Here is a 52,384-nt window from a genome sequence, read left to right on the forward strand (position 1 = left end):
GGCCGAGACCCCCGCCGCCGAGTGCGGTCGGCACGAGGAGCGCGAGGTACCCGGCATCCCGCAGCTCGTCGAGGTCGGCCTGCGGGAAGGTGTTGTCGCGATCGTGCACGGCCGCGCGCTCGCGGAAGCGGGCGAGGAGGTCGTCGGGAAGGATCGCGGCGGGGTCGAAGGGTGCGCTCACGCGGTCCATTCTTCCCCGCCGCGCAGCCTCAGGCGCGAGCGGACGTCGCGCGGTCTCTACACCGTGACGGTCGGCGACGCCTTCCAGGACTCGCTCGAGCCGAGATCGCGCGCTTCGTCGATGGCGCGCTGCAATTCGGTGACGCGTGCTTCGCCGGGGACGTCGAGCGCATGTGCATGCACGAACGTCACGTCGGTGATGCCGACGAAGCCGAAGATCGCGCGCAGATACGGCTCGTGGAAGTTGAAGCCGGCCGCCGGACTCGCCGCGGAGTAGTCGCTCCCCGACGACGACACGACGATCATCTTCTTGCCGCTGAGGAGCGGCACCGGGTAGCCGAGTTCGTTGAAGCGGAAGAGGTAGCCCGGCTGCACGATGCAGTCGATGTAGTACTTGAGCGCATAGGGGACGCTGAAGTTCCACATCGGAGCCGTGATGAGGTACGCGTCCGCTTCGCGGAAACGGTCGATCTCTCGTTCGATCTCGGTCCACGACTCGGCGTGGTCGCGATCGATGGGCTGACCGACGAGGATCTGGTACTTCGCCTCGATGTTGGCGCCCGCGACGGCGGGCAGGTCGGTGTTGAACAGGTCCACCGTGTCGACCGTGGTGGTCGGCGTGGACTCGTGGAGGGCATCGAGGAACGACTGCGAGATCTGCAGGGTGTTCGAACCTTCGAGGCGGGGGCTGGCGAGGACGTGGAGCAGCTTCATAGGAGCCTCTGTCTGTGGAGCGCGGGCATTCGGGCGAGGGTGGTGCGCACAGCGGCTCGAACAGAGTTCGGTCGAGTTGGCGCGATCTTAGCGAGCGCGACGGTCGACTCGGAAGAGCGCGGGCCGAGCATGTCGGCGAAAGTCGTGTCGATCGCGGGCGGGGCGCACCGCATCGCCGGCCTTCGCGCGCCAGGATGTGGAGCATGACAGCACGAGCGACCCCGCCGTGCGCATGCCGCGTCCTTCGGAGCTGACGATGTCGCGTCTCACCCGCACCCTTATTCCACCGGCGCAGCGCCAGCCGATCGAGGCGCTCAACGACGCCCTCGACCTCGGCTACGGCGACGCGCTCGCCAAGCGCACGGGGTTCCTCATCATGCTCGTGCTGTCGGCGATCATCGCGATCAGCGGCGTGCTCGCCGATTCGACCGCGACGGTCATCGGCGCCATGATCATCGCGCCGCTGGGCACCCCGATCCTCGGCATTGCGCTGGGCATCGTGTCGGGGCATCTCAGCCTCGTGCTCCGCTCGATGATGTGGGTCGCCATCGGGCTCGTGGTCGTGGTCGTCCTCGGGTGGCTGTTCACCTTCGTGATCGCCGACCCGGCGAGTCTCGAGACGAACTCGCAGATCCTCGGCCGCACTTCACCTCACCTGCTCGACCTGGTCGCCGCACTCGCGACCGGAACCGCGGGTGCCTTCGCGATGTGCCGCCGAGATCTGAGTGCCGTGCTTCCCGGCGTCGCGATCTCGATCTCGCTCGTGCCGCCCCTCGGCGTCGTGGGCGTCTGCATGGGGCAGGGGGCGTGGGACGCCGCCTTCGGAGCCCTGTTCCTGTTCCTCTCGAACGTCGTGGCGCTCGTGATCGCCGGCAGCATCGTCTTCACCGTGTCGGGATACGCGCGCGACCCGGGGTCGTCGCCGACGGCGAACCGCCGCCGCGCGTACGTCGTCGTGACGGTGCTCGCGCTGATCGTGGCACTGCCGCTCGCGGCCAACACCCTTGTCTCGGTCGTGCTCGCGGGATGGACGACCCAGATCAACGCCGCAGCCGAGGCGTGGCTCGCCGATGAGACGGGTGCCCGCGTCGACGATGTGACCTGGCGGGGCCTCGTGGCCACGATCGAGGTGACCGATCCGGACGGGGAGCTGCCGCCCACCGACGATCTCTCGGCGGCCCTGGCCGGACTGCCCGGCGCGGTCTCCGTCGTCGTCGATGTCGGTGTCGGGAGCGAGATCCCGGTGCGCTGAGGATGCCGGCGCTCGGGCTGTCTCAGTCGGCGAGCGCCGCGAGCAGCTGCGCGACCGTCGCCTCGGGCTCGTCGCGGTGGGGCGAGTGGCCCGCGCCGGTCACGACCGACATCGTGATGCGCGGGTTCTGCAGAACCTCGTCGACGAGACGCTTCTTGAAGATCGAGTACACCGTCGGGTCGGATGCGATGACGTGGGTGGGGACCGACAGGCGGGCCGCGGCATCCGTCACATCCCACGCGGGATTCTGCACGCTCGTCTGCTCGACGGCCCACCGACTCGCCTGCTGCGCCGACACGGCCTTGAGCTCGATATCGTGCTCGTGCCAGTTCGGGTGGCCTGCTCGCACGGCGGCAGCGGTCGGGTCGGCGAACGAATCCTCTTGGCTGGCTCGCACGATCTCGCGATCGCGCGGTGCGAGGCGGATGGCCGGGTCGACGAGGACGAGGCGCCGGGTCCACACGGGGTCGCCGGCGGCGGTGAGAACGGATGCCGCACCCCCGAGCGAATGGCCGATCACGAGGTCCCACGAACCGCCGTCGTCAGGCCGCGTGACGCGGAGGTCGGCGGCGTACGCCGGAATCGTGTAGTCGAGGGTGCGCGGCGCGGTGCCGTGGCCGCGGAGGTCGACGGCATCCGCGCGCCAGCCGGCATCGGCGAGGGCGACGCCGTAGCGCCACATCAGGGCGCCGTTGGATCCGAGGCCGTGGACGAGGAGTGCGCGCCGTGCGGCGGCGGGATCTCCCCACGAGAGGCGGGGGAGGGTGACAGATGCCGGCATGCGACCAGCCTAGAAGAGGGTCGGCGTCGGATCCGGATGTATCAGACGCCGCCGTTCACGCTCTGGCATGGGGTAGTCGGCCGCACGGGCCGATCGGAGAGGGAACAAGTCATGAGAGCATCACGACGCGCCGTGGGCGGCGCGACCTCGATCATCGCGGCCACCGCCGCGCTGGTCCTCGTCGGCGGATCGGCCGCCTCGGCGCACCACTGTTACAAGGACCAGTGGCAGGACGCGGCATACCAGCAGCACCTCGCCGGCGGCACCGCATGGCTGCCGCTGAGCGACATGGGCAAGATGTTCCTCATTCCGCCGGAGCTGCAGGAGTCGTGCGGGTACGTCGCCGATGACGCCGTCGCGGCGTTCATGGCGGAGGAGGGCATGACCCAGGAGCCGCTGATCCACGCGAAGGCGACGGTGGGCGGCGGTGCGGTGCACCACGCGGGCAAGGAGCCGAAGCCGTTCAGCTACCTCACCGAGGACCAGTTCGGCTGGCTGACGGTCGACCTGCTCGAGCGCCTCGAGGAGTGCGCCGCGGCCTGATCGGACCGGTCTCGAGCATTCGGGCGGCGGTGGATCTCGGATCCCCGCCGCCCGAACAGCAGTCATGATGGGGGAATGATCTCGACGGAATCGGCGATCGCGCTCCGCGACGCGGGCCTGATGTGGCACCCGCGCTCGGGCGACCGGTTCCAGCTCGACGAGCCCGAGTTCGATGCCGACGTCTTCACCGTGAGCGAGATGACGATCGAGCCCCGTGACCCGACCGGGCGGATCCTCGCCTTCAACGGCACGACCGAGTGGGCGCTCGACTCGGTCGCCCTCGAAGATGCGCTGTGGCTGCCGCACGAGAGCCAGCTGCGCGAGCTGCTGCGCGGCGCCTTCCGGGCGCTGCGGAGACTGCCCGACATCTACGAGGTCGAGATCGCGGTCGGTGACGAGACGTTCGCGTTCCAGCATCCCGCACCGGCCGACGCCTATGCGCTCGCTCTGCTGGAGCTGCTCCGGCGCATCGCCTGACGAGCGCCTGATCAGAGGACCGTCTGCACCGGCTCGGTGTCGGGGATCGGACTCGCATCGCGGTTGCGGAGGTCGGGGAAGCCGCGGACGAAGACGATCGCGACGATGAGTCCCACAGCCGCGAAGGCCGTCGCTGCGACGTAGGCGCCGGTCGGGCCGATGTCGTCGATGAGGAAGCCGGCGATCGCCGAGCCCGCTGCCGCGCCGATCAGCTGCCCGGTGCCCACCCAGCCGAAGGCCTCCGCGGTGTCGCTGAACTTCACGCTCGCTGACGTCATCGCGAAGAGGACTGCCAGCGCCGGTGCGATGCCGATGCCGGCGAGCACCAGCGTGCCGCCGAGCCACCACACGTTGAGCGACACGATCGTGAGGGCGAGTCCGACCGTCACGATCGCCAGGCGCCGCGCCATCGCCCACGGTCCGATCGGGATGTGGCCGAAGGCGAGTCCGCCGCCGAGGCTTCCGACCGAGAAGAGGGCGAGTACGAGGCCGGCTTCGAGTCCGCCGTGATCGAAGGTCGCCACGACCCCGGCTTCGACCGCGGCGCATGCGCCGATCAGGAGGAAGCCGACGATGGTCGCGAGGAGCACCGGGGGCTTGGTGAGGACCTTGCCGATCGCGCGACGACTGCGGGGGATGCGCACGCGGCCGACCTCGGGGGAGAGGATGAACCACGCCCCGCCGCCGACGAGGATGACGACGATCAGCATGAGTGCCGGGACTGTGCCCACCTGGGTGGCGACGAGCGTGATGACCACCGGGGCGAGAATCCAGATGATCTCCTGGAGCGACGCGTCGAGCGAGAAGAGGGGGGTGAGCTGCTTCGAGGTCACCATCTTCGGGTAGATCGTGCGCACGGCCGACTGCACAGGCGGAGTCGACAGGCCTGCGAAGAAGCCGAGGGCCATGTACGCCGGCAGCACCATCTCGACCAGCGCCAGCGTGGCGATCGCCATGGCGCAGATCGTGAGTGTGACGGTGAGGACCTTGCGCATGCCCCACAGGCCCATCCAGCGGCTCGTGACGGGGCCGGCGATGGCCTGGCCGATCGACATGGCGGCCAGCACGAGGCCGGCTGAGCCGTACGAGCCGGTGACGTACTCGATGTGCAGCAGCACCGCGAGGCTCGTCATGCCGTTCGGGAAGCGCGCCGTCAGCTGCGCCGCGATGATGCGCGCGACACCCGGAGTGCGAAGAAGATCCCGGTAGCCCGCCACCACTCAACGGTAGTGCCCGGTCGCGCGACACGCCGTCAGTGCTCTCCACAGGCGAATCCGATGTCGGAGGCCCTCGGTAGCGTCGTACCTGTGGATGGATCTCGCAGCACGATCCGAATCTCCGCGTGATTCAGGCCTTTTCCAGCTTGCGAATCAGGCCCGATCCTGTGGATGGATCGGTGGAGAACCTGTGTTGTACATGGGGAGAGCGGTGGAAAATCACACGGATGTAACTACTAGCCCTTGTGGTGCTATCGAATGTCGGTACCCATATGTAGTATTGGTCTCCCGGTGGGGGGCCTGCCGGAAGACAGCGGAAGTGAAGGGGAGAGGCGGATCGATATGACGATCACGGTCTACACGAAGCCTTCGTGCGTACAGTGCACGGCAACCTATCGGGCATTGGACTCGAAGGGGATCGAATACGAGGTGCTCGACCTCTCTGAGGACCCGTCGGCCCTCGAGCAGGTCAAGGCGCTGGGATACCTCCAGGCGCCGGTCGTCATCACCGATGAGGACCACTGGTCGGGCTTCCGTCCCGACAAGATCGACGAGCTCGCCTCTCGACTGGCCTGACCATGTCGGTCCTCACGGCGCAGCGCGTCGTGACGGACGCGCCACTGCTCGTCTTCTTCTCGAGCGTCTCGGGCAACACCGCGCGCTTCATCGAGAAGCTCGGCACACGGGCCGTGCGGATTCCGCTTCATGCGGGGGATCCGGCTCTCGTGGTGGACGAGCCGTTCATCCTCGTCACTCCGACGTATGGCGGAGGTCAAGGACGCGGCGAGGAGCGGGGCGCGGTTCCGCGACAGGTGATCCGGTTCCTCAACGACGAGCGCAACCGCAGCCTGATCCGCGGAGTGATCTCCGCGGGAAACACCAACTTCGGCGAGCACTTCTGCCTCGCCGGCGACATCATCAGCCGCAAGTGTCATGTGCCGCACTTGTACCGGCTCGAAGTATTCGGCACGCCTGAAGACGTGGAACGCGTGAGCGAGGGATTGGAACGATGGCAGACGCTGCAGTGACAGAGAAGGACTTCAAGGCCGAGGTGCGATTCGAGGGCATGGACTACCACGCCCTGAACGCGATGCTCAACCTCTACGACGCCGACGGGAAGATCCAGTTCGACGCCGACAAGCGCGCCGCGCGGGAGTACTTCCTGCAGCACGTGAACCAGAACACGGTGTTCTTCCACTCGCTCAAGGAGCGCCTGGACTACCTGGTGGAGAAGGAGTACTACGAGCCGACCGTGCTCGAGAAGTACTCGTTCGAGTTCATCCAGAAGCTCAACGACCTCGCGTACTCGAAGAAGTTCCGCTTCGAGACGTTCCTCGGCGCCTTCAAGTACTACACGAGCTACACGCTGAAGACCTTCGACGGCAAGCGCTACCTCGAGCGCTTCGAAGACCGCGTGGTGATGACGGCCCTCGGCCTCGCCGACGGCGACGAGAAGCTCGCCACCGACCTGGTCGAGGAGATCATCGCCGGCCGCTTCCAGCCGGCGACGCCGACCTTCCTCAACTCCGGCAAGGCCCAGCGCGGCGAGCTGGTCTCGTGCTTCCTGCTGCGCATCGAAGACAACATGGAGTCGATCTCGCGCGGCATCAACTCGTCGCTGCAGCTCAGCAAGCGCGGCGGCGGTGTCGCGCTCCTGCTGTCGAACATCCGCGAGTCGGGCGCCCCGATCAAGCAGATCGAGAACCAGTCCTCGGGGATCATCCCCGTCATGAAGCTCCTCGAAGACAGCTTCAGCTACGCCAACCAGCTCGGGGCCCGCCAGGGCGCCGGTGCCGTGTACCTCAACGCGCACCACCCCGACATCATGCGGTTCCTCGACACCAAGCGCGAGAACGCCGACGAGAAGATCCGCATCAAGACGCTCTCGCTCGGTGTGGTCGTCCCCGACATCACGTTCGAACTCGCCAAGAACGGCGAGGACATGTACCTCTTCTCGCCCTACGACGTCGAGCGCGTCTACGGTGTGCCGTTCGGCGACATCTCGGTTTCCGAGAAGTACCGCGAGATGGTCGATGACGCCCGCATCAAGAAGACGAAGATCAACGCGCGCGAGTTCTTCCAGACCCTCGCCGAGATCCAGTTCGAGTCGGGCTACCCGTACATCATGTTCGAAGACACGGTGAACCGGGCGAACCCGATCAAGGGCCGCATCAACATGTCGAACCTGTGCAGCGAGATCCTGCAGGTGAACACGCCGACGACGTACAACGAAGACCTCTCGTACGCCGAGATCGGCAAGGACATCTCGTGCAATCTCGGTTCGATGAACATCGCGCTGTCGATGGATGCCGATGACCTCGGCAAGACCGTCGAGACGGCCATCCGGGCTCTGAGCGCGGTGAGCGAGCAGAGTCACATCACCTCGGTGCGCTCGATCGAGGACGGCAACGACCGCTCGCACGCGATCGGCCTCGGGCAGATGAACCTGCACGGCTACCTCGCTCGCGAACACGTCCACTACGGCTCGGAAGAGGGCCTGGACTTCACGAACATCTACTTCTACACGGTGCTGTTCCACGCCCTCCGCGCCTCGAACAACCTCGCGATCGAGAAGGGTCGCGCGTTCGACGGGTTCGAGGACTCGACGTACGCGAGCGGCGCGTTCTTCGACAAGTACATCGACCGTGCATGGGTGCCCGAGACCGAGAAGGTCCAGGAGCTGTTCGCCGGCAAGCACATCCCGACGCAGGACGACTGGGTGGCCCTCAAGGCCAGCATCCAGCAGCACGGCATCTACAACCAGAACCTGCAGGCCGTGCCGCCGACGGGCTCGATCTCGTACATCAACAACTCGACGTCGTCGATCCACCCGATCGCGTCGAAGATCGAGATCCGCAAGGAGGGCAAGCTCGGTCGCGTGTACTACCCGGCGGCGTTCATGACGAACGACAACCTGGAGTACTACCAGGACGCGTACGAGATCGGCTACGAGAAGGTCATCGACACGTACGCCGCGGCCACGCAGCACGTCGACCAGGGCCTGTCGCTGACGCTGTTCTTCAAGGACACCGCCACCACCCGCGACATCAACAAGGCGCAGATCTATGCGTGGCGCAAGGGCATCAAGACGATCTACTACATCCGCCTGCGGCAGATGGCGCTCGAGGGCACCGACATGTCAGAGTGCGTCAGCTGCATGCTGTAATGCGCTCCGACCAGGCATTTTTTCGAGAATTGGAAGACAATGGCTGAGAAGCTGCAGCTCCTGGATCACGTCCAGGCGATCAACTGGAACCGCATCCAGGACGACAAGGACCTCGAGGTGTGGAACCGCCTTGTGAACAACTTCTGGCTGCCCGAGAAGGTGCCGCTGTCCAACGACATCCAGTCGTGGAACACGCTCACCCCCGACGAGCAGACGCTCACGATGCGCGTGTTCACCGGCCTCACGCTGCTCGACACGATCCAGGGCACGGTGGGTGCCGTCTCGCTCATCCCCGACGCGATCACGCCGCACGAAGAGGCGGTCTACACGAACATCGCGTTCATGGAGTCGGTGCACGCCAAGTCGTACTCGTCGATCTTCTCGACGCTGTGCTCGACGAAGGAGATCGACGAGGCCTTCCGCTGGTCGGTCGAGAACCCGAACCTGCAGCGCAAGGCGCAGATCGTCATGGAGTACTACCGCGGCGACGAGCCCCTCAAACGCAAGGTCGCCTCGACCCTGCTCGAGTCGTTCCTGTTCTACTCCGGCTTCTACCTGCCGATGCACTGGTCGTCGCGCGCGAAGCTCACGAACACCGCAGACCTCATCCGCCTCATCATCCGCGATGAGGCCGTGCACGGGTACTACATCGGGTACAAGTTCCAGAAGGGTCTCGAGCGGGTCGACGAGGCCAAGCGCGAAGAGATCAAGGACTACACGTTCTCGCTGCTGTACGAGCTCTACGACAACGAGGTGCAGTACACGCAGGACCTGTACGACGGCGTCGGCCTGACCGAAGACGTCAAGAAGTTCCTGCACTACAACGCCAACAAGGCCCTCATGAACCTGGGCTACGAGGCGATGTTCCCCTCGAGCGTCACGAACGTGAACCCGGCGATCCTGTCGGCCCTCTCGCCCAACGCCGACGAGAACCACGACTTCTTCTCGGGGTCGGGCTCGTCGTACGTCATCGGCAAGGCCGAGGCCACCGAAGACGAGGACTGGGACTTCTGAATCACGCGTAATTCCGCGGGTCACGTCCGATCCAGAACAGTGCAAGAGCCCCCGGCGGGTCACTCGATTGAGTGGCCGACCGGGGGCTCTGCCCATGTTTTGCCCACATTCGTCATGCGATCGCCTCCGCGCGGGCCGCAGTCATGGCCGCGGCGACGGCGTCCAGGTCGTCGTCGAAGAGGTCCGCGTAGACGTCGAGTGTCATAGCTGCGGACGCGTGGCCAAGCATGCGCTGTACGGCCTTGACGTTGGCGCCGGCGCTGATCGCGAGGCTCGCGGCCGTGTGGCGAAGGTCGTGGGGCGTGATCAGCGGGAACGTGGAGTCGTCTGCCTGGCTGGCGCGCACCGCCTTGGCGAACCAGCCGGATGTCGCGTGAGGGTACGGGGCGGGAACGATGCCGTCACCGAACACGAACGCGTTCGGTCCGCGGCCGATGCAGCGCGCCGAGAGGCGGTCGACCAGGAATGGGTGCATGGGCACGTCCCTCGGCTTGCCCGACTTCGGTGTGCCGATCTCGTAGACGCCGTGGACGATCACTGCGTTGTCTTCGACGCGGATCCTTCGTCGCAGGAAGTTGAGGTGCCGCACCCTCAGCGCGACGGACTCACCCCACCGTGTTCCGCCGTACGCCAGCTCGTAGACATGGTCGGCGTGTTCGTCGCTGGCGTGCCGCGCGAGCAGCTCGACCTGCCGGTAGGTCAGATAGCGGCGCGGCTTCGGTCTCTTCGCTGGAAGCGCGACGCCCTTGCATGGGTTCCGTGCGATGACGCCGTCTCGCTCGGCGATCGCGAGGATGCTCGAGAACACGAATACTGCCCGCCGTACGGTCTGTGCGCCCCGCTCCCGGCTCAGGGAGGCGATCCAGTCCTCCACCTCCGAGGGGCGGATGCTGGAGGCTGTACGCGCCGCCCAGCGGGGCGCGACGTGCACGCGCCAGGAGGTCTCCATCGCTGCTCGTGACGACGGCTTGAGTGACGCGAGCCGTCCTGTCTTCCACTGCTCGGCGAACACGGCGACCTGTTTGCGTCCCTCGGCGGGATCGAGATAACCGCCCGAGGCTTTCGCGACGGTGACGGAAGCGAGGAACAGCTCGGCCTCACGTTTCGTCTTGAACCCCCGCTTGTCCGTTTGGGTCTTGTCTGGCTTCCGGTATCGGACCCGGTACCGCTTGCCAGCCGCCGTGTTGTACGGGGTGATCGATCCAGCCATTAGACGGGGACCGCGCGGTAGGCCCACTGGGCAGCGCCCATGCGTGGGTGAACGTAGGTCACACCCCGGAGTCGCGTGAGGCAATTCGTCTCGAAGGTGTAGATGACGTCGATGGTCACACCGAGCTCATCAGCAATGTGGTGCTGGTCGGGGTTGATTCGCTCGAGGCGTGCGTACTCGGCGGGATCGATGAGCAGGCGTGCAGCGTAGATGTCGGCCTGCCGCTCCGCGAGAGGGCTGTCGGCGTGGTGTCCGTAGTGGACGTGGCCGAGCTCGTGCGCGAGGACGCTGCGACGTTGAGCGGGCGTGAGGCGCAGGTCGAGGTAGACCCGCTGCTCGTCAGGGACGAAGCATCCGAGATCCTCGTCCAGGTGCGCGAAGTGAACTGAAACGCCGTACTCCGCGGCTACCCGCAACAATTGCCGCATCGATCCTCCCCAGGGTGGTGCTGCTTAGTCAGACTCGTCGGGTCGCTTCTTCGCAACCTTGCGCAACGTCGGCGCCGGCGAGATGTCGATGTCATCTTCCGTGAGGGGTCCGACAGAGGTGAGGACTCCGAATCCCTGGGTGTGCTGGATTGGGTCCTCAGCGAGGGGGAGTGGACTCCCGACCTCGACGCTGTCGTGCTCCTCGATCCTCCGGACGAACTCCTGCGCGAGCTCAAGATCGCTGAACACCTTGAGGAGTTCACCGCGCACCACATCGGCCCGCAGCACGATCCGCTCTCCCTGAATGAACTCGACGACATTCGCTCGAGGGGGTTGATACGCCTCGACGATCTGCATCGCCTCGGCCAGCTGGATCGGGTAGTGCTTGGCCAGCTTCGTGAGGTTGTCCGAGCTGGGCTTGATCTCGCCGTTCGACCACCGGCTGATCGTCGACTGGGAGATGCCAGTCGTGCGCGCGATCTCCGCACCGGAAGCTCCGCCGGTCACTCGCCGCAGGTATTCAGGCCATGATTCAAGGTTCGGCACGGTGTAAACGCTAGCCCACGTCTTGCATGCGTGCAATGACTTTCACCGCGGAAGCCGCGAGATTCCGCGGCTCCTGTGAGTTTGTATCAGAACCGCGGCCACATACCTCTTGCGCGCACGCATGCAACGGGTATGGTGACTTGCATGCAACCCACTCCTGCAACTCCGACGGACGTTGCGCTTGTCCTGAACCGCGAGAAGCTCGACGACCTCCGCCGAGCACACGGCATCGCCACCGAGGCAGAACTGGCCCGCCGAATCGGTGTGAATCCCTCGACGTTGTGGCGCGTCTCGAACGGGGAAGTGCAGCCGTCGACGCCGTTCATCGCCCGCGTACTGCTCGCGTTTCCGAGTGCACGCATGGACGACCTGTTCCGCGCTGAGCGCGTCGAGCGGGTGGCGTCGTGAACAACGTCACCGCGCTGAAGCCGCGCCCTGTCGAGACTGTCTGGCTGTCGCCGGAACAGGTGTGCGAGCGGGTGCCTGGTCTTACGAAGGTTCGTCTCGCCGACATGCGCGATCGCGGTGTCGGCCCGGCGTACCAGAAGCCCACCGTCCGCACTGTGATCTATCGCGCGGATGACATCGACGCGTGGGTCGCGTCGACTCGCGTCGCCACTCGGGAGCAGTCATGAACCGCGTGCTCGACACCGTCGCGGTGTGGCTGATCGTCGTCGCCGCACTGGCCGTGCTGAACCTCGGTATCCCTGCGTTCGTCGGGCTCATCCTCGGGGGTGGGCGATGACTGTCGAGTTTGTAGACGCCACTGAGGTCGAGCTGCCCGAACTTCCCGCGACTGTGCTGGACGAGGACGCCGTCCGGCAGGTGCTGTGGTTCTTCGGCCGCCCTGGTGGCCGCGAGCCTGGCGGATTCCGGTCCGCGCTGTTCGAGGCGATGGCGGTAGCTGACCAGGAGAACTTCTCACGGCTCTACTCGGCGTTTCCCGTGCTCGGATTCTGGTTCGATGCGCTGAAGAGTCGGTCGGACGGGGTAACGCTCGCGGTGCGGGCGCTGGATCTACTCGGGGTGAAGGCGTGACCCGGGAGCTGCAGGTGCGGCCTGTCCGTGCCCGTGAGACGTCGATCAGCACGCTCCCCGTCGCGCTGCAGCAGGGTGCTGACGAGTGGCGTCGATGGCGGGTCTGGATCGTCGCTGGCCCGATCCTGTTCGGGCTCTGCTGCGGGCTCCTCGTGGTCGCGATCGAGGTGACCCGGTGAGCGTCGTCGTCGGCATCGACCCGTCACTGACGTGCACGGGCGTCGCGATGGTGTCGTGGCACAGCGGGACGGACATCCCCGGGCCGAACTGGCAGACGTGGCGGGCGCGGTCGCAGGCGCTGCCGCAGGACTTCCCGGACGCCGAGGTCCTCGCGGCGACCAGGCGGCGGCTGCGCATCGTGATTCGCGAGACGCTCGCGCTGATCCCGGCCCGTGTCGACCTGACCGTGATCGAGGGCCCATCCCTTGGCTCAAAGGGCGGCAAGAGCGACGAGCGTGCCGCGCTGCGGTGGATGCTCGTCGACCAGCTGCTCGCTCGCGGCCCGGTCGTGGTGATCGGTCCGAAGAAGCGTGCACTGCTCGGCGCCGATGACGGCAACGCGAGCAAGGCGAAGGTCCGGAGCGCGATCCGGGCGGCCTTCCCGGCCGTCCACGTCGCGGACGACAACGTGGCCGACGCGGTCGCGCTCGCGGCCGCCGGCGCGCACCGGCTCGGATGCTCGCTCGTCGAGTACACGCCGAAGCAACTCAGGGCTCACGCGACCGTCGCGTGGCCGCAGGAGACAGCGGCCGCGTAGGTCGCTGCGGATGAGAGGGATGAGAGAGATGGAAACGAAGCCGACGAGCTTCGCTCGCGGGGTGCCCCCGGAGGAGCGGAACGGGCTGTACGGGATCGAGGACGACCTGATGGAGGCGGGCGGTGGGGAGCCTGTCGTCGCGGTGGTCGTGTACGCGGTCGATGAGGTCGTGCACAAGGAGATCGCGGGGGAGCGGTACCCGGTCGTGAAGGTCGTCCACATTGAGCCGCTGCGGGATGAGAAGTCGGTCGCGGCCGCGCTGAGGCTGCGGGATGCGGCTTACAAGGCCCGCACGGGTGAGAACGCGCTCGACCTGCCGGAAGTCGACGACTGATGGCTACTGGAGCCCCGACTCTCGCCGGCGTGAGTGCTGGCCGGTTTCGTCGCCGCAACTACGGCCGCAACCACGGCTACACCCTCGACGGGCAGAAGATCATCTCGGTCACGAAGGCTCTCGGGCTCGGAATGCCGAAGCCGGCGCTGATCAACTGGGCGGCATCCGAGGCGGCGCAGGCCGCGTGGGAGATGCGCGGCGATCGCGAGGTCTCGTACTCCGAGTTCATCGCGCAGGTCGCGCGAGCGCACGAGCGGAAGCGCAACACGGCTGCCGTGAAGGGCACGGCCGTCCACGGGTACGGTCAGCGCCTCGTGCACGGCGAAAAGGTCGAGGGGATCCCTGACGAAGTCGCCGCGAAGGTCGACCAGTACGTCCGGTTCCTCAACGAGTGGCAGGTCGTCCCCGTCGTCGTCGAGCGGCCGATCTGCAACCTCAGCATCCCGTACGGCGGCACGTTCGACGTCGTCTTCACGACGCCGCTGTTCCCGGACCGGGTGTTCCTCGGCGACATCAAGACCGGGAAGGGCGTGTACGGCGACAATGCCCTGCAGCTCGAGGCGTACTCGCGTGCCGACTTCTACATCGACGAGCACGAGTCCGAGGTGCCCATGTCGGACCTCGGGATCACCGACCACGTCGTGATTCACCTCGAGGAGGGCTCGTACCACGTCGTCGAGATGGAGCACGGCGACGAGGTGTTCGCGTCGTTCGAGACGGCCGTGTCGATGGCGCGCCTGTTCGACGGTCCGCGCGGGGAGACGGAGCTCGACGCGCTGGTCATCGGCGAGATGTACAAGCCGGGGGAGGCGTGGCTGTGAGCATGACCGTGGAGGTGCTGCAGCCGACATCGATCATGCTGCCGACGACTGCTGACCCTGAGCAGTGGTCCGACGACCAGAAGGCGCTGCTCGACTTCGCCGGCCTGGTAGTCCGCAAGAAGAACCAGGCGCCGGTGCCGGCGCCGAAGTCGACCGTGATCGCGTTCCTGCAGCAGTGCGAACGCACAGGCCTGGACCCGATCGCCCGGCAGATCTACGCGATCGAGCGCGGCGGCAAGTGGACGATCCAGGTGTCGATCGACGGCATGCGTCTGGTCGCTCAACGGTCGCGGTTGTACCGCGGGCAGAGCAAGGCGCAGTGGACGGACGGCACCAGGGTGCGTACCCCGATGCGCGACCTCGATGGGTCGATCGTGCGCGAGGGCGACGGGTCGATCGTCTGGACCGAGGACTACCAGTGGTTCGACGTCTGGACCGGCCCGGGCCACCCGGTCGCTGCGCGCGTCTCGGTCTACCGCGCCGACTTCGACGAGCCGCTTCAGGCGGTCGCGCGGTGGGACACATACAAGGTCGAGAACGACGAGTGGCAGAACGGGTCGAAGACAGGCCGGAAGATCCTCGCCGCGCAGTGGGAGAAGGGCGGCGACAACCAGATCGCGAAGTGCGCTGAAGCGCTCGCCCTTCGCAAGGCGTTCCCCATGGACCTGTCGGGCTTGTATGCCACCGAGGAGATGGAGCACCTCGACCAGGAGCCGGCGCCGCGCGCGCCGCGGCCCGCGGCGTCGCTGACGCCGGGCACCCGGTCGGCGCAGCGCGAACCGCTACCGGTTGACGAGACCCTCGGGGGCGGTGAGCCGTCAGGAGTGGGACCACCCGCGAGCGAACAGGAGTCGCACGGTCGCGCCGCCCCCGAGATCGTCCTGTTCCCGTGCGCACGATGCGGTGTCGACGGCATCGCGCACGAGGAAGGGGCGATCTGCGAGCCCTGCGAAATCGAGGTCCAGGAAGAGTTCGCCGAGGCGAACGCATGACCACGACAGCAGCGCTCGTGCGCACCCCGGACGGGGCGATCCTCGGCATCGACTGGCGTCGCGAGCAGGGCCTCGTGCCCGGCCGCGTCGCCGCGCAGAACGTCATGCCAGGCGACACCCTCGTCGCGCAGGGCACACGTGTCGTGGTGCACCGGATCGGGAAGTACAACGGCAACGCGATCATCCAGGCGAAGTCGGCCGGCGGTGCGGACTTCGCGATCGCACGCCCGCTCGAGCAGCTCGTCCGCGTCGTCGAGGTGGGGGCGTTCGACCGTGACTGAGCTCGACAACGCCCGCGCTGCGCTCAACGACGCCGCTCAGGCGAAAGCCCTCCGCGTGATCCCGTCCCCTGACCGCCTGGTGTCCGCGCTCCAGGCCCTGGTCGCTGAGCACGAGCGCCTGACCACCGACTTGGCTCTCTTCCAGGAGCACGCGGGCCTCACGTTCCCCCGGCCTCTGAAGTTCGAGCCGATCACCGACGCACAGGTCGAAGCGGCGCTCTCGGCGTGGGTCGAGTCCGCAATCGGGGGAGCGTCATTCGACGCGATGGCCGACTACCTCAGGGTGCGAAACCGCCGGCGCATGCGCGCCGCTCTCGAAGCTGCGAGGGCCGTCTCATGACCGAGGAAGAGGAGCAGCTCGTGTTCCCTGGTGGCGTTCTGGTCACGGTCGAGTCGATCGAGGGATACGCCGAGGACGCACGCCGTGTCGCCGAGTCCCCGCTCGACGACGGCGAGATCCGGACGCCCGACTGGGTGATCGGGGAGCTCGCGCGCGTCTCGGATCATGCGGCGCGCATGGTGCTCGTGATCCTGAACGCGGAGACGTTGAAGCGGCGCGCAGCGACCCGCCTTGAGCGGGCACGTGCGACCGCACGACGCGCGAACGCTGGCCTGCCTGGTACTCAACAGTCCGCGGCCGTAGTGCTCGCGACGACGGAGGAGAAGGACGCATACGACGACGCGGTGACCGCGTTCGAGTACGCCCGCCGGGTGGGGAACCTGCTGAAGGACTACACGGGGCGAGTGCAGTCGATCGGCAAGCAGGTCGAGCTCACGTACAACCACGGATCGGGGCGGCGGTCGTGAACAGCAGCATGACGTTCAACGACGGCGAGCCGATCCCGTTCCCGTCGTACCGGTGCACCGCGACAGCACGGAAGGCGAAGTCGACGTACACGCACCGGTGCCGGCAGCACGTCGACCACGACGGCGACCACGTCTGCACATGCAAGATGCGCTGGGCGAAGAAGGCGGGTGTGTGATGGGCGCCGGCGACTTTACCCCGCAGACCGTGCGGACCGCGTTCTTCGATCGCGAGAAGGAACGCTGCTTCGTCTGCCGGACGCCGCTGCAGTGGGCGGATCGCGGCTTCGGCTGGTCCGCGCACCACCGCAAGCCCCGCGGCATGGGCGGCACCAGCGACACCCGCATCGCGTCGATCACGAACTGCCTCATCGTGTGCGGCTCCGGGACCACCGGGTGCCACGGGCGCATCGAACGAAACCGCGACGTCGCGCTCGCGGCGGGACTGCTGATCCCGAAGAACGCGACCACAGACGCTTTCGCGCCCGCTGCTGTGCGGGTGCGCCGGATGGACAAGACGTGGTGGCTGCTCACGGAGAGCGGCCGCGCGGTCGAGGTAGAGGAAGGGATGCCGCAGTGAGCGAGCAAGGAGTGCCCCGCGAGGAGGCGACCGCGAAAGACTTCATGCAGGTCCGTGCTGCTCTCGTCAGGAGGCTCGGCGGCGCGAACGAAGCGCTCGTCTGGACACGGATCGACTGGCGTGCTGAGTCGGCGCGCACCGCGCACCAGACGTCGGATGGAACGCACTGGTGGGCGGCCACCTACCCGGAGATCGCGGAGGAGACGGGGCTGACCGCCGAGCAGGCTCGCCGCGCGGTCGAGAAGCTGATCGAGGGCGGGTTCCTTCGGGCCGAGCAGCAGCACGGGTTCGCGCGGAAGCGGAGCTACGCCCCGGTGTACTCCCATCTGGCGGATTCGCCAGATGGCGAGGATGCCAGATCGAAGCGGCGAGTTCGCCAGATCGATCTGGCGGATTCGCCAGATGAGCCTCTCTATAGAGACAGAGAGACAGAGACACTCTTGGCTCCTCCGGAGCCGACCGCGACATTCGCCGAGTTCTACCTCGCCTACCCGCGGAAGGTCGGCAAGGAGGCTGCGCGTCGCGCGTTCGACAAGGCGGTGAAGTCCGTCGACCCGCGCATGATCGTCGACGCCGCGCACCGGTACGCGGCAGATCCGAACCTGCCGGACAAGCAGTTCATCCCGCACCCGTCCCGATGGCTGAATGCTGGCCGGTGGGATGACGAGCCCGAGGTGCCGAAGGCCCGTGTGATTCATGCCCCGTCGATGGATGACTTCGCTGAGGGTGACGAGTGGATGGCGTTCAACCGATGAGCGCGATCACAGCCATCTACGAGTCGCGGTGCGCCGAGTGCAGCGCGGTGATCCGCGTCGGTGACCCGATCGTCCCGAGTGACCTCGACGACGCGCGGCCGGCCGACTTCAAGCCGTGGTGGCAGCACGAGAGCTGCCCTCCCGGGAGGCTCGACATCGTCCGCGAGGTCTGTGCCGAGTGCTTCACCGAAAAGTCTGTCGACGGTTCCTGCCTGTGTGGGGCGATGTGATGCGGGTTCTCACTGTTCGGCAGCCGTGGGCGTGGGCCATCTTCCACGGGAAGGACGTGGAGAATCGCGTCCGCAACATCGCGGGGTCGTATCGCGGCCCTGTCGCGATCCAGGCTGGACTGACGTACGACCTCTCCTGGTCATCCCGCGCGATGGACGACGCGATGATCGCATCGGGCGCACGACTCCGCCAGGCGTCGCTGCCGTGGATGACCGGCTTCGGCGCGATCATCGGCGTCGTCGACCTCGTAGACGTGCACCACTGCTTCAACGCGCTGACGAACTTCGAGGGATGCTCGCCGTGGGCAGAGCTCGACGCCTGGCACTTGCGCCTCGAGAACCCGCGCTCGCTCGCTGACCCGATCCCGTACAAGGGTGCTCTCGGGCTTCGCACCCTCGACGAGGCGACCGCGATGCGGATCTGGGAGGCGATCGCGTGAGCGACCAGGAAGCTTCCGCGCGCCAGCTCGCCGAGCGTTACGTCGTCGGAGCACTGCTCACCGACGTCACGGTGCTTCGGGACGTGCAGATGGAGTGCACCCCGCGCGACTTCGGCGACGCCCGCCTCGGCGCGATCTACGGCGGCATCTGCCAGATGGTCGCGCAGCGCCAGGAGGTTGACTACCTCACCGTCGCCGACCAGCTCACAGCGTGGGACGTCCGCGGCGTGGATCTCACCGACCTCGCACGGTGGACCGGCGAGGTGCCGTCAGCCCGGAACGCGCCGTACTACGCCCGCATGGTTCGTGAGGACTCGGTGCGTCGTCAGCTCCGCACTATCGGCGGGCGCCTCCAGGAGACAGCCGACGAGCCGATCCGTGCCGTGGCCGAGGCGATCGACGCGCTCCGCCACGTCCGCGACCACGACTCCACCGGCAGCGGCCGCGTCGTGTCGCTCCGCGAGCTGCTCGACGTGCCTGAGCAGGAGGACGCGTACGACTGGGTCATCCCCGGCCTGCTCGAGCGGCGCGACCGGTTCATGCTCACCGGGTCAGAGGGTGGCGGGAAGTCGACCCTGCTCCGGCAGATCGCGATCCTCGCGGCCGCCGGCATCCACCCGTTCCGGTTCTCCCCGGTCGAACCAGTCCGGGTGCTCGTCGTCGACGTCGAGAACAGCGAACGGCAGTGGCGACGCGCGGTCCGACGCCTCACGGACGAGTCGGAGATGCGCGGCCAGCGGGATCCGCGCGACTTCGTCACCCTCCACTGCCCGGAGAAGCAGATCGACATCACACGCCCGAAGGACATCGGCGTCGTGCACAGGCTGCTCGACGAGCACACCCCTGACCTGGTGATGATCGGGCCCCTGTACCGGCTGGTGCCGAAGTCGATCAACAACGACGACGACGCGACCCCGGTGCTCGCCGCGCTCGAGGGCATCCGCGATCACGGTGTCGCGATGCTCATCGAAGCCCACGCCGGGCATGCCGCGTCCGCCGCGGGCGAGCGGGACCTTCGGCCTCGCGGGTCATCGGCGCTGCTCGGGTGGCCTGAGTTCGGCATGGGGTTGCGGCCTGGCAAGGAAGTGCAAGCGGGCGGCCGGAAGCCGTTCCAGTTGGTCCCGTGGCGTGGCGCCCGGGAGTGGGGACGTGGGTGGCCGACGAAGCTCACCCGCGGGCAGGTCTATCCGTGGGAACCCACGGTGTCGCTGGGTGGATGAGAGGACCCGACATGGCAAAGCCAGGACGACGGATCGTCGACGCGCTCGACGACCTGATCGCGGAGCTCCGGCTCGCGAACAGGCTCCGAGCGCTCGAGCTGGGGCCGGCCGCGCTCGAGCACGACGACGGCAAGCGGGCGACCACTGACACTGCGAAGCGCCGGGTGGCGCAGCGCAACCAGCTGCGCGCTGAGGTGCGCACAGCGCTCGGGATGGGGGAGTGATGAACAAGGCGACAGATCGCGTCGACCACGTCGCGACGGCGCGAGGCGCCCTGAACAACGCGGGCGGCCTCCTTCAGCAGCGCGACGACACCGCCGCCTGCGCGATGGCGACGATCGCGAGCGCCGAGGCAACCCTCGCGCTCGTTGAGCAGCAGCGCATCGCGAACCGTCTGATGCTCGCCGCGCTCGTCTCGGATGTCGAGCTGCGCGTCGGGCACCACGGCGCCCGCGCTGGGCTTCTCGGCCCGGAGGGCGTGTTCGGTAACCCCAGCACGCCCGACGGCCGCTGCCCGCTCGACACCGACATCCGTAGGGGGCTGGGACTGTGAGCATCGAAGCATCGATCACGGTCACGCTCGCGTCGGTGGAAGTCGACGACGAGTATCGCATCGCGCTGACCACGCACACGCCGAGGACGACGTACACGTGGGACGAGGCGACGCAGCTCGCGAACGAACTCATCTCGGCGATCGAGGACGCCCGACGCATGCTCGGCGAGGACTTCCCAATCGAGAACTTCGCGCGGCTCGCCGGGTTCGACGCAGCCCCGGTCTGCCGCGACTGTTCCGAGGGCAAGCACGGTGCGTGCATCGGGTCCGCGTTCATCGAGCGTGGGCCGGACATCGACGAGGTCGAGTGCGGGTGTTCCCGAGTCGGCCACCAGGTGCACGGGAAGGCTGTCTGATGCCGATCGCGAATTACACCACGCAGTCGTCGGTCGACAAGACCATGGGCGAGGTCATCGGAGCGCTCACCCGCCGTGGCGTGACACGCATCTCGACGGTGTTCGGCAGTCAGGGTGAGCCGACCGGTGTCGAGTTCACCATGCAGACCGAGTTCGGACCGCGGGACTTCGCACTCCCGATCCGCACGGATGGCGTCCTGGCGACCCTGAAGCGTGACAAGGTGCAGCCGCGCTACGCGACGCCCGAGCATGCGGCGCGCGTCGCGTGGGCGATCGCCCGTGACTGGTTGCGCGCGCAGACCGCGCTTATCGATGCGGGCCTCATGACGCTGGATGAGGTCATGTTCCCGTGGATGGTCGCTGGTGGCCGGAACCCGCAGACCGCTTTCGAGGCGTATCGCGGCCAGCAGAAGGCGATCGAGTCATGATCGCCCCGGTGCTGGCGCCGAGGGAACAGGACGAGGCCCGACGCTTCGGGATCCACGACGAGGATGTGCTCGACGAACTCGCCGAACACCGTGACGATGAGCCGGAGTGCTGCCTGCAGGGCCACCCGGCCGCGTCTCGCTTGGTCACGACGTGCTGCGGCAACGCGGTCCTCACCTGCCGGCTGCACCTGCAGGCGCATCTGATCTGGGCCGAGGCACAACTGCTCTTGTCGGCAGGGGTGCGGTGCGCAGGGTGCGGGCGTGAGTTCCGGTTCCCGACCTCGGTTGAGGACATCCTTCGGGAGGTGCCGCTGTGAGCGCCGGACCGATCAAGGCGGAGCGTGACGGGCACCTGATGCCGCTCGTGTCGACCCCGGACACGCACCGGGTGTGCGGCTCGGGGGCGCCGGGGCGGGCGTACTGCGGGCGGAAGGCTGACAAGGTCACCACGTCGGACTGGTCTGAGGTGGTCTGTTCCGACTGCACCGCGGCACGCCGAGCAGACGAGGCGGTGGCCTGATGCCCCTGTCCTTCCCGCCGATGCGACCGGTTGAGGTCGACGGCAAGACGAAGTGGCAGGCCACCTGCCGCACCTGCGGCCAGGACGTGTGCCGTGTGCCGCAGCTCGTGAAGGCCGCGGTTGACGAGGCGCGACGCGCGCACGGCCCCGAGAAGAGCTGCAGGAGGGCAGAGGTATGAGCCGAACAGGCGACCTGTATGCGATCGACTTCCCACACGGCACCGTCGACGGCTACCGTCAGGGCTGCCACGGGTCCGTCTGCGGCGGTCTGATCGCGTGCCGCGACGTGTACCGCCGATACCAGGGCGACTATTCCTTCCGGAAGAAGATCGACGCAGGCATGAGTCTGGCCGAGATCGACGCTGAGGATGTTGCGCTGCGCGCCGATGCCGTCGAGCGGGACCGGACCGCGGCGCGGGCTGAGCGTGCCAGGCAGCGCGTCGAGGAGCGCCCGACGAGGGTCCGCGCGCCGCGGGAGCCGCGGGTGCTTGCGATTGACAGGCTCGGCCCTGAGGTCGCCCGGCTCCACGCCACGCGGATGGTGGACCGGCAGATCGCTCACGAGCTGGGGATCTCTCAACCGTACGTCGCGTCGCTCCGCCGGAACCTCGGACTGCTGCCGAACGCTCTACCTCGAAAGGAGCGCACACCGCGCGCGCCGCGCATTCGCGTCGACCGGCACGACGACGTCGCCAGACTGCATGCCGAGGGGCTCAGCGACAAGGAGATCGCCGCCGAGGTGGGCCTTGCCCCGGCGTATGCGGGGCAGCTGCGCCGCGAACTCGGGTTGCCGGCGAACCGGAAGCGGCGGCCGAGGAAGGAGCGCCCGCCACGTCAGCCGCGACGTGACCACCGCCCGGGCGTTGCCGCGGCGCACGCCGAGGGATTGAACGATGTGGCGATCGCGGAACGCCTCGGAATCTCGAAGAACCACGTAGGCACGCTGCGCCGCGAACTCGGGTTGCCGGCTCACACCACTGCCCGGTCGAGGTGGGACTCCGAGCAGCTGCAACCGCACGGCACGAACGCCTGCTACGCCCGCGGATGTCGACTCCCGGAGTGTGCCGAGGCACACAGGCAGTACCACCGCGACTATGTGAAGCGGCGCCGCGCGGAGGGCGCACGCGAGTTCCACGGGACCGCGTACGGCTACCAGCTCGGATGCAGAAGCCGCACAGCCTGCCCGTCGAAGCCGTCGTGCGCTGACGCATCACTCGAAGCGGAGCGGGCCCGACGTCGCGCAGCCGGCATCCCGGCGAAGGTGCTCGTCGACGCCAGCCCCGTGCAGGCGCACATCCGCGACCTGGTGCACGCTGGCGTCTCGATCGATGCAATCGCGGAGAGGTCGGGGCTGACGTTCCCGATCGTCCGCAAGATGATCCACTCGCGGGGCCGTGGGCGGGGGATCGTCAACATGGTCCTCGCCGAGCGTGCACGCGCGATCCTCAGCGTCGATCTGCCGGAGGTCGAGGCGGCATGACGAACCTGGAGCAGCTGACCTTCAGTACCGAGCACGCTGCCCGTGAGTGGCATCGCGCGTTCGAGTGGCATCTTGACGTCGTCCCACCGCTGATCGAGGTGATCGTGTGGATGACGTTCCCGAGCATCCCGGTGTCACGGGGCGGGTCACGGTTCGACAAGATCCAGATCTCCGGCGGCGGGTACTTCGACAACATCCCGGACGAGATCCCCGGGGATGCGGCCGCGCAGGATGCGAAGGATCTGTGGTGGTGGCTCGTCGAGTACACGCGGGCGGTCGCCGAGTGGATAATCCCTGACCGGCCGGCGCCGGCGCTCGATGACAAGCCCAACCCGGATCCGCTGTCGGCGAGGTCGGTCGCGCTCACCACGATCGGGTGGCTGATCGACCACGCCGACCGGGTCCGCGACGTCGCCGAGCTCGACGAGCACATGAACGAGATGTTCACCGAGATCCGCCACCTCCGCGGCCGGTACGGGGTGTTCCCGCGGCCGCGACGGCAGCTTGATCTGTGCCGCACCTGCGGGGCGCGGCAGGTCGTCTTCGGGTGGGTGTCGAATCCGAATGGCTCGCCGAAGCCGATCAGGGTGGGCAAGTGCCGCACCTGTGGGGAGACGTACGAGGTGCAGCACGACCCGGCGCCGGCACCGACGCCGCAGGTGGTGCTGTCGTCGGTGTGCGCGGATGGTCGGCATGAGGCGTGCGAGTCGGTTCATTGTCAGTGCCCGTGTGGGCATCGGAGTGGTGTTGGACGAGAGGTAGGACAGTCATGAGTGATGCACTCACCGAAGCCAGGAAGCAACTGGCCGAGTTCCGCAAGCGCGGGTTCAGGGGCGGCTACCATCTGGTCGCCCCCATGAAGGCCCTGATCGACGCTCACAAAGCCCTCACCGCTGACCGTGACGAGTGGAAGCGCCTGTTCTCGGAGTGTCACCCGATCCACCTCGACGGGGTGAAGCGGGCCGAGAAAGCCGAGCGCGAGGTCGCGCGCCTGTCTGCTGGTGTGGCGTCCCCGACGCACGCTCCAAGTGAAAGCGTGTCTGGGTTGGAGTTTCATTCCGACGCTCCAAATGCAAGCGTGGAGTCCCCCACAGACGAAGACCGGGCGGCGCTGATTCACCTGCTGTTCGACCAGGTGCCTGAGGACTGGGACGAGAACGACATCGGCATCCTCACGGACGAGATCCTCGCTGCTGGGTTCCGTCGTCAGGCACCGATCACCGACGCGCAGGTTAGCGCGGCATGTGAAGCATTCTGGGCGCACCCCGACATCATGGGTGGCGCTCCGAGCACGCGGGCTGCTCTCGAAGCCGCCCGAGCCGCCCGTCGTCAGGTGTCCGAACCCCCCACAGTCGTCCCCACCGAAGACACCACCCCCACGAACGGGGTCGGAGCTTGATCGATGACGAGCGCGGACCAGAGTTCGACCGCCTCTACCGGCTCATGCACGCGGCGACCAAGCCTCCGACGAACGTGTCGCTCACGTCGATGGTGCGCTGGATGTTCGACGAAGGTGTGCGAGTCACCCCGCTATTGCCCGAGACCTTGCGTCCAACGATGTTCGATGTCGACCCGACACGGATCGTCCTCTCCCGGAAACGGGGATGGAAGCTGCCCGAAGGTGCTATCTCATGCGCCCGCCCCCACCGGTACGGGAATCCGTTCATCATCGGCACACCCGAGAACGGCGGCAACATCACACGCTCCCAGTCGGTCGCGATGTTCCGTCGGGCGCTGGACGAGGGACGGCTGCAGTTCACCGTCGCCGAGGTGAAGCGAGAACTGCGAGGCCTCTCACTCGGCTGCTGGTGCCATCTGGACCAGGAGTGCCACGTCGACGTCCTCCTGGAGGTCGCCAACGCATGACCAAGCTCACCTATCGGCAGGCCGCCGCCCTCGTCGGACGTTCACCCCGAACGATCCGCTACTGGCGACTCCGCGGCATGCCGATGGGCTGGGAGACCCGCGACGGCCAGAACGTCCGCGTCGTCGAGAAGACCGTCCTGCAAGCCTGGTTCCGCCAGAGGCTCCGCAACGACCCAGTGCACCAACAACGCCTACGAGCGCAGATCGCCCGCGAGGCGGCCGCTCAAGGCCAACGAGACACGCCGTAGACCCAACGTTTGGCCGCTCCCGCTTGCCGCCCCTACATTCAAGATCAGACAGGTGTCGCGAGAGGGCCAAAGGCCCCGCGACCGGGCAGGCTGACACACCGCCCCTCTCATCCGGTGTGATCGTGCCGTCCGGTCCCGCGGCACCGTCCTCGTGAAGGGCAGTGGCCGGGCCGCGCGGACTTCCCCAGGTCCCGGCCCGGCCACCGCCGCCAGAGCCCCTCGCGGCGCGCCGCCCTAGGTCCCTAGGATCAGGTCCATGCGCCGACTCGCTCCGATCCTGCTCGCCGGGCTGTTTCTCACCGGGTGCTCGGCTGGAACGCCAACAGCGCCGGCCGAGACCACACCCGCCGAGACCACCCCCGCCGAGCCTGAGCGCACCACGGTCGAATGGGACAACTACGCCACCGAATACCAGCGGATCGTCGACGAGGAGACCGCCGAAGGCGACTGCGCTGCGCTGCAGGAGATGTTCGACGTCGCTCCCGACGACCCGAAGCTGCTCTCCTACATCGACGAGGCCCTCACGATCGCGGGCTGCTACGACGACTAGCCCGATCTCGTCCGCATTACGAAGCCCTCGCGACAGCGGGGGCTTCGTCGTTCCCGGAGGTTGCCCCGCGATGACCTGTGACATGTGCGGCGAGAAGACCATCCCCGGCGTCGTCTGCTGCGACGAGCTGGTCAACGAGCTCCCGACCGAGGACTGAGGCATGACGACTGCGCTCATCACCGGCATCACAGGGCAGGATGGCTCCTACCTCGCCGAGCTGCTCGAGCACCGCGGGTACACCGTCCATGGCACTGTCCGCCGGCACCAGCAGGTCACACCGACCCGGCACCTGTGCGACCTCACCGACACGGCTTCCGTCGACAAGGTGGTCGACGAGGTCCGGCCCGACGAGATCTACCACCTGGGTGCACAGACTCATGTGGGGGAGTCGTTCAAGTCCCCGATCGCCACATTCGACGCGACGGGCGCCGCGACGCTTCGCCTGCTTGAGGCCGTGCGGCGGATCGCCCCGCAGGCGCGGTTCTACCAGGCTGCGACCTCGGAGCTGTTCGGGATCTCGCCAGCACCGCAGTCCGAGTCGACGCCGTTCCACCCCCGCTCGCCGTACGGGGTGGCGAAGCTCGCCGCGTACTGGGCGGTCGTCAACTACCGGGAGGCGTACGGGCTGCATGCCTCGAACGGCATCCTGTTCAATCACGAGTCGCCCCGCCGTGGCGCCGGGTTCGTAACCCGCAAGATCAGCCTCGCTGTCGCCGCGATCAAGCGGGGCGACGCCGACACGGTCACGCTCGGCAACCTCGATGCACGTCGCGACTGGGGCTTCGCGCCCGAGTACGTCGACGGCATGCACCGTATCCTGCAGCACGCCCCCGGCGACTACATCCTCGCCACGGGCACCTCCTACAGCGTTCGCGACTTCGCGGAGCACGCGTTCGCTGCGGCCGACCTCGACTGGGCTGACCATGTCCGCACGGCAGAGGCTCAGCAACGGCCAGCAGACGTCCCCGATCTCGTGGGCGACTCGTCGAGAGCTCGCGACGAGCTCGGGTGGGTCCCGACGATCCACACGCCCGAGCTCGCGCGCATCATGGTCACTGCGGACATGGCCGCATGATCCCTCGCATCCTGTTCCGCACCGTCCCGCAGGTCACCGACGACCAGACTGAGGCGTGGTGGCAAGCATCGGTCGACCTCACCCCGGGGTGGGAGCAAATCACCTACCGCGACCCGATCGACGCGACCACCTTCCCCGTGGCCGCGCAGCACTGGGACGCGTGCACCTCTGGTGCGCAGCGTGCCGGTCTTATTCGCCTCGAGGCACTAATCCGCCACGGCGGGGTCTACATCGACTCCGACGTCGAGCTGTGGAGGCCGATCGACCAACTGCTGCAGCTCCGAGGCTTCGCGGCGTGGGAAGACGCCAACACCGTGCCGGACGCGATCCTCGGGTTTGAGGCGGCGCACCCGGTTCTGCCGGTCATGCTCGCCGAGGCCGTCGACCGCCTTGCCGATGGTGCGTGGGAGTCCGGGCCGGGTGTCACGACGCGGAACCTGCAGGGCCGCGACGACGTCCTCCTACTGCCTCCGCAGACCTGCTACCCGTACCACTGGAACCGGGCATCGAAGCGGATTCACGACACCCGCAACGCGAGCGGCCGGCGCAACCTCGAACAGCTCCGGAAGGCGCCCTACGCGCTCATGGCCCACCACTGGAGGCACTCATGGCGCGAGTCGTGATCCTCGTCCCACGACGCGCCGACCGCGGCCGCCGCGACGATCTCTGGCGCTTCACCCGCGACTGGCTGACCTGGCACCACCGTGACTGGCTGATCGTCGAGGGCGAGTCGCCCGAGGGCCCGTTCAACCGCGGCGCCGCGATCAACCAGGCTGCACGGGACGCCGGCGACTGGGACGTCGCGATCGTCCACGATGGCGACAACATCACCGCACCTGCCGTGCTCGAGGAAGCGGTGCGCCGCGCGCTCGACACGGGCATCACTCACATCGCGCACGACACGTACATGTACCTCGACCAGGACTCGTCCGACGAGATCCTCGCGACTCCCGCTGGTCCGTGGTGGCCGCGCCCGCAGATCTACAACGTCCGCGAGGCGTACGCTCCCTACGTCCTCCACAAGCACGTGTCTGGCATCGTCGTCGTCCCGCGCAGCGTGTGGACAGCGACGAACGGGTTCGTTGAGCTGCGCGGGTGGGGCTCCGACGACAGCCTGCACATCATCATGTGCAACGCGCTCGGCGGTGGCGTCGAGTGGGTTAAGGGCACCGCGCTCCACCTGTGGCACGAGCATGCGGCCGCGGACTCGACCCGCATCGACCGGACACGGAATCGGCAGCAGATGTTGCAGGCGAAGACGTATGAGCGCCGGCAGGATTCCGCGGGTCTGAAGCGGTACCTGCGGGTGACGTTCGGTCACGAGGTGCCGTGAACGTCCGTCTGTCGGTCGCGATCATGGCGCACGTGGCCCGAACGCACCACGCGTGGTGGCTCGCCCAGGATCTCCACGCGCCCGTGGTCTGGGACCGTGGCGCCGGCGAGTGGGACACGGGAGCGCGCGCGATCAGCGCATATGAGGATGGCGCCACTCATCACCTCATCGTTCAGGACGACGCGGTCCCCGTCCCCGACCTGAGGGCGCACCTCGAGGCGGCGATCGCCTCGCAGCCTCACGGGCCGATGAGCCTGTACCTCGGCACCGGGCCCAGCGGGCGACGCCGACTGCGAAACCAGGCTGCTATCCGCACGGCGGACGATGCCACCTCGACGTGGATCGGCATCCCGGAGATGCTGCACGGTGTCGCGATCGTGCTCCCGGTCGCTGACATCGCTCCGATGCTCCGATGGGCGGAGGGTCGCCGAGAGCCGTACGACGCGCGGATCGGGAAGTTCTACCGGCACCACGGTCGGCCGCGCGTGCTCTACACCTGGCCGTCGCTGGTAGATCACGCGGACGGCGACACGCTGATCGCCGTCCGCCCGGACCGTCAACTGCGGACCTACCCGAGGGTCGCGTACCGGCACGGTGCTCCCGCCCGATGGACAGACCACACCGTGGAGAGCGCATGAGCGGGCAACGCAAGTCCACACGCCGGATGAAGCAGCTCACCCTCGAGTTCTTCGACGAAGGTAGGCGGCTCTCCGAGTCCGATGACTCGCACGAGAAGGCTTCGTCACACTGCTGGCTGTGCGGCATGGCCGTCGACTACACGGTCCCCGCGAACAGCACCCCGGACTCGCACAACCTCGACCACTACTACCCGGTGCGCGATTACCCGGAGCTGCAGCACGACCCCGCGAACTTCCGACACTCCCACGCCGAGTGCAACGTCGCCCGCGGCGCCGACGCCCCACTCCCGAACCTCGGCATGCTCAGCCGCACCTGGTGACCCGGAGGACCCCATGGCCACACCCCGATGGGTCCGACGACACCGGCAGACGCAGCACACCCTCCGCACCATCGCCCTACTCGAACTCGCACACCAGGCGGAGACCCGCATCGAGGTCGAGCACGAGACGCCTGAGGATTGGGCACCACGCCGAGGCATGTCCTTCGGGGCCGAGTAAGCATGAACTGGAGTCAGCAACGCCGAGCGCAGATCATGCTCGACAAGCTCCACCCCACAGCGGTCGTACTCGACAGACACGGGCACGCCTGGCAGATGGGCGGAGTCGCTGACGCCTACTACTGGTACCGCGCCTACGGAGACAGCAGCAACGTCACATCCCACGAGCTCGCTTCCCACGGACCCTTCACCGTGCTGTACCGGCCGACAACCATGCGACCAAACGTCGAAGCCGTCCTAGCGCCGATGCATGGAGGCTTCGGGGCCCCCTGAGGGGGAGGGGCGGTCACATCTCGGGAGACCCCGCGCGACGGACCACCTCCCGCCTGCGCCGGTCCTCTCCCCCCGGGATGATCCGCGGTTCCACCACCGGAGGAGGCTTCGATGGCGTCTCGTCAGCGGCTGGTCGAGGTCAATCGGTTCGTCCGAGACAAGGGTCTCGACGACGCGAGCGGCGACGGCATGGTGATCGGTTTCGCCCGGGATATCGCGCGTCGCGTGGACAAGGCGGGGGACGAGGCGCCGCTGAACCTGCTGCGGATGTACCAGTCGGCGATGAAGGACCTGCAGCGGCTCGCTGAGCCGCCGGCGCCGGCGCCGAAGGTGCGTCGAGATGCCGTCGAGGAGCCGCCGGCGCCTGAGCTGTCATCGCCGCCCGAGCTGAAGATCGTGGAGGAGTCGCCTCTTGAGAAGCTCCGCCGCGAGAAGCAAGAGCGAGCTACGGGGTAAGACCGAGCCGAGGCTGTTCACGAAGCCGCTTCGCGAGCTCACGCCGGAGACGTCGCATGGCTTCTCGGTGATCGAGTTCGCGCTGCTGGTGCTCGGGATCGAGCTGTACCCATGGCAGAAGTGGCTGCTGATTCACGCGCTCGAGCTGAACGAGGACGGCACCTATCGGTTCCGGAAGATCTTCATCCTCGTCGGGCGGCAGAACGGTAAGACGACGCTGCTCACGGTGCTCACCCTGTGGTGGCTGTTCATGGACGCGGAGTCGTTCCCTGATCATCTGCCGGCGCACGAGTTCCTGATCCTCGGGACCGCGCAGAACCTGGACCTGGCCGAGGAGGCATGGGACGCCGCGCTGAAGCGTTGCGACCCGTTCCCGGACGAGGACGACGCACAGTTCGTCATCGACGACCTGGCGCGCGAGACCCGCCGGCCGGTGAAGAAGAACGGATCGAAGGCGCTCCGTCTCCGCAACGGTGCCCGATACGAGCCTCGCGCGGCGACCCGGATGGGCGGCCGCGGGAAGTCGGCCGCGCGGGTCGTGATGGACGAGATGCGTGAGCAGCAGACGTGGGACGTCTGGGGCTCGGTGTCGAAGACGAAGAACGCGATCTTCAACTCGCAGCTATGGGGCATCTCCTCGGCGGGTGATGCGAAGTCGGTCGTGCTGAGCACGCTCCGCAAGGGCGCGCTCAAGACGATCGAGGAGTTCGAGCGGTACGTCGAGTCCGGAGTGCAGACGCTGGAGGACTTCGCGAACGGCCACGACATGGCCACAGCGATCTTCGAGTGGTCGGCGGACCCGAAGGCGAAGCTGCTCGACATCGACGGGATCCTGCAGGCCAACCCGAGCGTCGGCTACAAGCCGATGTTCTTTGAGTCGATCTGGTCGGATCTTCTCGGCGACGAGCCGGAGGCGACGAAGCGGACCGAGATCCTCTGCCAGTGGGTCGACTCGATGGTCGACCCGTACATCGACGGGCCTTCCTGGGAGGGCGTCGCGGACGGGCCTGAGCTCGACAACCGCGGCCGCCTGGTGTCGATCGGCTCGGAGATCCCTGACGGTGCGCACATGGTGCTGGGCGTCGACACGTCGTGGAACCGATCGATGAGCTACATCAGCGTCGCGGGGGTCCGCGAGGACGGCGCGATCCACCTCGAGGTGGTCCGCATGCGCGCCGGCATGCTGTGGGTCGTGGCTGAGGCTGTGAAGATCGCGGAACGCAACGGCATCACACACGTCGTCGTTCAGGCCCGCGGGTGCCCGGCGTCGGACTTCATCAAGGAGTTCAAGGAGCGGACTGACCTGGAGGTCGTCGAGCTCGGTGGTACGACCATGCTGAACTCGGCCGGTCGTCTGAAGGACCGAACCCGCGACCGGCTCGTGCGCCACCGGGCGCAGCCCATCCTCAACATGGCGATCGCCGGTGGGGTCACGAAGAAGCTGGCCGGCCTCGACGTCTGGGACCGAGAGGCATCGATCGTCGACGTCGCGCCGGCCGTATCGGTGACGAACGCGCTGTACGGCGTCGAGACTGTGCTCCCCACAGAGCCCGTCGTCAGCGCCTACGAGGACCACGAGCTGCTGGTCGTGTGAGAGGGGGAGTCGATGCGTGAGCTGAAGCTGCTCACTGGGAAGACCGTCGTGATCTCGTCGACCGGCGCGACTGTGCGCGGGGTGCTTGAGTCCGCGACGAGGTCGTTCGTGACGCTCGTCGACGCCGTCGATGTCAGCTCGACAGATCCGAAGCCGATCGCCGGCATGGTCCTCATCCCCGCGTCGCGGGTCAACTACGTGCAGGCGGTGGCGTGATGGCGTACTTCGAGACCCTCAGCGATCTCGGCGAGCACCTCGGCCGCAGTGGCATCGAGATCGTCGACCCGGGCGTTCCGCTCAGCGACTGGGCGACAGACAGCTACGGGCCCGCGTGGAAGAACCAGCCGTCTGTGCGCAAGGTCGTCGGGTTCATCGCCCGGCAGCTTGCGTCGACACCGCTGCACCTGTTCGAGCGTGCCTCGAACGACGACCGCACCCGTATCCGCACCGGTGATCTTGCGGACCTGCTCCGGCGCCCCACACGCGCACCGGGGATCACGCCCTACCGGTTCTGGGAGTCGCTCCTCATCGACGGTCTGATCAACGACCGGTGGTGCGCGCAGATCGTTGAGCACGCAGACGGGTGGGAGCTCGTCCGCATCCCGGCGCGCCGCGTCCGGTTCAAGTCCGACTGGCTCGGCCGGATCGAGAAGGTTCTCATCACGGGGGAGAACGGGCAGACCTCCGATCACGACCCAAAGAACTACCTCATCGACGTCGGCTACTCCGAGAAGGGTGCGAACGGCACGTCGCCGCTGCGCACTCTGCAGGACATCCTCAACGAGCAGACCGAGTCGGTGGCATACCGCCGGGCGGTCTGGAAGAACGGCGCGCGGGTCCCGATGGTCATCGAACGGCCGAGGGAGGCCGGCGAGTTCAAGGAGGGACCGTTCGCCCGGTTCAAGACGTCGTGGCGGTCGTTCGTGAAGGGCGGCGGCGAGGAGGGCGGCACGCCCATCCTCGAGGACGGGATGACGCTGAAGGAGATCACCGCGTTCCGCCCGCGCGACACCCTCGACCTTGAGGGCCGGAAGCTCGCCGACATCGAGGTGTGCTCGGCGTACTACATCGCGCCTGAGCTCGTCGGCGCGCGTGAGGGCACCTTCGCGAACATCAAGGCGTTCAAGGAGATGCTCTACGGTCCGAACCTCGGCCCGTACTACGCGGCGTGGGAGCAGTCACTCAACGCGACGCTCGTGCCGCTGATGGCCGGCGGTCGCGCGGTGTACATCGAGGCGAACCTCGAGGCGAAGTTGCGCGGATCGTTCGACGAGCAGATCGACTACCTGTCGACCGCTGTCGGCGGTCCCGTCGTTACTCGCGCGGAGGCGCGATCGCGTCTGAACCTCGCTCACCTCGAAGGCACCGACGAGCTGATCACTCCGCTGAACGTCCTCGTCGGCGGTCAGGCCTCGCCGCAGGACGGCGAGACGGCCGGTGGTGGCGGGTCGATGTCGAAGACGGCCGAGGAGATCCAGCGTCTGATCACGTCGGCGACGGCGCTGATTCGTGCCGGTTTCGAGCCGCAGGCGTCACTGTCGGCTGTTGGCCTCGATCCGATCGCGCATCTCGGTCTGCTTCCCGTCACCGTCCGCGAGGACGAAGACACGAAGGCGCTGACAGATCTGTTGACGGAGTTCAAGGCGCGTCAGCGCCAGGTCATCTCGTCGCAGAAGGCGGCGGGTGTCCTCGACTGGTGGGACCGCGGGCGGTGGGATGGCGAACTCGCGAAGGCCCTGGCCAAGGCGGGGATGGAGATCACCAGGGCGGCCGCAGTCTCGCGGCTCGTTAACGACCAGTCGGAGCGGGAGCTCCTCGCGGAAGGGGAAGCATCATGACGATGCTCACGAAGACGCTCGCCGTTGAAGTCAAGGCGGTTGGCGACGAGGACTCGGGCCGCTTCCAGGCCTACTTCTCGGTGTTCGGGAACGTGGACTCCTACGGCGACATGGTCGTCAAGGGCGCGTTCGCCGACGACCTCGACCGGTGGGGGCCGAAGGGGTCGGGCATCCCGATCTACTGGCGCCATCGCATGGACGACCCGATGCTCAATCTCGGGGCCTCGCTCGAGGTGGCAGAGGACGACTTCGGGGCGCTCGTCGACGGGCAGCTCGACCTCGAGAACTCGTACGCGGCGTACACCTACAAGCTCATGCGCGAGGGCCGCGTTCGGCAGATGTCGTTCGCGTACGACATCGTCGAGGCCGGCTGGGTCGAGAAGACCGAGGACGGCAAGACCGTCAGCTACTACGAGCTGCGCAAGCTGAAGATCCACGAGATCTCCATCGTCCCGGTCGGGGCGAACCAGGAGACCGAGATCCTCGCCGTGAAGTCCGCCCAGGAGGCGGCGCGCGCGGCGCTCACAGACGCCCGCCGCAAGGCGGACGACCCGGCCGCGGCTCTCGATGAGTCCGTGGACGGCGAAGACCAGGGCACAGAAGACGACCCGGCCAACGCCAAGACCGACGAGCCCGCAGGGGCCAAGGCCGACGAGCGGACGACGGAGCAGTCGAAGCAGCACCTGGGAATCATCAACATCACCAAAGCCCTCTAGAGGGGCAGAAAGGGATTCCGATGAATCTCAAGCAGATGCTCGCGGCACTCCAGAAGGAGCTCCTCGAGATCCAGTCGAAGGCGAAGGCCGAGGGCCGCGACTTCACCGACGAGGAACTCACGGCGATCGAGGCGAAGTCCGCCGAGGCCACCGACCTCAAGGCGAAGATCGAGCGGATCGAGAAGTCTGAGAAGGCTCTCGCCGACCTCGTCGAACACGGCAAGTCGGACGACTCCGCCGAGGACAACCCGGACGACTTCAAGAGCGTCCCGATCGGTGAGCGGTTCACGAAGTCGCAGCAGTACGCCGACTTTGCGAAGAAGTTCCCCGGCGGCTCGATCGGACAGGGCACGCCGGTCAAGATCGAGTCGGCCCGCATCGGCACGATGAAGGAGTTCTTCGCGAACCGTCGCAGCGCCAAGGCGCTGACCACGACGACCGCGCGGATCCAGGACATCCGTGTCCCGATGGTCGACCTCGTTGACCGTCCGCGGCTCACCCTGCTCGACCTGATCTCGCGCGGCCAGACCGCCGGGAACTTCGAGTACGTGCAGGTCACCGCAGTCACCCGGAACGCGGACATCGTCCCGGAGGCGGAGTCCGCCACCGACGACGACGCCCTCAAGCCGGTGTCGGAGATCTCGACCGAACTCCAGGACGCGAAGGTCTTCACTTACGCCGACGGCTACGAGGTGACCAACCAGCTCCTCGCCGACGCGCCGGCGTTCGCGTCCTACCTGGAGACCGAGCTCGAGTACTCGCTCGACTCGGTCATCGAGGACTACCTCCTCAACGGCACCGGCCTGTCGGGACAGCCCAAGGGCATCCTGCACACCACCGGCGTCCAGGAGCAGGAGATCGCGTCGTCCGACCCGATGGACCTCGTGAAGGCCGCCCGCCGCGCGATCACGAAGGTGACCCGCCTGCAGGGCGGAACCGTCACCGGCATCGTGCTCTCGCCGGAGGACGACGAGGAGATCGACCTCATGCAGGATCTCAACGATCGGTTCTACGGGCAGGGCCCGTTCGGCACCGGCCCGCAGACCCTGTGGGGCCGTCCCCGCGTCACCTCGGAGCGGCTGGAGCCCGGGCAGTTCATCCTCGGCGACTGGCGCCAGGTCGCGCTGCTCGACCGCGAGGGTCTCGCTGTGCAGGCGTTCAACCAGCACAAGGACTTCGCGCAGCGCAACATGACCTACGTGCGTGCGGAACTCCGCGCGGCGCAGGTCATCTGGAAGCCGTCCCGCCTCGTGGTGGGCTCGCTCGCCGGTAGCTGATCGCCATGTCGATGGTCACCATCGGCGGCGTTCGCTACCGCGTCGACGACGCGAAGCGGCGGGGCCTCCTCGCGGAGGTCCCTGCCGTGCCCGCGGAGTCGGCTCTCGATCCGGCGCCGGCCAGCGAGCCGGAGCCCGTCGTCGACGGTGAGAAGCCGTCGTGGTGGGCCGGCCTCAAGGGCGGAAAGCCGAAGAACAAGGCCGCGAAGCCGGCCGACAAGTAGGAGGTGACGGGGCGTGACGATTCCTCTCATCGTCGATGCGAACACGATTGTGGACGCCGCTTTCTGGATGAAGGCGGCGACCCAGTCGATTCGCTCGGAGTGCGGCTGGCACGTCGCGCCCGTCATCACCGAAACCCTCGTGCTGGACGGCAGGGGTGGCGTCGCGCTGCTCCTGCCGTCTCAGCGGGTCGAGGCGGTCACCCTGGTCAAGAACGACGGGGTCGACGTGACCTCCCGGGTGAAGTTCAGCCGCCGCACTGGCGTGATGACTCTTGCCTCCGGTTGGTCGTGTGACCTCGGCTCGATCGAGATCACCCTGACCCACGGCTACCCGCTCGAGAGTGTGGCCGACATCGCGGCGCTGATCGTGACTCTGACGAAGCGGGGCGCAGCGTCGTCGGCGTTCGTGCAGCAGTCGGTCGGATCGGCCTCTGCGCGACTCGGCACGGGCCGGGACGGGGCCGCGCTGAGTGTTCCGCTCCTGGAGTCGGAGAAGGCGCTTCTGGAGCCGTACAGGCTCAATTGGGGTGCGTGATGTCGTGGCTCGATGAGGTCGCCCTCGCCGAGGATGGTATGTCGTTCGCGCACGGCGACACCGTCTACCGGGACCGCCGGCCACTGATGACAGACCCGTACAACCCCGACGCGACAGTCCCGGGCGCATGGAGCGACGCCGACACGCTCGTGCTGACTGAGGCGTTCGTCGACGACATCTCGTCATCGACGGTCAGCGACGGCGCTCGATCGGCGATCAGTTCCGGGAAGGCACTGTTCCTCACTGACCCTGACGCGGACGTGCAAGTCGGAGACCGGATTCGTGCCGGCGACCTGACCCTGTATGTCAACGAGCTCCCGTCTTCGCCGAAGAACCCGTTCACCGGATGGCGGCCGGGGCGTGAGGTGCCGCTCGATCACACCCTCGGCTGAGAGGCGAGATCCGTGGCTCAGCCGGTCAAGTTCAACAACGCCTACTTCGAGCAGCTGTCTCGTTCGCCTGGCGTCGTGCGTATCACCGTCGAGGCCGCGCAGCGGATCGCTGCGACGGCGCGCGCGACCGCGCCGTCAGACACCCAGGCGTATCGCAATGGCATCCGAGTGCGGGTGAAGTACCAGCGTCGCGCTGTCGCGCTCGTCGAGGGCCGAGACAAGAAGACGATGCTCATCGAGTCGAAGACCGGGAACCTGGCGCGCGCGCTGCGAGCCAACGCAAGGGGGCGGCGATGAGCGACCCGCTGATCGCGTACGACGACCTCGAGCTCTACCTGCTCGAATGGTTCCGCACCGCGTTGGCAGAGCGTCCTGAACCAGAGTGCGCCGACGTCGAGGTGGTGCGTGTCGAGCCACCCACCGATGACCTCCCCGAGAAGCTGCTCGTGATCCGCGATGACGGCGCAACGGATACGTCGTTCATCACTGCGGAGGCCTCGCTCGGCTTCACCGTGCTCGCGGGCTCGAAGGAGAACCCGAAGGTCGCGAAAGACCTCGCGCGGATCGTGCACGCGCTGCTGTCGCAGATCCCCTCAGGCGACCCTGCCAATCCGTTCGCCGCGCTGCTCTCGCGCACGAGCCCTGTGCTTGTGCAGGAGTCGCAGCCGAAGGCGCGCGCGTACGCGACGGCGACGTTCGCGATCGCCGGCCGCGGCATCTGATCTTCACCCACACCGGGCATCCGCCCACCACACCATCAATCCCGCTCCGGCACACCCGGGGCGACCGCATCCAAGGAGATGAGCATGACTGCCGACGAACACGGCAACGACATCCTCGCGGTCGGCATCCCGGTGACGGGATCGATCGGCCTCGCACCCTACGGGACAGTGATCCCGACGCCCGCTGAGGGCGCCACGGACGACCTGGTCCTCGATCCGGCGTTCCGCAAGCTCGGCCTGCTGAAGCAGGACGGCGGCCCGCAGTTCGCGTGGGCCGCGTCGGGCGACCCCATCGAGTTCTGGCAGGACGGCTACTCGGAGCCTTCGGGCCTCGCCGACGTCACCCTGTCGGTCACCGCGGCGGAGATCCTCAACGATCTGCTGCGCGAACTCATCGCGGGCGACGCGCCTGACGTGAACGGCTACACCGAGGTCGACGGCGGCGGCGTCTCGACCCGGTGGGTGGTGTTCACCGAGGAGATCTTCAAGAACGGTGCCATCCGGCGCCGCGTCGCCCCGTCGATCCAGCTGCAGTCGTCGACGGAGGACCGGTCGACGCGTGGCGAGGTCAACGGCAACGCGCTGATCTTCGAGATCCAGCGCCACGCGGGCGTCGGCAACAAGCACTTCGGCGAGTGGGTCCTCCCCGCCGAGGACGGCTCCGGCTCCTGAGAGACGGCGGGCGGCGGTGATCGTGGGTGACACCGCCGCCCGCTCCAACACCCACCCACACCTCACCCACGAAAGGACACCCACACCATGAGCAAGACCAAGACCGCCAAGCCGAAGCCCGAGCGCGACCCGATCCCCGTCTTCGATGAGGATCCTGGCGCGGACCGCCCGACGTTCTACGTCGTCGGCGAGGAGTTCCACGCGGTCACGAGCGACGGGCTACTCGTCGTCCCCATGCGGTTCAAGACGAGCGTGTTCAAGCAGGTGCTCCGCGCCGAAGGGGACAATCTTGAGCTGTTCCTGATCCTCATCGACGGCATCGGCGACGAGGACACAATCGCGCAGATCGACGAGCTCGACATCTTCGAGAGCGTCGCGATCGCGATGGCGTACTTCCAGGCGTGGCGAGAGAAGCAGCAGGCCTCCGTGGGGGAAGCGCAGCGCTCCTCGAACTGATCGAGGAGCACCGCCCCGAGTTCACGTTCGACTTCCGCCGCTACTTCGGGGTCTCGGTGAACGAGGTCGGCTGGTCGATCCCGTACGGCGAGGCGTGGCTGCTGATCCTCGAGCTGCGTCGGGAGTCCGGGTCGCACACGCACATGCTCCGCCACGGGTTCACCGAGACCGCGTCGCTGGCAGACTTCGCGGCGATCCGGCATGCCGAGTGGTTCATGAACTCGCACAAGAAGGACAAGGCTCCGCTGATCGAGCTCCCGCACATCTGGGAGCCGCCGGACCCGAACGCCGATGTGACGCCCGAGAGAAGGGCGGAACTCGAAGCGCAGCTCGAACGCCGGTCTGCGTTCGCCGACCGATAGGAGCCCCGCATGTCGATGCCCCAGGTCGGTCAGGGTGCGGTCGCGGTCGTCCCCACGTTCAAGGGGTTCCGCACCGCGGTCACCAAGGAGACCGACTCGGCGGCGAAGACGTCGACGAAGGGGTTCCGGTCGGTCTGGTCCAAGGAAGGCACGGCCTCCGGGAAGGAGACCGGCACCGGATTCCGGAAGGCGTTCGAGGGGGAGTCGAAGGGATTCACCGACAAGGCGACCCGCGAGCTCGAGCAGTCCGTCTCGAAGTCCGCCCGCCTGGTCTCTGCCGCCCGGCTGAAGGAGCAGGACGCCGCAGGCAAGGTCCGCCTCGCTGAGCGGCAGCTCGCCGAAGCGCGCGAGCGGTACAGCGACGACACGTCGCAGGTGATCCGCGCCGAGGAACGGCTTGCGACCGCGAACCGGCAGCTCGAGAAGGCGCAGGACGACACCCGCGGGTCCACGAACGATCTGCGGCAGGCTCAGGCGAACCTCGCGGACGCCGCAGATCGGACGGGGGACCAGCTCGCTGAGGCCGGCCGGACGGGTGCGCGACGCTTCTCGACCGGCTTCAGTGAGGTATTCCGCGGGTCGTTCCTGGGCTCCGCGCTCGGCAACCTGGCGTCGGAGCTCACCTCGCAGATCGGCTACGCGATCGGCGCCGGTATCCGCGCCGGTATCTCGTTCGCGATCGGCACCGTCGATATCGCCTCAGACCTGAACGAGTCGGTCAACGCGGTCGACGTCTCGTACGGTCCGATCGCCGACCAGATCCTCGCACTCGGTGACACGAGCGCGAAGACCTTCGGGCTGAGCAAGCGGGAGCTCAACCAGTACGCCGTGCAGTTCTCGTCGTTCGCGAAGAGCATCGCGGGCGAGAGTGGCGATGTCGCGGGCACCTTCGAGTCGCTCCTCGGACGAGCGACCGACTTCGCGTCAGTCATGAACCTCGACGTCGCTGAAGCGCTGCTGCTGTTCCAGTCCGGACTTGCCGGCGAGACCGAGCCCCTGCGCCGATACGGCAGAGACCTGTCCGCGGCGACAGTCGAGGCGTTCGCATACGCGAACGGAATCGCGGAGCCCGGCGCCGAGCTCACCGAGCAACAGAAGATCCTCGCCCGCTACGGCGCCCTGATGGAGCAGACCGCTGAAGTGCAGGGCGACTTCGCGAACACCTCCGACGAGCTCGCGAACCAGAACCGCATCAACGCGGCGACGTGGGACGACCTTCAGGCGAAGATCGGCACCGCGTTCCTCCCGATCGCGTCCGAGCTCGCCACCGTTCTCGCCGACGACGTCCTGCCCGCGATCGCTGATCTGGTCGAGGAGCATGGCCCGGAGCTCGCCGCGATGTTCGAGGACGCTGTGCCGGCGTTGAGGGACCTTGCGACGGACGTGCTGCCGCTGCTGCCTGACCTGTTCAAGTCGATGGCCGACACCCTTCCTGCGGTGATCGATCTGACGAACAAGCTCGCCCCGGCAGCGCTGTGGGTGACGCAGTGGTTCGGTGGTTGGTTCACGGCCGCTGAGACTCTGTTCGGGCTGTTGTCCGGTGACACGTCGCTCGCGGAGTTCCTGGAGGAGGTCCTCGCGATCCCGGGCCCGGTCGGCGACATCCTCCGGGCAGTGGCGGATCTCGCCGGCGGTATCGGTGTGAATCTGGGGCTCGCGATCTTCCATGTGAGGCAGTTCGGCACGGGGGTGTGGAACACGACCCAGGAGGTCATCGGCTGGTTCCGAGCGCTCCCGGGGCGGATCGGCGGGTTCTTCGCCGGCGCGGGTGACTGGCTGTACCAGTCGGGGCGGTCGATCATCCAGGGCTTCATCGATGGCATCAACGACATGTTCAGCCCGGTCGGCGACGCGGTCAGTGGGCTGATGTCGTGGGTGCAGGGATTCTTCCCGAACTCGCCGGCGAAGCGGGGCCCGTTCTCTGGTGCTGGGTGGACCGGGCTGAAGGAGTCCGGGTCTGCGGTGATGGAGCAGTGGACGTCGGGTATGGCGAGGCCGGACCTGACCGGTGTGCTCAGCCCGTACCAGTCCACGTCACCCAACGCGGCTGGTGGCGGGACCGCTCGGGGTGGCGACAGGTACGAGTTCCACGGGATCTACGCGCCGACCGCCGACGAGCTGTTCGAGGCCGCCGAGCGTCGACGTCGTCGGGCGATGGCGACGCGCCTGTCGGACGCGGAGAGGGTGTAGCTGATGGTCCTTATCCTGGCGCGCCCGGTCGTAGTCCCCGATCCGCGGCCATCTCCCTGGCAGCACCTCTCGATGGTGTGGGTCGGCTGGGACGGTTCGACCTGGGACCTCGGTACCGGCGAGGAGGGCGTGAGGCTGCTCCGTGACGGCGTCGAGGGGCTCCACTTCCCGCCGATCGAGAAGTGGTCGTCCCGGTCGTCGGCGTTCCCAGGGAAGCGTCCTCGCGGGTGGCAAGCACTTGAGCGGGCGGTCTTCTGGCCGTTGCGCATTCGGGCGCAGTCGTCGGAGGAGTGGCGTGTGCTGCAGGATCGGTTCTTCAACACGATCCACCCTTCGCGGCACGGCGAGTGGCAAGTGCAGGCCGGCACACAGGTCCGCCGTGTCCGCCTCACCGGCACCTTCGAGGACCCGCACACTCATCCGCTCGACCCCTACGCGCGCGGTCTCGGTATCTACGGGGTGACCCTCGAAGCCGACCGGCCCTACTGGTCCGGCGACCCGATCAGCGCCGGCCCGTGGTCGGCCGTCGAAGAGGTCGACTTCTTCGACGCGGAAGGTTCGCCGCCGTTCCACATCTCCGCATCGAACTCGCCCACGACGGCGTCGTTCACGAATCCGGGCGACGTGGACGCGTACCCGGTGTGGACGGTCGTCGGGCCGGCGGATGACATCGAGCTCGGTGTCGGGTCGCGGGTCATCGATGTGCCGTTTGCGGTCGCCGAGGGGGAGACCCTGCTGATCGATACGGACCCGCGGAACATCACGGCGACGCTGAACGGTGTCGACGTGACCGAGGATCTCGGGTTCCAGCGGTTCGCGCCGATCCCGGCGAAGGCGACGACGTCGCTGCACGTGCTGGCAACGGGGGAGGGCAGCGTGTCCGTCTCGCTGACCCCGCTGTACTTTCGGGCGTTCTGATGCTCGGGTTCGCATTGGAGACGGCCGGGGGCGCGTTCGTCAGCCAGCTGGTGCCGAACGAGTCGCATGTCGAGTTGCTGCAGAACGATGTGTCGTTCGCGGAGCTGGTGTTCGACGAAGACGACCCGGTGTGGGGGAAGGTGCAGGACGGTCACCGGCTGCGGTGCCTGTACGAGGACGGTTCGCACCTGATGGGCGGTGTCATCGAGTCCCGTGAAGGCGAGTGGCCGCAGGGCGCAGGGATACTGCGGGTGGAGGACGACTTCCGCCTGTTCCGCCTGCTGGGGTGGCAGACACCGGATGCCGCGATCACCGCACAGACGAACGAGTACGCCCGGTACACGGGGCACACGGAGACCGTCGTCAAAGCGGCGTGCGCGGATCTGAGCGACCGGCTCGGCCTGGGCTGGTCGATCCCGTCGTCGGCGAACCTGGGCACGCCTGGGCGGCGTGTGGAGTTCCGCATGCACCCGCTCGTCGACAAGCTGAAGCCGCTCGTCGACCAGGACTTGCTGACCTGGTCCATCCAGGACGGCGTGGTTGACGTCACTCAGGGTGACCTGTTCCCCCGGGTGCTGACGTTCGACACCGGTCTGATCGAGAAGTACCGGTGGAAGATCAGCATGCCCACCGTGACCCGTGATGTCGTCGGTGGCTCCGGCGAGGGGACGGCGCGGGAGTTCGCCGAGTTCGTCGACACGGGCCGTGAGGCCACGTGGGGGCAGCCTGCCGAGGTGTTCAAGGACTCCCGGATGGCTGACGGTGAACCGCTCGATCCGGACGGGGCTGAGGCGCTCGCCGCGGGCGCCGGTCAGGCATCGGTCGCGATCGAGCTGAATGAGTCGTCGTGGTTCCGGTACGGCAAGTACGTGCTCGGCACCCGGCTTGAGATCGATCTGGGCATGGTGCAGAAGACGGATGTGATCACCCGGATCACGTTCGACGAGACCCCTGAGAACGGGCTGGTCGTGACCCCGCATGTCGGGTCGCTCGAGGTGGACGTGGATTCCCGTTTGGGGTCCGCGATCGGACAGTTGGCGCGGCGTGTCCGCGATCAAGGAGGACGCTGATGACGATCACGAGCATCGGATACGCCGGCAGTGTCGACCAGACCGAGTGGGCTCGGGCGATCTACCGTCTCGGTTCGTGCCGGTACGGTGTGACGTCGTCGGGGTCGTGGCGGGTGACACCGTCGGCGGGAACCCGGGTGGTGTCGATCGCGGCCGGTGGCGGCTGGGGGCCGGGCATCCTCGACTCTTCCGACGACGTCGAGACGCTCACGTTCGCGTCGGTGCCAACCGGGGTCCGCTACGACATGGTCGTGATGCGGCGCACCTGGGGCGGCACGATGACATCCGAGTTCGCAGTCGTCGAGGGTGGGTCGTCGCAGTCGCTCCCGTCGCGCAACACGAACGTGGGTGTGCTGGATGATCAGCCGCTCGCGCTGGTGAAGGTCACGGCCGGGTCGTCCGCGGTGCAGGTCGTGAACGATCTGCGGGTGTGGGCCATGAACGGTGGCGCGTTCGCGAGGGACAACCTGGTCCGCTCGTACCTGTCCGATGTGGGCACGGTCGTGCAGATCGGTGAAGCCCTGTGGGTGCGGCGCCTCAACGACGCCTTGTCGGCGGAGTGGATGAACCTGCTCGCGAATGCGCCGCAGCCGGTGTGGACGAACATCACCCACCTGTCGTCGGCGGAGAACGGTGGCGGGGTCTACCCGTTCTCCTGGATCCCCACCGTCGGTGGGGTGCAGCTCCGCGGCGGGAGCCAGAAGAAGACAGGCGGGTGGCTGTCGGGGAACAAGATCGGTGCGCTCCCACCCCTGGCAAGTCCGGCCAAGACGGTGCGGTTCATCTGCAACACCACCACGGAGGGTCAGGCGGCGAAGATCCGCATCAACCCGGCCGGGGAGATCTTCATGGACGGGATCGTGACGAACGGGACGACCGGGGCCGGCGCCCCGCCCGCGTTCGTTCACCTCGACGGCGTGTTCATCCCTCGATGAGTAAGGACCACTGATGGCAATCGTTGACTACTTCCCCGCTCATGTGGCGTTGAACCCGCAGACCGGTGGGAACCTGCCGGACGCGGTCGTCGAGTTCTTCGCGATCGATGACGAAGAGTTCACGACCCCGGTCACCGTGACCGATGTGCAGGACGTGCCCCTCGGCACGTCGGTCACGTCGGGCGCGACGGGCGTGTTCCCGGCGTTCAAGGCGCCCGGGCACACGCAGCTCGTGCCGAAGTCCGGCGACGTCGTCACCCCGCCGATCTTCAGCCTGTACGGGCTGCTGCTGTCGCTGATCCCTGACCCGACCGGGGAGGACGCTGGTCGTCCGATCGTCACGGACGGGCTCGACGGGTACATCCTCGGCGACCCCTCCGAAGGCGGCGGGGGCGGGGTCAGTCTCCCGGTCGGGGGTGTGCAGGGGCACCTGCTGACGAAGAACTCTTCCGATGATGGCGACGCAGGGTGGGCGTCGCTCGCGGGCCGCCCGACGGCGCTCGGGCATGCTGCACTCCCGATGCCTGGTTCGTCCGGGACGGGGAACCTGACCGCCGGTGGCGAGCTGGTCGAGATCATCGACGGCACGCTGCACAATGCGTTCCCGTCGGTGACGCTGTGCGTCAACGGTGACCTGCTCGCCGTGTGGCGGCAGGGCACCGACTACCGGGACGCGCTGGACGGTGCGATCGTGATGTCGCGCAGCTCAGACTTCGGTGTGACATGGTCGACGCCGGCGACGATCTTCAGCGACACTGTCGACCTTCGCGACCCGGGTGTGGTCGCTTTGCGTGACGGGCGCCTGGTGGTGCAGTTCATCGCGGACGGTGCGACGATCGCGGACGAGCACGTCTACATCGCGTTCTCCGATGACAACGGGGTGTCGTGGGGGAGCCGGATCGAGGTTCCGTTCACGTGGACGGAGGAGCGTCACGGGTCCGCGACGTTCCCGGTGGAGCTCGAGGATGGGACGCTGCTGGTCTCCGGTTGGGGCATGGACACGGGCGACGACTTCTGGTCGGTGCGCGTGATCTCCACCGCCGACGACGGCGACACGTGGGGGTCGGAAGTGACTATCGCGGACGGCGAGGCGGACAGTCAGCCGTACAACGAAAGCCACATCGGGTTCCTGCCTGACGGCACACTGATGACGCTGATCCGCGCCAGCAACGCGGACTTCAGCGTGACCGACATCTACCGGTCTATCTCGGCCGATGACGGGGCGACATGGTCTGCCCCGGATCTCGTCCTCGCCGATCTGTACGGGCGACCGTCGTGGACGCTGCTCGCATCGGGCGGGATCGTGATCACGTGCCGTCGGCTCAGTGACGCGGCCGGGGTGTTCGCGACGTCGTGGGACGACGGGGAGACGTGGACCGACGAGGAGCTGATCGAAGACATCGCGGCGCAGACGATGGCGTACGCTCAGCCGATCGAGGTCTCGCCGGGCCTGGTCGCGGTGATCTTCGCCGATGCGGCGTCGACGGAGTCGTCCGAGGTGCGGTTCAAGTACCTCGCGGACGGCATCGGTGTCTCCCCGTTCGGCGACATCCTCAGGCTCGTGGTCGAGGTGCCCGGCGCCAGCGACCGGCACCTCACGCCGCAGAACTTCTCCGCAACCGCGGGGAGTCCCGTGCTGGGTGCGATCGCCGGAACGCCGTTCGCCGGGGGCTTCCTCTTCGATCAGTCCTCGAACGAGGCGATCGGGACGACACTCCCCGCAACCCCCGCCGACTGGACCACGTTCACCGTCACGTTGCTGTGGTGTCCCGTCGGCGCGACAAGCGGAGACGTGGTGTGGTCGGCTGTCGCGTCGACCATCAACCCGGGCGCCATCATCAACACCGGAATCGAGAGCCTCGGTGTCACGAGCTCCGCGCCTGGGGTCGCCGCTCAGGTGGTGTCGGCTACGACGGCGGCGTTCGCGGCACGCGCCACGGCGTTCAGCCTCCGCATCGCGCGGACTGCGAACTCGGGGAGCGACACCTACGGAGCCGATGCGCTCCTGCTCGGTGTGATCCTGACGAAGGCAAGCTGACCTGAATGTATCGGAAGTGTTCCAGTGGCCTCTTGACTACTGGAACACTTTCGATACAGAATGGGGCACATGATGACCATGCAGAGCACGACCGCTACCGAGTGGCAGCACGTCGCCGGGGACTACTGCGAAACCCCCGCCTGCCACCTCCCGCACTACTGGGCTGGTGGCGCGCCCGGGCCTGTCGTCGAGTGACACCTACACTCGTGGGTGTGACCAAGCCCGGACACGTCACCCCCGCGATGCAGCGGAAGCTGTTGCGCGCGCAGAAGGCCGCGAAGGACGCTGACGCCGCTTACCGGGCGCTGATCCGGGAAGCCCTCGACCAGGGCGCGTCGACTCGAGTCGTCGGTGAAGCGCTCAGCATCTCGCACTCAAAGGTGCAACGCCTCACGAAGCCACCCACCGACTAGCCCAGGAGCCCCCGCATTGTCGGGGGCTTCACCATTCCAGCCCTCCGGATCACCCCGGGGGGCTTTGTCGTGCACGGGAGGTTCGGCTGTGGCGTACACGAACGGGTACATCCCCCGAGACCGGCTGGTGCTCCTCGCGTCGGGGACGAACGAGCACGGCTACTGGGAACACCTGCTGTCCCCAGCGTCGGCCGCGCGGCACCGTGCGCTCGTCGCCCGTGCGAAGGCCCGCACCGGGCGGACGCTCGCGATGGGGCCGGGTTACTCCGCGTACCGGCCGTACGACAACCAGGTGCTCGCGCGGAAGCTGTACGGGCTGGGCGCGGCACTCCCCGGGACGAGCTCGCACGGCGGGCGCTGGGAGGACCGCGAAACCCTCGCGATGGACTACGCGAACTGGGCGTGGGTGTACGCGAACCACGGCGGTCAGGCCGCGTTCTTCGAAGACGCCCGCGCTGTCGGTCTCGCCCCCGGCATGATCATGCGCTCCCGCGGCTACCCCGACGAACCATGGCACGTCATCGACCTGAACCCATGGTCACCCGTCCCCGCCACCGCAGGCTCCACCGAGCTCCTCACGGAAGCCCCGATCGAGAATCGAGACATCGTCATGCGCACGATCTACGACACCGACAACACGAACGATGCGACCCGGCGTGCCGCGGTCGGTGAACTCACCTTCGAGGTGCAGGGGCCGGCAGCATCCGCCCGGGAACGGAAGCTGTGGGGCGACCCCGAGCCCGTCACGAGTGCGGAGTGGGACGGGATCCTCGCGTCCGTGAACAAGCGCCGCGCACAGAACGGTCTCGACCCGCTGACCGGGTTCCGGGGCGAGGTCGGCGACGAGGAGTTCGACTACGCAGCGCTCGCCGCCGCGATCGTGACGGCTGGTGGCACCGCACCGACCGCCGCACAGATCGCAAAGGCTGTGAACGACGACGCCGCAAAGCGCCGGCAGGGCTGGCAGTGACCCCGCCCCCTTGGCTGGTCGCGTGGGCGCAGTCGATCAGCCTGTGGGACCTCGCCCTCTGGACGGCGATCGTCGTCGGGCTGGTCGTGTTCATCCGCAAGCGGGGCTGGCGGTGGATCATCGCGTTCGCTCGCGCGATCCTCGCGACTGCTGAGGTAATCACCTCTGTCCAGGGCCTCCCGGACTTCATCGCACGCACGGATCAGTCCGTGGGTGCGATGCGTACGCAGCTCGAGAACAGTCACCTGACGAACTTGCGCGACGACGTGACGGAGGCGATCGACACTGCGAAGCGGGTCGAAGAAGGCGTTCGGGGTCTGCACGGGCGCCTCGACTCGGTCGAACAGAACGTCGCCCAGCTCGCGAAAGCGGACATCGAGATCCGTGACCAGCTCGAGCAGACCCAACCACCGAAGGAGACACCATGAGCACGTTCTTGTCCCGCTCGAAGAAGGCTGTCGCCGGTGGCTGCGCCGCGGCCGCGGTCGCCCTCGGCACGACTCTGCAGCCCGCGATCGCAGACGGTGTGTTCGTCTGGCCGGACGAGTTCTGGCCCGTCGCGACGTTCACCGTCGGTGCGTTCCTCGTCGGCTTCGCCGGCGTGTGGGCTGCACCCGCGAACGACACGAGCCCGTGATGCCGTACCCGCGCACGAACGGCCTGCCCTGGTGGGTCCGCCTCGCCGCCTGGATCCGCTAACTCTAGACCCCCTGACAGTGCTGCGCCCCGTCCCTACCCCTTCACCGGGTCGGGACGGGGCGCTTCTCTGTTGGGCGCGGCGTGAGGCGTCGGCCGAGGCGGGTGAGTGGCGCCTCGAAGAACCGGTAGCACGCCCAACTGAGGAGGAGTGTCGCGGCGATCGCGGCCGGGATCTTCACGCCGACGGGCCAGTCCGTGGCGACGGTGCTCAGGCTTGCGAAGAATACGAGCGGGTGGATCAGGTAGATGGAGTAGCTCGCTTCACCGAGCAGCGTGAGGGGCCGGTCGACGACGGCCGGGAGTCTCAAGGTCAGCTTGTATGCGCCCGCGCAGATCAGCAGACACGCGACGGTGAGGACGATCCTGTTCGTCCCGGTGACGAGCGAGGGCACCGCGAAACCCGTGGGCCAGAGGAGCAGCACCGCGACGCCCACGGCGATCAACAGGACCGCCTCGCGCTGTCTCACGGTGACCGCCCGCAGGAGGTAGCCGATCGCGAAGCCACCGAAGAACAGGAACGCCTGGTTGGCGGGGTTGACGTACATTGCCCACTGGTAGTCCATCGGCAGCCACGGGCTGAGGTAGAAGTACGCGATCAGCACGTACGCGGTGAGCAGCGCAGCACCGAGGCCGGCGAGCGCCCACCGGCTGATCATCGCCGCTCCGACGAGCAACGGGAAGATCGCGTAGAAGACCAGCTCGTTGCCGATCGACCAGACCCCGGCTGAGAAGTAGGTGTCCCACGCGACGAAACCGAACAGCCCGGTGAGGTTGAGCACCAGGTCGCCGGGGTTGATCTCGCGGGGGACGATGACGAGCGAGAGCGCGGTGACGATCCACAGCAGCGGCATGATGCGGAACAGGCGCCGGGTGAAGAACCGCCCGACGTCGCGAACGGTCCGCGTGGAGTCGTTGTAGACGTGGAACATGGTCAGGCCGCTGAGGACGTAGAACAGGGCAACGCCGTACACCCCGATCCGGCCGAGCGGGGTGGTCGCGTCGGGCGGGGTCCCGTTCCACCACGACAGGTAGTGGTGCACCATGATCACGGTCGCCGCGAGCCCGCGCGTGTAGTCGAGCGTGTGGAGGCGGGCGGGGCCAGGCATGCCGCCACCCTACTGAATACCGAGAACGCTCCGTCGCCTACCCATCACCGGGTGGAGGCGGGGCGTTTCGTCGTGTCCTGGCGTGCGTTCCCGGTCGATTCACCCCAGTCGGCGACGGGCGCGCCACCGGGCCCGTGGGCCTGCAGGTACGCCGCGTGCACCCGCTCGCACGCTTCTCGCAGCGTCGACGCCCACCCGAGCACCTCACCGCCCCACGACGCCCGGTAACGCACCTCCGTACCGTTCATCACACGGCGGATCTCAACGCTCCCGTACTCCATGCCGAGAGTGTCGACGAGGCGCCACGTCCCCGTGGGACCCTCGACCGCGGCGAGTAGTGGGTGCCACGCCTGCCGCTTCTCCACCGGGGATCCCCTTCCTCCGGCCGAGACCGACAGGCTACGCCTGCCCCACCGACACCCTCATTGGGGTCAGTGCGTCGGCGGCGCTGTCTATCGTTGAGGGTGTGCTGTTCGCCTTCATCGATGAGTCCTATACGCAGGACCGCTACTATGTGGCCGCCCTCGTGATCAGCGTCGACCACATCGGGCAGCTCTCCGCATCCATCAAGTCGTCGGCGGACTACGCCGCTGGCTTCGGAGTCCCGGAGGGTACTGAGTTCCACGGGCATCGAATCATGAGCGGCCGCGACGGGTGGGAACCGATTCGCAACAAACACCGCGCTGCAGGGCAGATCTATCGTCACGTTCTGGCGGGGATGGCGGGGCTTCCAGCCGCCGTATTCATTCAGGGAGTCGACATCGTCCGGCTCAACGCGCGCTACTCTTACCCAGACCCGCCGCACCTGGTCTGCCTCCGCCATGTGCTTGAGGACGTGAACGCGCTCGCTGCCTCGAAGGGCGAAGAGGTCATCGTGATCTGCGATCAGGTGACCGATCAGGATGCGCACGCACGTCGGTTCGGCCTCTACCAGAAGATCGGAACACCCGGATATCGCCCGAGCAAGCTGGCGCGCATCGAGCAGCTGATGTTTGCGGACTCGGCAGCGTCTCCCGGGCTGCAGGCGGTCGATCTGGCGGTGTACCTCTACCGTCGTCGCGATGCGCACGTCACCGACGACGCGCGAGCCCGGAAGCTCGCGGACACACTGTGGTGGACGCTGAGGCCCATTGTGGCGAAGCACCGCCGATGGGATCCGTAGATGCACGAAAGCCCCACGTGCGTGGGGCTCTCGGCGAACAACGCTCCGGTAGCCGGCTCGTCGTAGTTGCACGGTACCACCCACCCCTGACAATCCTCTACAACGACAGGCATCACGGGGTATCACGGGGTATCACGGGGTATCACGGGGTAGCGGGGGTCGAAAGTCATCCTCCGCGGATGCTGGGCCCGTCGAACTCTGGCTGTTCCTGCTGCTGCTGTTGCATCATCGTGGGTGCGTAGACGTGACCGCACGCGGGGCACCGCCAGGCGCCGGGGATGTCGCGCATCAGCACCCCGCATAGTGGGCAGCGGGGTTGGGCGCCGTCGATGTCGACCATCACGTCAGGGTACGCCGATGTCGGAGGCACCCTGCAGAGTTATCCACCGTGGGATCTGGGGAGTTGCTCGACTTCGAGCAAGCATGGCCGCGCCACTCTGGCGCGAAGGAAGAAGCGATCATCCGGCAGCTCGGGATGAAGCCGGCGAGGTACTACCAGCTGCTGCGGCGTGCGGCCGCATCGATGGAGGGGCAGGCGCACGACGCACTTACCGCGCATCGTGTGCTGCGGCGTGCCCACACTTTGCCCACAGGTTCCCGTCGAAACAGTGAATCAACCCTGGCCAACATGACCCAACATTCCGCGTGATCCTGGGGTTGGACGTGCCAGTTCCTGGGCACTGCGAGAACCACGACTTCTTCTCGGGGTCGGGCTCGTCGTACGTCATCGGCAAGGCCGAGGCCACCGAAGACGAGGACTGGGACTTCTGAATCGCGCCTGAGGCGCTCCGACCGCTACTCAGCGGCGGAGCGCCTCGGCGAGCATCGACTGCATGTCGGCGATCTGACGCTCGAGCGCCTTGATGTGGCCCACGGTCGCAGCATCCTGCTCGGCGTCCCGATCCGCGACCTTCTCGACGATCCACGAGGCGAGGGTCGCCGTGACGACACCGAGCAGCGCGATGCCGCCGATCATGAGGCCGACGGCGATGAGCCTGCCGGCGACCGTGATCGGGGTGAAGTCGCCGTAGCCCACCGTGGTTACGGTCACGAACGACCACCACAGCGCATCGCCGAAGCTCGTGATGTTGGTGCCCGGCTGCCCGCGCTCGCTGTCGTACACCGCGAGGGCAGCGACGTAGATGAGCAACGCGGCGGCACTGGCGACATAGATCGAGATGCGCCCGCGGATCGCGGTACCTGCCGTCCGCTGCAACACCGTGAGCAGCGTCACGAGGCGGAGGATCCGCAGCGGTCGCAGCAGTGGCAGCACAACCACGGCGAGGTCGAACAGGTGCGTGTAGAACCATCGCCATCGTTTCCCCTTGCCGATGAACACCAGGTTCGCCACATAGTCCAGCAGGAAGAGTCCCCACGTCGCCCAGAGGATGGTCTCGGCCGCGGCGTTCGGGGCGCCGGTGGGATTGCCGATCACCTGCCACGTGTACGTGGCGAGGAAGAGGACCGAGGCGAGGATGAGCGGCCATTCGGTGAGGCGCTCCCAGCGATCGTGGTTCATGTGGGCGATGCTAGGGGCAATGAGAACCTTCGCGCGCTGGCTGCTGGCAGGATCCCTCGTGTTCGCCGGGCTCAGTCACCTCTTCTGGGGGCGACGCGAGTTCCAGGCGCAGGTGCCCGATTTCACGACCAAGGTCATGGACAAGGATGCCGTCGTCGTCGCCTCGGGCGTCGTCGAGGTGATGCTCGGCGCATCGCTCGTGGTGCTGCCGCGGTCGCGCTCGACGCTCGGTGCGATCCTCGCGGCCTTCTTCATCGCGGTGTTCCCGGGCAACCTCGAACAGTACGCGAAGCGCCGCGACGGATTCGGCCTCGACACCGATGCCAAGCGGCTCGTGCGCCTCTTCTTCCAGCCCGCGCTCGTCGCATGGGCGTGGTGGTCGACGCGTCCTCCGAAGGACTGATGCGCGTCAGCGCTTGACCGACGCGGTCACCGTGAACTTGGCGTTGCGGGCGATCTGACGAGTCGGCCCGACGATCCGCTCGAGCGCCGGACGGTAGAACAGCGCCGAGTTCCACACCGT

At 67.3% G+C, this 52,384-nt stretch carries 80 protein-coding genes (2 of these 80 cut by a window edge); 68 read left to right on the top strand and 12 right to left on the bottom strand.

The features are described from left to right. A protein-coding gene (locus tag FFS15_RS04480; RefSeq protein WP_249353711.1) for an acyl-CoA dehydrogenase family protein crosses the window boundary here: on the bottom strand, positions 1-181 show its start. It extends 983 nt beyond the left edge of the window; the window shows 181 of its 1,164 coding nt (coding positions 1-181); it begins with the start codon at positions 179-181; its stop codon lies off the left edge, out of view. A gap of 56 nt (positions 182-237) precedes the next feature. Then, the gene (locus FFS15_RS04485) at positions 238-894 is read right to left on the bottom strand and encodes an NAD(P)H-dependent oxidoreductase (protein WP_137843804.1); all 657 of its coding nucleotides are present in this window, start codon (positions 892-894) and stop codon (positions 238-240) included. 256 nt (positions 895-1,150) lie between these two features. Between FFS15_RS04485 and FFS15_RS04490 the strand changes: the two genes are divergently transcribed. Continuing rightward, positions 1,151-2,146: a TIGR00341 family protein gene (locus FFS15_RS04490; RefSeq protein ID WP_137843805.1), complete on the top strand. Its 996-nt coding sequence runs from the start codon at positions 1,151-1,153 to the stop codon at positions 2,144-2,146. Positions 2,147-2,168: 22 nt separating this feature from the next. Here the strand turns inward: FFS15_RS04490 and FFS15_RS04495 are convergent, their stop codons facing one another. Further along, complete coding sequence (locus FFS15_RS04495) at positions 2,169-2,927, bottom strand: alpha/beta hydrolase (RefSeq protein ID WP_137843806.1); 759 nt, start codon at positions 2,925-2,927, stop codon at positions 2,169-2,171. 111 nt (positions 2,928-3,038) lie between these two features. On the opposite strand from FFS15_RS04495, the gene FFS15_RS04500 reads away from it, so the two are divergent. Further along, entirely contained in the window at positions 3,039-3,470 is a 432-nt protein-coding gene (locus FFS15_RS04500) for a hypothetical protein (protein ID WP_137843807.1), read from the top strand. Positions 3,471-3,545: 75 nt separating this feature from the next. Next, on the top strand, positions 3,546-3,947 hold the full coding sequence (locus tag FFS15_RS04505) for a pilus assembly protein CpaE (RefSeq protein WP_137843808.1): 402 nt from the start codon (positions 3,546-3,548) through the stop codon (positions 3,945-3,947). Between the two features lie 11 nt (positions 3,948-3,958). Here the strand turns inward: FFS15_RS04505 and FFS15_RS04510 are convergent, their stop codons facing one another. Next, positions 3,959-5,164, bottom strand: a complete 1,206-nt coding sequence (locus FFS15_RS04510) for an MFS transporter (RefSeq protein WP_137843809.1) — start codon at positions 5,162-5,164, stop codon at positions 3,959-3,961. Positions 5,165-5,506: 342 nt separating this feature from the next. Here FFS15_RS04510 and nrdH point away from each other — a divergent pair, with 342 nt between their 5' ends. The 4 genes from nrdH to nrdF are packed head-to-tail and all read left to right on the top strand — an operon-like array spanning position 5,507 to position 9,344. Further along, a complete protein-coding gene (nrdH, locus tag FFS15_RS04515) occupies positions 5,507-5,740 on the top strand; it encodes a glutaredoxin-like protein NrdH (RefSeq protein ID WP_137843810.1) in 234 nt (77 codons plus the stop codon). A gap of 2 nt (positions 5,741-5,742) precedes the next feature. Continuing rightward, on the top strand, positions 5,743-6,192 hold the full coding sequence (gene nrdI, locus FFS15_RS04520) for a class Ib ribonucleoside-diphosphate reductase assembly flavoprotein NrdI (RefSeq protein WP_137843811.1): 450 nt from the start codon (positions 5,743-5,745) through the stop codon (positions 6,190-6,192). Then, positions 6,174-8,330, top strand: coding sequence for a class 1b ribonucleoside-diphosphate reductase subunit alpha (gene nrdE, locus FFS15_RS04525; protein ID WP_137843812.1), 2,157 nt, complete (start codon positions 6,174-6,176; stop codon positions 8,328-8,330). Before nrdI ends, nrdE begins: the two co-directional genes overlap by 19 nt. Before the next feature lie 39 nt (positions 8,331-8,369). After that, positions 8,370-9,344, top strand: coding sequence for a class 1b ribonucleoside-diphosphate reductase subunit beta (gene nrdF, locus FFS15_RS04530; protein WP_137843813.1), 975 nt, complete (start codon positions 8,370-8,372; stop codon positions 9,342-9,344). A 112-nt stretch (positions 9,345-9,456) separates the two neighbouring features. On the opposite strand, the gene FFS15_RS04535 is transcribed toward nrdF, so the two are convergent. From FFS15_RS04535 to FFS15_RS04545, 3 genes are read right to left on the bottom strand one after another with little or no spacing between them, the layout of a single operon-like run. Continuing rightward, complete coding sequence (locus tag FFS15_RS04535) at positions 9,457-10,554, bottom strand: site-specific integrase (RefSeq protein WP_137843814.1); 1,098 nt, start codon at positions 10,552-10,554, stop codon at positions 9,457-9,459. After that, entirely contained in the window at positions 10,554-10,982 is a 429-nt protein-coding gene (locus FFS15_RS04540) for an ImmA/IrrE family metallo-endopeptidase (RefSeq protein ID WP_137843815.1), read from the bottom strand. The genes FFS15_RS04535 and FFS15_RS04540 overlap by 1 nt, the downstream gene beginning before the upstream one ends. Before the next feature lie 24 nt (positions 10,983-11,006). Next, positions 11,007-11,528: a helix-turn-helix domain-containing protein gene (locus tag FFS15_RS04545; protein ID WP_212743107.1), complete on the bottom strand. Its 522-nt coding sequence runs from the start codon at positions 11,526-11,528 to the stop codon at positions 11,007-11,009. Between the two features lie 144 nt (positions 11,529-11,672). On the opposite strand from FFS15_RS04545, the gene FFS15_RS04550 reads away from it, so the two are divergent. From FFS15_RS04550 to FFS15_RS04830, 58 genes are all read left to right on the top strand, one after another. Beyond that, positions 11,673-11,936 carry a helix-turn-helix transcriptional regulator gene (locus FFS15_RS04550; RefSeq protein ID WP_137843816.1) on the top strand — a complete coding sequence of 88 codons (264 nt, stop codon included), beginning with the start codon at positions 11,673-11,675 and terminating at the stop codon, positions 11,934-11,936. After that, positions 11,933-12,163 (top strand): helix-turn-helix domain-containing protein, encoded by a 231-nt coding sequence (locus FFS15_RS04555; protein ID WP_137843817.1) that lies wholly within the window; start codon positions 11,933-11,935, stop codon positions 12,161-12,163. Before FFS15_RS04550 ends, FFS15_RS04555 begins: the two co-directional genes overlap by 4 nt. A 106-nt stretch (positions 12,164-12,269) precedes the next feature. Continuing rightward, a complete protein-coding gene (locus FFS15_RS04560) occupies positions 12,270-12,566 on the top strand; it encodes a hypothetical protein (RefSeq protein WP_137843818.1) in 297 nt (98 codons plus the stop codon). Beyond that, on the top strand, positions 12,563-12,745 hold the full coding sequence (locus FFS15_RS04565) for a hypothetical protein (RefSeq protein WP_137843819.1): 183 nt from the start codon (positions 12,563-12,565) through the stop codon (positions 12,743-12,745). The genes FFS15_RS04560 and FFS15_RS04565 overlap by 4 nt, the downstream gene beginning before the upstream one ends. After that, positions 12,742-13,323 (top strand): hypothetical protein, encoded by a 582-nt coding sequence (locus tag FFS15_RS04570; protein WP_137843820.1) that lies wholly within the window; start codon positions 12,742-12,744, stop codon positions 13,321-13,323. The genes FFS15_RS04565 and FFS15_RS04570 overlap by 4 nt, the downstream gene beginning before the upstream one ends. A 19-nt stretch (positions 13,324-13,342) precedes the next feature. Next, the gene (locus tag FFS15_RS04575; protein WP_137843821.1) at positions 13,343-13,657 is read left to right on the top strand and encodes a hypothetical protein; all 315 of its coding nucleotides are present in this window, start codon (positions 13,343-13,345) and stop codon (positions 13,655-13,657) included. After that, the gene (locus FFS15_RS04580; RefSeq protein ID WP_137843822.1) at positions 13,657-14,478 is read left to right on the top strand and encodes a hypothetical protein; all 822 of its coding nucleotides are present in this window, start codon (positions 13,657-13,659) and stop codon (positions 14,476-14,478) included. Before FFS15_RS04575 ends, FFS15_RS04580 begins: the two co-directional genes overlap by 1 nt. A 2-nt stretch (positions 14,479-14,480) precedes the next feature. Beyond that, the gene (locus FFS15_RS04585) at positions 14,481-15,470 is read left to right on the top strand and encodes a RecT family recombinase (protein WP_249353747.1); all 990 of its coding nucleotides are present in this window, start codon (positions 14,481-14,483) and stop codon (positions 15,468-15,470) included. Further along, a complete protein-coding gene (locus FFS15_RS04590) occupies positions 15,467-15,751 on the top strand; it encodes a hypothetical protein (RefSeq protein ID WP_137843824.1) in 285 nt (94 codons plus the stop codon). The genes FFS15_RS04585 and FFS15_RS04590 overlap by 4 nt, the downstream gene beginning before the upstream one ends. Next, on the top strand, positions 15,744-16,091 hold the full coding sequence (locus FFS15_RS04595) for a hypothetical protein (protein WP_137843825.1): 348 nt from the start codon (positions 15,744-15,746) through the stop codon (positions 16,089-16,091). Before FFS15_RS04590 ends, FFS15_RS04595 begins: the two co-directional genes overlap by 8 nt. Continuing rightward, on the top strand, positions 16,088-16,558 hold the full coding sequence (locus FFS15_RS04600) for a hypothetical protein (RefSeq protein WP_137843826.1): 471 nt from the start codon (positions 16,088-16,090) through the stop codon (positions 16,556-16,558). Before FFS15_RS04595 ends, FFS15_RS04600 begins: the two co-directional genes overlap by 4 nt. After that, positions 16,555-16,734, top strand: coding sequence for a hypothetical protein (locus tag FFS15_RS04605; RefSeq protein ID WP_137843827.1), 180 nt, complete (start codon positions 16,555-16,557; stop codon positions 16,732-16,734). The genes FFS15_RS04600 and FFS15_RS04605 overlap by 4 nt, the downstream gene beginning before the upstream one ends. After that, a complete protein-coding gene (locus FFS15_RS04610; RefSeq protein WP_137843828.1) occupies positions 16,734-17,135 on the top strand; it encodes a hypothetical protein in 402 nt (133 codons plus the stop codon). The genes FFS15_RS04605 and FFS15_RS04610 overlap by 1 nt, the downstream gene beginning before the upstream one ends. Beyond that, the gene (locus FFS15_RS04615) at positions 17,132-17,890 is read left to right on the top strand and encodes a hypothetical protein (RefSeq protein ID WP_137843829.1); all 759 of its coding nucleotides are present in this window, start codon (positions 17,132-17,134) and stop codon (positions 17,888-17,890) included. The genes FFS15_RS04610 and FFS15_RS04615 overlap by 4 nt, the downstream gene beginning before the upstream one ends. Further along, positions 17,887-18,120 (top strand): hypothetical protein, encoded by a 234-nt coding sequence (locus FFS15_RS04620; RefSeq protein ID WP_137843830.1) that lies wholly within the window; start codon positions 17,887-17,889, stop codon positions 18,118-18,120. Before FFS15_RS04615 ends, FFS15_RS04620 begins: the two co-directional genes overlap by 4 nt. Then, a complete protein-coding gene (locus FFS15_RS04625) occupies positions 18,120-18,560 on the top strand; it encodes a hypothetical protein (protein WP_137843831.1) in 441 nt (146 codons plus the stop codon). Before FFS15_RS04620 ends, FFS15_RS04625 begins: the two co-directional genes overlap by 1 nt. Beyond that, a complete protein-coding gene (locus FFS15_RS04630; RefSeq protein WP_137843832.1) occupies positions 18,557-19,780 on the top strand; it encodes an AAA family ATPase in 1,224 nt (407 codons plus the stop codon). The genes FFS15_RS04625 and FFS15_RS04630 overlap by 4 nt, the downstream gene beginning before the upstream one ends. Positions 19,781-19,791: 11 nt before the next feature. Further along, a complete protein-coding gene (locus FFS15_RS04635) occupies positions 19,792-20,004 on the top strand; it encodes a hypothetical protein (protein WP_137843833.1) in 213 nt (70 codons plus the stop codon). Further along, positions 20,004-20,333 carry a hypothetical protein gene (locus FFS15_RS04640; protein ID WP_137843834.1) on the top strand — a complete coding sequence of 110 codons (330 nt, stop codon included), beginning with the start codon at positions 20,004-20,006 and terminating at the stop codon, positions 20,331-20,333. Before FFS15_RS04635 ends, FFS15_RS04640 begins: the two co-directional genes overlap by 1 nt. After that, the gene (locus FFS15_RS04645) at positions 20,330-20,689 is read left to right on the top strand and encodes a hypothetical protein (protein ID WP_137843835.1); all 360 of its coding nucleotides are present in this window, start codon (positions 20,330-20,332) and stop codon (positions 20,687-20,689) included. The genes FFS15_RS04640 and FFS15_RS04645 overlap by 4 nt, the downstream gene beginning before the upstream one ends. Continuing rightward, entirely contained in the window at positions 20,689-21,117 is a 429-nt protein-coding gene (locus FFS15_RS04650; RefSeq protein WP_137843836.1) for a hypothetical protein, read from the top strand. The genes FFS15_RS04645 and FFS15_RS04650 overlap by 1 nt, the downstream gene beginning before the upstream one ends. After that, entirely contained in the window at positions 21,114-21,434 is a 321-nt protein-coding gene (locus tag FFS15_RS04655) for a hypothetical protein (protein ID WP_137843837.1), read from the top strand. Before FFS15_RS04650 ends, FFS15_RS04655 begins: the two co-directional genes overlap by 4 nt. Beyond that, on the top strand, positions 21,431-21,637 hold the full coding sequence (locus FFS15_RS04660) for a hypothetical protein (RefSeq protein WP_137843838.1): 207 nt from the start codon (positions 21,431-21,433) through the stop codon (positions 21,635-21,637). The genes FFS15_RS04655 and FFS15_RS04660 overlap by 4 nt, the downstream gene beginning before the upstream one ends. A 175-nt stretch (positions 21,638-21,812) precedes the next feature. Further along, positions 21,813-23,117, top strand: a complete 1,305-nt coding sequence (locus FFS15_RS04665; RefSeq protein ID WP_137843839.1) for a hypothetical protein — start codon at positions 21,813-21,815, stop codon at positions 23,115-23,117. Continuing rightward, positions 23,114-23,890, top strand: coding sequence for a hypothetical protein (locus FFS15_RS04670; RefSeq protein WP_137843840.1), 777 nt, complete (start codon positions 23,114-23,116; stop codon positions 23,888-23,890). Before FFS15_RS04665 ends, FFS15_RS04670 begins: the two co-directional genes overlap by 4 nt. Then, entirely contained in the window at positions 23,887-24,516 is a 630-nt protein-coding gene (locus tag FFS15_RS04675) for a hypothetical protein (RefSeq protein ID WP_137843841.1), read from the top strand. The genes FFS15_RS04670 and FFS15_RS04675 overlap by 4 nt, the downstream gene beginning before the upstream one ends. Then, on the top strand, positions 24,513-24,983 hold the full coding sequence (locus FFS15_RS04680) for a DUF4326 domain-containing protein (RefSeq protein ID WP_212743108.1): 471 nt from the start codon (positions 24,513-24,515) through the stop codon (positions 24,981-24,983). The genes FFS15_RS04675 and FFS15_RS04680 overlap by 4 nt, the downstream gene beginning before the upstream one ends. Beyond that, positions 24,980-25,231, top strand: a complete 252-nt coding sequence (locus FFS15_RS04685) for a hypothetical protein (protein WP_137843842.1) — start codon at positions 24,980-24,982, stop codon at positions 25,229-25,231. The genes FFS15_RS04680 and FFS15_RS04685 overlap by 4 nt, the downstream gene beginning before the upstream one ends. Before the next feature lie 256 nt (positions 25,232-25,487). Continuing rightward, entirely contained in the window at positions 25,488-25,781 is a 294-nt protein-coding gene (locus FFS15_RS04690; RefSeq protein ID WP_137843843.1) for a hypothetical protein, read from the top strand. 160 nt (positions 25,782-25,941) lie between these two features. Then, a complete protein-coding gene (locus FFS15_RS04695; protein WP_137843844.1) occupies positions 25,942-26,856 on the top strand; it encodes a GDP-mannose 4,6-dehydratase in 915 nt (304 codons plus the stop codon). Further along, entirely contained in the window at positions 26,853-27,479 is a 627-nt protein-coding gene (locus FFS15_RS04700) for a glycosyltransferase (protein ID WP_137843845.1), read from the top strand. Before FFS15_RS04695 ends, FFS15_RS04700 begins: the two co-directional genes overlap by 4 nt. Then, positions 27,464-28,189, top strand: a complete 726-nt coding sequence (locus FFS15_RS04705; RefSeq protein WP_137843846.1) for a glycosyltransferase — start codon at positions 27,464-27,466, stop codon at positions 28,187-28,189. Before FFS15_RS04700 ends, FFS15_RS04705 begins: the two co-directional genes overlap by 16 nt. After that, a complete protein-coding gene (locus FFS15_RS04710) occupies positions 28,186-28,827 on the top strand; it encodes a hypothetical protein (protein ID WP_137843847.1) in 642 nt (213 codons plus the stop codon). The genes FFS15_RS04705 and FFS15_RS04710 overlap by 4 nt, the downstream gene beginning before the upstream one ends. Next, on the top strand, positions 28,824-29,147 hold the full coding sequence (locus FFS15_RS04715; protein ID WP_137843848.1) for a hypothetical protein: 324 nt from the start codon (positions 28,824-28,826) through the stop codon (positions 29,145-29,147). Before FFS15_RS04710 ends, FFS15_RS04715 begins: the two co-directional genes overlap by 4 nt. A gap of 561 nt (positions 29,148-29,708) precedes the next feature. Beyond that, entirely contained in the window at positions 29,709-30,053 is a 345-nt protein-coding gene (locus FFS15_RS04720) for a hypothetical protein (protein ID WP_137843849.1), read from the top strand. Between the two features lie 67 nt (positions 30,054-30,120). After that, on the top strand, positions 30,121-31,647 hold the full coding sequence (locus FFS15_RS04725; protein ID WP_137843850.1) for a terminase: 1,527 nt from the start codon (positions 30,121-30,123) through the stop codon (positions 31,645-31,647). 12 nt (positions 31,648-31,659) lie between these two features. Beyond that, positions 31,660-31,863, top strand: a complete 204-nt coding sequence (locus tag FFS15_RS04730; RefSeq protein ID WP_137843851.1) for a hypothetical protein — start codon at positions 31,660-31,662, stop codon at positions 31,861-31,863. After that, positions 31,863-33,485 (top strand): phage portal protein, encoded by a 1,623-nt coding sequence (locus tag FFS15_RS04735; protein WP_137843852.1) that lies wholly within the window; start codon positions 31,863-31,865, stop codon positions 33,483-33,485. The genes FFS15_RS04730 and FFS15_RS04735 overlap by 1 nt, the downstream gene beginning before the upstream one ends. After that, complete coding sequence (locus FFS15_RS04740; RefSeq protein WP_137843853.1) at positions 33,482-34,201, top strand: HK97 family phage prohead protease; 720 nt, start codon at positions 33,482-33,484, stop codon at positions 34,199-34,201. Before FFS15_RS04735 ends, FFS15_RS04740 begins: the two co-directional genes overlap by 4 nt. 20 nt (positions 34,202-34,221) lie before the next feature. Beyond that, positions 34,222-35,478 (top strand): phage major capsid protein, encoded by a 1,257-nt coding sequence (locus FFS15_RS04745; protein WP_137843854.1) that lies wholly within the window; start codon positions 34,222-34,224, stop codon positions 35,476-35,478. A gap of 5 nt (positions 35,479-35,483) precedes the next feature. Next, on the top strand, positions 35,484-35,702 hold the full coding sequence (locus tag FFS15_RS04750) for a hypothetical protein (RefSeq protein WP_137843855.1): 219 nt from the start codon (positions 35,484-35,486) through the stop codon (positions 35,700-35,702). Positions 35,703-35,715: 13 nt separating this feature from the next. Continuing rightward, entirely contained in the window at positions 35,716-36,237 is a 522-nt protein-coding gene (locus FFS15_RS04755) for a hypothetical protein (protein ID WP_137843856.1), read from the top strand. Then, on the top strand, positions 36,237-36,629 hold the full coding sequence (locus FFS15_RS04760; protein ID WP_137843857.1) for a hypothetical protein: 393 nt from the start codon (positions 36,237-36,239) through the stop codon (positions 36,627-36,629). The genes FFS15_RS04755 and FFS15_RS04760 overlap by 1 nt, the downstream gene beginning before the upstream one ends. A gap of 12 nt (positions 36,630-36,641) precedes the next feature. Then, positions 36,642-36,926: an HK97 gp10 family phage protein gene (locus FFS15_RS04765; protein WP_137843858.1), complete on the top strand. Its 285-nt coding sequence runs from the start codon at positions 36,642-36,644 to the stop codon at positions 36,924-36,926. After that, positions 36,923-37,351, top strand: coding sequence for a hypothetical protein (locus tag FFS15_RS04770; RefSeq protein WP_137843859.1), 429 nt, complete (start codon positions 36,923-36,925; stop codon positions 37,349-37,351). The genes FFS15_RS04765 and FFS15_RS04770 overlap by 4 nt, the downstream gene beginning before the upstream one ends. 84 nt (positions 37,352-37,435) lie before the next feature. Continuing rightward, entirely contained in the window at positions 37,436-38,023 is a 588-nt protein-coding gene (locus FFS15_RS04775; protein WP_137843860.1) for a hypothetical protein, read from the top strand. Positions 38,024-38,110: 87 nt separating this feature from the next. After that, positions 38,111-38,479: a hypothetical protein gene (locus tag FFS15_RS04780; protein WP_137843861.1), complete on the top strand. Its 369-nt coding sequence runs from the start codon at positions 38,111-38,113 to the stop codon at positions 38,477-38,479. Further along, on the top strand, positions 38,425-38,841 hold the full coding sequence (locus tag FFS15_RS04785) for a hypothetical protein (RefSeq protein ID WP_137843862.1): 417 nt from the start codon (positions 38,425-38,427) through the stop codon (positions 38,839-38,841). The genes FFS15_RS04780 and FFS15_RS04785 overlap by 55 nt, the downstream gene beginning before the upstream one ends. A 9-nt stretch (positions 38,842-38,850) precedes the next feature. Beyond that, positions 38,851-41,031 (top strand): hypothetical protein, encoded by a 2,181-nt coding sequence (locus FFS15_RS04790; RefSeq protein ID WP_137843863.1) that lies wholly within the window; start codon positions 38,851-38,853, stop codon positions 41,029-41,031. 3 nt (positions 41,032-41,034) lie between these two features. Beyond that, the gene (locus FFS15_RS04795) at positions 41,035-41,949 is read left to right on the top strand and encodes a hypothetical protein (RefSeq protein WP_137843864.1); all 915 of its coding nucleotides are present in this window, start codon (positions 41,035-41,037) and stop codon (positions 41,947-41,949) included. Continuing rightward, positions 41,949-43,019, top strand: coding sequence for a hypothetical protein (locus tag FFS15_RS04800; protein ID WP_137843865.1), 1,071 nt, complete (start codon positions 41,949-41,951; stop codon positions 43,017-43,019). Before FFS15_RS04795 ends, FFS15_RS04800 begins: the two co-directional genes overlap by 1 nt. After that, the gene (locus FFS15_RS04805) at positions 43,019-43,954 is read left to right on the top strand and encodes a hypothetical protein (protein WP_137843866.1); all 936 of its coding nucleotides are present in this window, start codon (positions 43,019-43,021) and stop codon (positions 43,952-43,954) included. The genes FFS15_RS04800 and FFS15_RS04805 overlap by 1 nt, the downstream gene beginning before the upstream one ends. A 13-nt stretch (positions 43,955-43,967) precedes the next feature. Beyond that, complete coding sequence (locus FFS15_RS04810; protein WP_137843867.1) at positions 43,968-45,992, top strand: sialidase family protein; 2,025 nt, start codon at positions 43,968-43,970, stop codon at positions 45,990-45,992. Between the two features lie 69 nt (positions 45,993-46,061). After that, positions 46,062-46,187, top strand: a complete 126-nt coding sequence (locus FFS15_RS18945; RefSeq protein WP_283205746.1) for a hypothetical protein — start codon at positions 46,062-46,064, stop codon at positions 46,185-46,187. 17 nt (positions 46,188-46,204) lie between these two features. Next, entirely contained in the window at positions 46,205-46,405 is a 201-nt protein-coding gene (locus FFS15_RS04815; RefSeq protein WP_137843868.1) for a hypothetical protein, read from the top strand. 88 nt (positions 46,406-46,493) lie between these two features. Then, positions 46,494-47,375, top strand: a complete 882-nt coding sequence (locus FFS15_RS04820; RefSeq protein WP_137843869.1) for a hypothetical protein — start codon at positions 46,494-46,496, stop codon at positions 47,373-47,375. Then, on the top strand, positions 47,372-47,803 hold the full coding sequence (locus tag FFS15_RS04825; protein WP_137843870.1) for a DUF2746 domain-containing protein: 432 nt from the start codon (positions 47,372-47,374) through the stop codon (positions 47,801-47,803). Before FFS15_RS04820 ends, FFS15_RS04825 begins: the two co-directional genes overlap by 4 nt. Next, a complete protein-coding gene (locus FFS15_RS04830) occupies positions 47,800-48,012 on the top strand; it encodes a hypothetical protein (RefSeq protein WP_137843871.1) in 213 nt (70 codons plus the stop codon). Before FFS15_RS04825 ends, FFS15_RS04830 begins: the two co-directional genes overlap by 4 nt. 103 nt (positions 48,013-48,115) lie before the next feature. Here the strand turns inward: FFS15_RS04830 and FFS15_RS04835 are convergent, their stop codons facing one another. After that, positions 48,116-49,180 carry an acyltransferase gene (locus tag FFS15_RS04835; protein ID WP_137843872.1) on the bottom strand — a complete coding sequence of 355 codons (1,065 nt, stop codon included), beginning with the start codon at positions 49,178-49,180 and terminating at the stop codon, positions 48,116-48,118. A gap of 44 nt (positions 49,181-49,224) precedes the next feature. Continuing rightward, a complete protein-coding gene (locus FFS15_RS04840; RefSeq protein WP_137843873.1) occupies positions 49,225-49,545 on the bottom strand; it encodes a hypothetical protein in 321 nt (106 codons plus the stop codon). Between the two features lie 101 nt (positions 49,546-49,646). On the opposite strand from FFS15_RS04840, the gene FFS15_RS04845 reads away from it, so the two are divergent. Then, positions 49,647-50,342, top strand: coding sequence for a DUF3800 domain-containing protein (locus FFS15_RS04845; RefSeq protein WP_249353713.1), 696 nt, complete (start codon positions 49,647-49,649; stop codon positions 50,340-50,342). A gap of 166 nt (positions 50,343-50,508) precedes the next feature. On the opposite strand, the gene FFS15_RS18565 is transcribed toward FFS15_RS04845, so the two are convergent. Further along, positions 50,509-50,682, bottom strand: coding sequence for a hypothetical protein (locus tag FFS15_RS18565; RefSeq protein WP_171013084.1), 174 nt, complete (start codon positions 50,680-50,682; stop codon positions 50,509-50,511). A gap of 63 nt (positions 50,683-50,745) precedes the next feature. Here FFS15_RS18565 and FFS15_RS04850 point away from each other — a divergent pair, with 63 nt between their 5' ends. Beyond that, positions 50,746-50,991, top strand: coding sequence for a DUF3263 domain-containing protein (locus tag FFS15_RS04850; protein ID WP_249353716.1), 246 nt, complete (start codon positions 50,746-50,748; stop codon positions 50,989-50,991). 150 nt (positions 50,992-51,141) lie between these two features. On the opposite strand, the gene FFS15_RS04860 is transcribed toward FFS15_RS04850, so the two are convergent. Further along, on the bottom strand, positions 51,142-51,861 hold the full coding sequence (locus tag FFS15_RS04860; protein ID WP_137843875.1) for a potassium channel family protein: 720 nt from the start codon (positions 51,859-51,861) through the stop codon (positions 51,142-51,144). Positions 51,862-51,880: 19 nt separating this feature from the next. On the opposite strand from FFS15_RS04860, the gene FFS15_RS04865 reads away from it, so the two are divergent. Further along, positions 51,881-52,264: a hypothetical protein gene (locus FFS15_RS04865; protein ID WP_137843876.1), complete on the top strand. Its 384-nt coding sequence runs from the start codon at positions 51,881-51,883 to the stop codon at positions 52,262-52,264. Positions 52,265-52,270: 6 nt separating this feature from the next. Here FFS15_RS04865 and FFS15_RS04870 read toward each other — a convergent pair whose 3' ends face one another. Then, positions 52,271-52,384: the 3' portion of a class I SAM-dependent methyltransferase gene (locus FFS15_RS04870; protein WP_137843877.1), read on the bottom strand. Its footprint extends 1,017 nt past the window's final position; 114 of the gene's 1,131 nt are visible here — the last part of the coding sequence; its start codon lies off the right edge, out of view; it ends in the stop codon at positions 52,271-52,273.

Source organism: Microbacterium sp. 2FI, assembly GCF_005502885.1.
Lineage (GTDB): Bacteria > Actinomycetota > Actinomycetes > Actinomycetales > Microbacteriaceae > Microbacterium.

Bases quoted from the DNA above. Each gene is read 5' to 3' on its own strand.
- FFS15_RS04485 (WP_137843804.1), bottom strand. From the start codon at position 894: ATGAAGCTGCTCCACGTCCTCGCCAGCCCCCGCCTCGAAGGTTCGAAC.
- FFS15_RS04490 (WP_137843805.1), top strand. From the start codon at position 1,151: ATGTCGCGTCTCACCCGCACCCTTATTCCACCGGCGCAGCGCCAGCCG.
- FFS15_RS04495 (WP_137843806.1), bottom strand. From the start codon at position 2,927: ATGCCGGCATCTGTCACCCTCCCCCGCCTCTCGTGGGGAGATCCCGCC.
- FFS15_RS04500 (WP_137843807.1), top strand. From the start codon at position 3,039: ATGAGAGCATCACGACGCGCCGTGGGCGGCGCGACCTCGATCATCGCG.
- FFS15_RS04505 (WP_137843808.1), top strand. From the start codon at position 3,546: ATGATCTCGACGGAATCGGCGATCGCGCTCCGCGACGCGGGCCTGATG.
- nrdH (WP_137843810.1), top strand. From the start codon at position 5,507: ATGACGATCACGGTCTACACGAAGCCTTCGTGCGTACAGTGCACGGCA.
- nrdI (WP_137843811.1), top strand. From the start codon at position 5,743: ATGTCGGTCCTCACGGCGCAGCGCGTCGTGACGGACGCGCCACTGCTC.
- nrdE (WP_137843812.1), top strand. From the start codon at position 6,174: ATGGCAGACGCTGCAGTGACAGAGAAGGACTTCAAGGCCGAGGTGCGA.
- nrdF (WP_137843813.1), top strand. From the start codon at position 8,370: ATGGCTGAGAAGCTGCAGCTCCTGGATCACGTCCAGGCGATCAACTGG.
- FFS15_RS04535 (WP_137843814.1), bottom strand. From the start codon at position 10,554: ATGGCTGGATCGATCACCCCGTACAACACGGCGGCTGGCAAGCGGTAC.
- FFS15_RS04540 (WP_137843815.1), bottom strand. From the start codon at position 10,982: ATGCGGCAATTGTTGCGGGTAGCCGCGGAGTACGGCGTTTCAGTTCAC.
- FFS15_RS04550 (WP_137843816.1), top strand. From the start codon at position 11,673: ATGCAACCCACTCCTGCAACTCCGACGGACGTTGCGCTTGTCCTGAAC.
- FFS15_RS04560 (WP_137843818.1), top strand. From the start codon at position 12,270: ATGACTGTCGAGTTTGTAGACGCCACTGAGGTCGAGCTGCCCGAACTT.
- FFS15_RS04575 (WP_137843821.1), top strand. From the start codon at position 13,343: ATGAGAGAGATGGAAACGAAGCCGACGAGCTTCGCTCGCGGGGTGCCC.
- FFS15_RS04580 (WP_137843822.1), top strand. From the start codon at position 13,657: ATGGCTACTGGAGCCCCGACTCTCGCCGGCGTGAGTGCTGGCCGGTTT.
- FFS15_RS04585 (WP_249353747.1), top strand. From the start codon at position 14,481: ATGACCGTGGAGGTGCTGCAGCCGACATCGATCATGCTGCCGACGACT.
- FFS15_RS04590 (WP_137843824.1), top strand. From the start codon at position 15,467: ATGACCACGACAGCAGCGCTCGTGCGCACCCCGGACGGGGCGATCCTC.
- FFS15_RS04600 (WP_137843826.1), top strand. From the start codon at position 16,088: ATGACCGAGGAAGAGGAGCAGCTCGTGTTCCCTGGTGGCGTTCTGGTC.
- FFS15_RS04610 (WP_137843828.1), top strand. From the start codon at position 16,734: ATGGGCGCCGGCGACTTTACCCCGCAGACCGTGCGGACCGCGTTCTTC.
- FFS15_RS04620 (WP_137843830.1), top strand. From the start codon at position 17,887: ATGAGCGCGATCACAGCCATCTACGAGTCGCGGTGCGCCGAGTGCAGC.
- FFS15_RS04625 (WP_137843831.1), top strand. From the start codon at position 18,120: ATGCGGGTTCTCACTGTTCGGCAGCCGTGGGCGTGGGCCATCTTCCAC.
- FFS15_RS04635 (WP_137843833.1), top strand. From the start codon at position 19,792: ATGGCAAAGCCAGGACGACGGATCGTCGACGCGCTCGACGACCTGATC.
- FFS15_RS04640 (WP_137843834.1), top strand. From the start codon at position 20,004: ATGAACAAGGCGACAGATCGCGTCGACCACGTCGCGACGGCGCGAGGC.
- FFS15_RS04650 (WP_137843836.1), top strand. From the start codon at position 20,689: ATGCCGATCGCGAATTACACCACGCAGTCGTCGGTCGACAAGACCATG.
- FFS15_RS04655 (WP_137843837.1), top strand. From the start codon at position 21,114: ATGATCGCCCCGGTGCTGGCGCCGAGGGAACAGGACGAGGCCCGACGC.
- FFS15_RS04665 (WP_137843839.1), top strand. From the start codon at position 21,813: ATGAGCCGAACAGGCGACCTGTATGCGATCGACTTCCCACACGGCACC.
- FFS15_RS04670 (WP_137843840.1), top strand. From the start codon at position 23,114: ATGACGAACCTGGAGCAGCTGACCTTCAGTACCGAGCACGCTGCCCGT.
- FFS15_RS04675 (WP_137843841.1), top strand. From the start codon at position 23,887: ATGAGTGATGCACTCACCGAAGCCAGGAAGCAACTGGCCGAGTTCCGC.
- FFS15_RS04685 (WP_137843842.1), top strand. From the start codon at position 24,980: ATGACCAAGCTCACCTATCGGCAGGCCGCCGCCCTCGTCGGACGTTCA.
- FFS15_RS04690 (WP_137843843.1), top strand. From the start codon at position 25,488: ATGCGCCGACTCGCTCCGATCCTGCTCGCCGGGCTGTTTCTCACCGGG.
- FFS15_RS04695 (WP_137843844.1), top strand. From the start codon at position 25,942: ATGACGACTGCGCTCATCACCGGCATCACAGGGCAGGATGGCTCCTAC.
- FFS15_RS04700 (WP_137843845.1), top strand. From the start codon at position 26,853: ATGATCCCTCGCATCCTGTTCCGCACCGTCCCGCAGGTCACCGACGAC.
- FFS15_RS04705 (WP_137843846.1), top strand. From the start codon at position 27,464: ATGGCGCGAGTCGTGATCCTCGTCCCACGACGCGCCGACCGCGGCCGC.
- FFS15_RS04715 (WP_137843848.1), top strand. From the start codon at position 28,824: ATGAGCGGGCAACGCAAGTCCACACGCCGGATGAAGCAGCTCACCCTC.
- FFS15_RS04720 (WP_137843849.1), top strand. From the start codon at position 29,709: ATGGCGTCTCGTCAGCGGCTGGTCGAGGTCAATCGGTTCGTCCGAGAC.
- FFS15_RS04730 (WP_137843851.1), top strand. From the start codon at position 31,660: ATGCGTGAGCTGAAGCTGCTCACTGGGAAGACCGTCGTGATCTCGTCG.
- FFS15_RS04735 (WP_137843852.1), top strand. From the start codon at position 31,863: ATGGCGTACTTCGAGACCCTCAGCGATCTCGGCGAGCACCTCGGCCGC.
- FFS15_RS04740 (WP_137843853.1), top strand. From the start codon at position 33,482: ATGACGATGCTCACGAAGACGCTCGCCGTTGAAGTCAAGGCGGTTGGC.
- FFS15_RS04745 (WP_137843854.1), top strand. From the start codon at position 34,222: ATGAATCTCAAGCAGATGCTCGCGGCACTCCAGAAGGAGCTCCTCGAG.
- FFS15_RS04750 (WP_137843855.1), top strand. From the start codon at position 35,484: ATGTCGATGGTCACCATCGGCGGCGTTCGCTACCGCGTCGACGACGCG.
- FFS15_RS04760 (WP_137843857.1), top strand. From the start codon at position 36,237: ATGTCGTGGCTCGATGAGGTCGCCCTCGCCGAGGATGGTATGTCGTTC.
- FFS15_RS04770 (WP_137843859.1), top strand. From the start codon at position 36,923: ATGAGCGACCCGCTGATCGCGTACGACGACCTCGAGCTCTACCTGCTC.
- FFS15_RS04775 (WP_137843860.1), top strand. From the start codon at position 37,436: ATGACTGCCGACGAACACGGCAACGACATCCTCGCGGTCGGCATCCCG.
- FFS15_RS04780 (WP_137843861.1), top strand. From the start codon at position 38,111: ATGAGCAAGACCAAGACCGCCAAGCCGAAGCCCGAGCGCGACCCGATC.
- FFS15_RS04790 (WP_137843863.1), top strand. From the start codon at position 38,851: ATGTCGATGCCCCAGGTCGGTCAGGGTGCGGTCGCGGTCGTCCCCACG.
- FFS15_RS04795 (WP_137843864.1), top strand. From the start codon at position 41,035: ATGGTCCTTATCCTGGCGCGCCCGGTCGTAGTCCCCGATCCGCGGCCA.
- FFS15_RS04800 (WP_137843865.1), top strand. From the start codon at position 41,949: ATGCTCGGGTTCGCATTGGAGACGGCCGGGGGCGCGTTCGTCAGCCAG.
- FFS15_RS04805 (WP_137843866.1), top strand. From the start codon at position 43,019: ATGACGATCACGAGCATCGGATACGCCGGCAGTGTCGACCAGACCGAG.
- FFS15_RS04810 (WP_137843867.1), top strand. From the start codon at position 43,968: ATGGCAATCGTTGACTACTTCCCCGCTCATGTGGCGTTGAACCCGCAG.
- FFS15_RS18945 (WP_283205746.1), top strand. From the start codon at position 46,062: ATGATGACCATGCAGAGCACGACCGCTACCGAGTGGCAGCACGTCGCC.
- FFS15_RS04830 (WP_137843871.1), top strand. From the start codon at position 47,800: ATGAGCACGTTCTTGTCCCGCTCGAAGAAGGCTGTCGCCGGTGGCTGC.
- FFS15_RS04835 (WP_137843872.1), bottom strand. From the start codon at position 49,180: ATGCCTGGCCCCGCCCGCCTCCACACGCTCGACTACACGCGCGGGCTC.
- FFS15_RS18565 (WP_171013084.1), bottom strand. From the start codon at position 50,682: ATGGTCGACATCGACGGCGCCCAACCCCGCTGCCCACTATGCGGGGTG.
- FFS15_RS04860 (WP_137843875.1), bottom strand. From the start codon at position 51,861: ATGAACCACGATCGCTGGGAGCGCCTCACCGAATGGCCGCTCATCCTC.
- FFS15_RS04865 (WP_137843876.1), top strand. From the start codon at position 51,881: ATGAGAACCTTCGCGCGCTGGCTGCTGGCAGGATCCCTCGTGTTCGCC.